Consider the following 57,108-nt stretch of genomic DNA (forward strand, 5'->3'; position numbering starts at 1 on the left):
TTCTAACTTCAAGGTTGTCAGCATCGGATGCGCCATCTGGAACAGTTACATCAGCAATGTTTGGTACTTGAAGCATTAATCGCTGCCACTCCTTTAATACGTTTTTATACGCTTCTTCTTTTTCTCCAAGCTCTGACTTAACTCGTTGCATGTCAGAAATCATCTGCACTCGTTCTTCTGACGTTGCGGCACTTGCAATCTTTTCACTGTGCGCATTTTGTTCAGCACGTTTTGATTCCATGAACTGTTGGAGTTCACGTCGTTCCTCATCAACTTTTATAAGTTCAGAGACGTCAAACTGAATGTGCTTTTTTGTAGCAGCATGTGCAATTAAATCTTTGTTTTCCCGGATGAACTTGATGTCCAGCATAGTATTAATTTCTCAGCGGATATTTATACACTTTACCACACACACCATGCCCTATATATACTTATACATAATTTGACTATTTATGTGCATTAATTCATGCTTATCTTGTCGGTGACTTACCCTCATCGACCGATACCGGAAGGGCCAGGAAACAAAGCGTTTCCTGGCCCCTTTTTTATTTACATTCTCTAACTTCACCGTACCCAAAAACTTGCCAATTCTTCCGTACCATAGTACTAGTATAGGAACATGAAGCTCGTAATTGTTGAGTCTCCTTCCAAAGCGAAGACCATCGAGAAGTATCTCGGTGAGCCATATATCGTGCGCGCATCAGTCGGTCACGTACGTGATTTGCCGAAGAATAACAAGAAGGCAATTGATATTGAAAACGGCTTTGAACCACACTATGAAATCTCTAAAGGAAAAGAGGTTGTATTGAGTGAAATCAAAAAACTTGCTGACAAGGCTGACGAAGTGATTCTTGCAACCGACCCCGATCGAGAAGGAGAAGCAATTGCCTGGCACATCCAGCAAGCTGCAAAACTAGTCAAACCAAAACGAATCAGCTTCACTGAAATCACTAAAGCTGCCGTTCTCTATGCACTCGAGCATCCTCGAACAATTGATCAAAATCTCCGTAAAGCTCAGGAAGCACGACGTGTACTTGATCGTCTCGTGGGATATGACCTCTCAGGATTAATCTGGAAAAAAATTCGTTATGGACTTTCAGCTGGACGCGTACAGTCTCCTGCTCTTCGTATTCTCGTTGAGCGAGAGCGTGAAATCAAAGCCTTTAATCCTGAACAATACTTCACCCTTTCTGCCCTCCTTAAAAAAACTTCTGGAGAAGAAATTGCATTTGAATATCCCGACCAAGTCTTTGACGCAAAAGAAGCAACACGACAAGCGGGAATTGCTGAAGAAAAAGATTGGAATATTATTGATGTACAAGCAACTGAAACAGCTCGTTCTCCTCGCCCACCATTCATCACCTCAACACTCCAGCAAACCGCAAGTAACAGACTTGGCTTTAGCCCATCACGAACCATGATGATCGCACAGCGATTATACGAAGCTGGTCACATTACATACATGCGAACTGATAGTCCGTCACTTGGAGAAAGTGCAATGACTGCAATTAACGCACACATCAAAGAAACTGTTGGTGAGAAATATGCAGAGTCACGAAAATTTGCTGCAAAAGGAAAAAATGCACAGGAGGCTCACGAAGCCATCAGGCCAAGTACTATTTCAAAAGAGTCAGCAGGAGCCAACGACGAACAAAAGAAGCTCTATAGGCTCATTTGGGAGCGTACAGTGGCATCTCAAATGACAGACGCGAAGGTTGAACGTACAAAAGCAACAGCGGCACCAACAAAAGACCCGTCAGTTATTTTTAACGCAAACGGTTCTCGTATCATTTTCGATGGTTGGATGAAAATTCATCCTGACAGTGGCAGTGAAGATCAAATCCTTCCAAAACTAAATCCTGGAGAAGGAATGAAACTCGTCTCGTCTGAAAAAACTGAGAAATTTACCCAGCCACCACCACGATACACAGAAGCTGGACTTGTTCGAGAACTTGAAAAGCGCGGCATTGGTCGACCAAGTACATACGCAACGATCATCAAGACACTTGAAGAGCGTGGGTATGTGAATAAGGAAAACCGAACACTCATTCCGACTGACACTGGAGACGTAGTATCAAAATTCCTTGAAGATAACTTCACTGATTACATCAGTGACTCATTCACAGCAACAATGGAAGACTCGCTTGATGGCATTGCTGACGGAACTCATGAGTATGAAAAAATTCTCAAAGACTTCTACGGTCCGTTTCATAAGGAAGTGAAAAAGCGAGATAAAGAAAGTGAAAAGCTCACCAACCTCGGTCCTGCACCTACAGAATTTAAGTGTCCAGTCTGTGGAAGCAACATGGTCTTCAAGCTTTCTCGAAACGGAAAGTTTATGAGTTGCAGCCGATTCCCCGATTGTACCGGAGCACTTACCGAGGAAGGAAAAGAAATGGCCAAAGATACTATCATTGGCAAACATCCTGATTCTGATCTCGATATCCTTGTAAAAGACGGACGCTTCGGACCATATCTACAAGTTGGAGAAAAGGATAAGAAACTTAATCCAAAACCTCGCCGTGCAAGTATTCCAGTTGAAATGAATCCGCAAGGACTTTCAATGGACGATGCATTAAAGCTACTTTCTCTTCCACGAGTTCTTGGAAAACACCCTCAAACAGGAGTAGATATCATCGCAAACAAAGGACGCTTCGGACCATACGTCGGACACGATAGGGATTTCAGATCTATCAAGCCTCCGCTAGATGTCTATACAATTACACTTGATGAAGCACTTACACTTCTTGCACAAGAAAAGAAAAAGCGAGGATTCCAAAAGAAAGTGAAGACAGAGCAGAAAAATAAACCTTAGATAGTGAAATTCTTCAGAGAGTAGATGTCATCGCTTTCCTCTGCAGCTTTTACCTCCACAGGAGTTCTGTCATCTTCTCCGGCCTGTAGTGGAGCTGCTTCCGGTGCAACAACTGGATCAGCAATAACCTCTGGAGCTTCTACGGTTGGCTTAGGTTGTTGCTTTGCTTCAATGGCACCACCCATCGCTGCTTCAAACCTATGAAGCATTGTCCGAGGATCTTGTTCTTTGGAATGCTGTACAAGATTTAAAATACTTCGAAGATCATCAGCTGAGAAGAAATCAATCATCACCTTTCCTCCGTTATCTTTCCGTTCAATATGAACACGTGTACCAAATGATTCAGCAAGTTTCTGTTCAAGTTCAACAATTTCAGGATCGATCATTCGCTCCTTCTTACGAACCTTGTCATACGCAATGCGTCGAGCGATTGCCTCTGCTTCGCGGACTGTGAGGCGCTTAAACATGATTTCTTTAAGGAGTGTCGCTTGTTCTTCAGGTCGGTCGTTAAGCATTCCAAGTGGACGAGCGTGACCTTCTGAAATATTTCCTGCTGAAAGCGCATCAAGAATATCTTGAGGAAGAGCGAGTAATCGGAGACTGTTTGTCACATACTCACGACTTCGTCCAACTTTGCTTGCAATCTCTCCATGTTTAAATCCGAACTCTTCTACGAGTCTTTGAAACGCTCGTGCGCGATCAACGGGATTTAGATCTTCACGTTGTACGTTTTCAATGATCGCGAGTTCAAGCTTGAGAAGATTACTTTCATCACCAATTTTAATGAGCACCGGGACTTCACGAAGACCTGCCATCTTTGACGCTCTAAGACGTCGCTCTCCAGCGATAAGTTCATATTCAACTGCAAGACCGCCATCTTCCTTAATAACCTCATTACGTGTCACCACAAGCGCCTGGAGAACTCCATATTGCTTAATAGAATCAGAGAGAGCTTTCAGTTGGATAGGGTCAAAATCCTTACGAGGCTGGAATGGATTGGGTTTAATTTTATCTACCTCGACCCAGAAAATTGCATTGTTATAGAAGTTTGATGTCGGAGTTGTTGGTGACTGCATGAGGACATTATAACGCACTGCCTATCTTAAAAAATTGTGTATAAAGATGTTTTTAATAGACACACCACAATCATTGACTTATATACATATATATAGTATAATTATACATGGAAAGGCTAGAGAGTTCCTCTAGAATTGCGCATGGCAAAAATCGTTAACGGAGTACTTAGTTGCATTATCTTCATACTCCTTATCATCTGCGTGTACTGGAGCAGGAGTGATCAGCTTTCTGGTGACACCGTGTCACCAACTGATCAACTCGCGTCCGCACTCAGCGACCTTAAGAAGGGCAAGCAAGTGAAGTTTGAGTCTGTACGCCAAGGCCTCAACGTCATGTCGTACAACGCCTTCGTACGCGAAGCGGCTGACAAAGCAGGCATCAGTATGGATGAAGCAACTGCCCTCTTGAACAACAGCGTCTTGGTCACCACCAAACCAACACTCACCGTCGAGGCTGACTGACAAAAACATCTTACCGAACCGCTCTTTGGAAAGAGCGGTTTCTTTTTTGTAAAATTGCTCTTTAAATAGAATTTCAGTACACTTCCCCATACCGCCAGAGTGATGAAATTGGCAAACATACTCGACTCAAAATCGAGCGCCGAAAGGCTTGCGGGTTCAAGTCCCGCCTCTGGCACAAGTTGAATTTTTAATTAATAAGCGTAGTATCCCACTGTTATTGGTTTTGGGTCAGTATCCAAACCAACTGTCCTTTCTCACCCTTAAAGGAGTAGCCGATGCAAACTGCAACGCGGAAGAAACCTTCCAAGGAAGTCCAGGAGTATCTTGACCTTCGCAAACATGTCCGACGTTTACTTGATGTTGTCTTTCCGAAGGAACAACATCAAGTTGTCGAGCCGACATTCGTCACAACCCTGGGTCACAAAATCCTACTTGATCGGTTGATCATCGGAGTCCGATCATGTCAAAAATTGGCACACGAAGCACATCGTGTCAAAGAGATCAATAAGTGGCGACAAATCGAATATGATTTGATCGACAAGCGCCGTGAACTTGATGACACAATACGTGTACTCAAACCCTTTAAATTGTTCGACAAACTTCCACACACCCTCATCAAATGACCAACACCAACCCAGACCGGAGCATTGCTCCGGTCTCTTTTTTTATCTATAGTACCCACACATGGAAAAACTTCCCCGTATTATTGCTCTCATTGGTCCCACGGCTGTTGGCAAAAGTGATCTTGCTGTTGAAATTGCGTTGCAGCTAAAAAAATCTGGTGTTGATGCTGAAATTGTTTCAGCAGATTCACGACAAGTATATACAGGATTAGATCTTGGCACAGGAAAAATCACAACTTCTGAAATGCGAGGAATTCCACACCACTTGCTTGATGTAGCAAATCCAAAAGAAACATATACAGCTTCGGATTTTACAAGAGATGGACGAATGGCTATCGAAGAAATAGTACAAAGAAGTGCTGTGCCAATTGTCTGTGGAGGATCAGGATTTTACATAGACTCACTCATTGGTCTTGCGTCTATCCCTGACGTTCCTCGTAACCCTAAATTACGAAAGTCTCTTGAGGAAATAACCATTGAAGAATTATATTCAATGATTCAACAAAAAGACCCTGACCGAGCCAGCACAATTGATAAACACAATCGGCCACGATTAATACGGGCAATAGAAATTATCGAACATAGTGGAAAGGTTCCTGCCGCGACTCCGTCTCCTATATACAACGTTACATACATTGGCCTTACACTTCCCCACGAAATACTTAAGGAAAGGATTATCTTAAGACTTAAAAAGCGCATGGAAGCAGGAATACTCGATGAAATTCGCGACCTCCATGAAAATGGATTGTCGTACGAGCGAATGGAAGAACTCGGTTTGGAGTACCGATATGGAGCACTTCTCTTACAAGAAAAAATTATACTGGAAGAATTTAATGAACGTCTAGTTAATGAAATATCAAACTACGCAAAACGACAAATGACGTGGTTTAAAAGAAATAAATTAATCACCTGGCTTACTGCAAACGAAATTGATCAGAAAACAGTGGATAACCTTCTACAAAGGTTAACAGAGAATGAATAAGCGGGCCCGCCCCGACTCGAACGGGGAACCTTCCTTTTGGAGAGGAATGTTTTACCATTGAAACTACAGGCCCAGTAAAAGCAGTCTATCGCACAAGGATACCTAACGCAAAAGCGACCCGTAGGTCGCTTTTGTTATTTCTTTACTTCCTTAAAGACTACGCGCTTTCGAAGTGACTTACTGTACTTCTTAAGTTCGATCTTACGAGGCACCTTACGGCGATTCTTTCGAGAAAGGTAAACCTCTCCTGTTTCCTTGTTTTTGAGGATGATTAGATTGTCCTGTGACATGCGGGACACTATAGCCTAGAAAAGACTCCTAGGCAAGACCTGCAGCCTTTTTATATCGTTCTATGACCATTTTGGTAACTGGTCCAGGCCCATCAAACAGTTTTCGTCCATCAACAGTCACAATTGGCACAATATCCTTAAAACTTGAGGTTATAAAGATTTCATCAGCTAAAAGGAGGTCTTCTACAGAGACAGGTCCCTCTACAACCTTCTGATCAGCCGTAATTTCAAGCACAATTTTTCGAGTAATTCCCTTTAACACCCCTACTTCAGGAGTCTTAAGTACGCCATCTTTAACAATACAAATATTACTTGTCGCACACTCTAACACTTGCCCCCTACTGACGAACAATACTTCAATTGCATTGGCTTGACGCTTCTTTTCAGCTGTCACAACAGCACTAATGTAATTAATTGTTTTAAATTGTGCGTACTGTCGTTCAAATTCATGCGTTACAATTGATGAGCCATTCGTATAAATGTCATCTGGAAGCGGAAGAAATGGTTCAGCAAGAATATAGAATGTTGGTTTTTCGGGGTTAAACGATAGGCCTTCGATCATCTCTCCACCAGTTAAAATTACTCGAGTATTAAATCGCGTAGCGTCCATTTTTTCCGCAAGGAGATCATATGCTTTTTCGATTTGCTCATCAGAATCTGGAACTTGCAAACCAAGTCCTGCAGCAGAGTTTCGCAGGCGTTTAACATGGTCGTCTAAACGAAGTGGCTTGTTATTGATTACCGCTATTCCGTCATACACCCCAAACCCTCGCAGCATCCCAATATCCTGAACCGAGACTGTTGCTTCCTCTGTGGGAATCACGACACCGTTCTTATAGCACCAAAAATTACCGGATTTCATGTAGCAGTTATACCATAACGAAAAAACGGGTTATACACCCGTTTTTTCGTTTCTGTGCGTAGGGAGGGATTCGAACCCCCGTAGCCCAATGGGCGTCAGATTTACAGTCTGATGCAATTGACCAGCTCTGCCACCTACGCGTAGAGCGTATTCTACATATTTTTTCACTTGAAGCAAAGTAAAAGGCGCCTTCTCAAATAAAATTGAGAATGCGCCTTTATGAAATTACCGAGGCTTCAACATGAATTCTTGAAAAATCTTCTGGAGCTCGATCTCAACCGCAGTGGGGTTAACGCATTTCAGATGCATTCGGGTCTTGCCAGCAGCACACACTAGGGTAACCATCACACCAGACGTGTCCTGCTTGTAGGAAATCTTCCAGTTGTGCCGGGGCTCTTTTCGAACCCACTTCCTCACCACAGTGAATTTCTTAACCAGCTCTGACGCCAAACAAAACGTAGCGATATTGGTCAAGATTGGTGAGTAACTCAAGTCTTCCCGACCGACCTGTTTCAGATTAGCTCTTTCTGACACAATTAGACTCCTTCCATAGAGAATAGAAAAAACGACCTAGATCAAATTACCACACAATTTACATGTGTCAAAAAACACCTCGCTTTCGAGGTGTTTTTCTTTATGCTGCTACGAGCTCTTCTTGAATGATGCTGCCCTTTCTTCCCTTTTTAATATCGAAGGTAAATTGACTATCCTTTACACCCACTGAGATTGATCCACCCTTCAAGATGCTCTTTGAAATAATCAGCTGTGCTGCTTGGTTTAGAATCTTTGATTGAATCAAACGCTTGAGTGGTCGTGCACCGAACTGCGGATTATATCCTTCCTTTGCAAGCAACTTCATTGCTTCTTCTGACACGTCGAGTGTAATTTCCTTTTGTGCTAATCGTTCTTTAATTTGCTCAACTTGGATCCGTACAATACTTTCGATAACTTCAGGTGAAAGTACATCAAAGACAATGATGTCATCGATTCGGTTAAGGAATTCAGGTCTGAAGTGATCCTTAAGTGCTTCCATGATCTTCTCTTTGCTTTCTGCGTATTCTCCAGCGTTTCCATCGGTATGGAATCCGATCTTCTGTAGTCGATCGATGTATTGAGCACCGAGGTTTGATGTCATGATAATGACGGTGTTTTTGAAGTTTACCGTCCTACCCTTGGAATCAGTCAAGCGACCGTTATCAAGCACCTGTAGGAGCAAATTGAAGACTTCAGGGTGTGCTTTCTCGATCTCATCGAAGAGAATTACCGAGTACGGACGGTGCCGTACGGCTTCAGTCAATCCTCCTCCTTCGTCATATCCAACATATCCTGGAGGTGCACCAATCAACTTTGAAACCGCATGCCGTTCCATGAACTCAGACATGTCCACTCGGATGAGTGCTTTGTCGTCATCGAACATAAACTCAGCCAGTGCCTTTGTGAGTTCTGTCTTTCCAACTCCTGTTGGTCCAAGGAAAATAAATGAGCCAATTGGTCGGTTAGGGTCAGCGATACCAGCTCGGCTTCGTCGAACCGTGTCGGCGATTTTCTTAACCGCTTCATCTTGCCCAACGATTCGCTTACGAAGTTCATCTTCCATACGGGTGAGCTTATCCGCTTCAGTTTCCATCATGCGAGCCATAGGAATACCAGTCCACTTTGCAACAATTTCAGCAATATCTTGCTCACGAATTTCTTCCTTGAGGATTCGACGGCCAACTTGCAGTCTCTTGAGTTTTTTTAGCTTTCCTTCTAGTTCTTTTTCAAGTGCAGGAATTTTTCCATATCGAATTTCAGCTGCTTTTGCGAGATCTGCTCGGGCTTCTGCACCTTCTGCTTCAAGGCGAAGTGTTTCTAAGCTCTTCTTGGCAGTTTTGATGTCATTAAGGATCTCCTTCTCATTCTTCCATTTCGATTCAATCTCTGATGTTCGTTCTTTAAAGTCAGCAATTTCAGCATCGATCTTCTTTACTCGATCCTTTGACTTTGCATTTGTTTCCTTTTTCAAAGCTTCTCGTTCAATTTCCAAACGCATTACCTTTGCATGAGTTTCCTGTAGTACCGGTGGCATGTCTTCAAGAGAGATTTTCAAATATGACGCTGACTCATCAATGAGGTCAACCGCTTTGTCAGGCAAAAACCTGTCAGAAATATATCGACTTGAGAGATTTACCGCAGCAACAATAGCATCGTCGGTAATTCGTACACCGTGATAGAGCTCATACTTTTCTTTAAGACCTCGGAGAATAGCAATCGCATCATCGATTGATGGCTCGTTAACATACACCGGCTGGAAACGTCGAGTCAGAGCTGGATCCTTTTCAATATGCTTTTGATATTCGCGGAGTGTTGTTGCACCAATTGCACGAAGCTCACCACGAGCAAGCGCGGGCTTTAACATGTTTGAGGCATCGAGTGATCCTTCAGCACTTCCAGCTCCAACGATTGTATGGATCTCGTCGATAAAGAGGACAATACGTCCTTCTGACTTTTCAATTTCCTTAATAATATTTTTGAGGCGTTCCTCAAATTCTCCACGGTATTTTGTGCCGGCAACAAGAGAACCAAGATCGAGTGACACAAGTTCTTTATCCTTAAGTGACTCAGGAACATCTCCTTGAGCCATACGAATCGCCAACCCCTCAACGATCGCTGTTTTTCCAACACCTGCCTCACCAATCAAGATTGGGTTATTTTTTGTTCGTCGAGAAAGAATCTGGATGATACGTGTAATTTCATCATCACGACCAATGACTGGATCAAGTTTATTTTCAGAAGCGAGCTTAGTCAGTGAACGCGTAAATTTTGTCAGTGACTTGTTTCGCTTTGGCTGATGTGAGTCAGCAGTCTTTGTATTTTTAAATTCTTCAATCACCTTAACTACTGCTTCACGCTTAATGCGGAATTTTGAAAGTAGCTCTTTTGCACGACTTGGAACATCGAGCATTGCGAGGAAGAGGTGTTCAGATCCCACAAACTCTTCGTTCATGGTACGAGCAACACGCACAGACGCTTCAACGATCTGTGCAAATTCTGGAGTGAGGTATATCTGGTATGCAGGTGAAAGTGTCTGTGCGGTTTCACCTGTTTCAACCACCTCGAGCATTGAGTCAGTCAGAAGCATTGTATCAACCTCCATTCTCTCAAGGATTGCCAATACCAAACTCTCTTCCTGCAAGAGAAAGGCGCCTAAAAGATGTACAGGATTAACATGATTCTGCCCACGTTCTATGGCTAATTCATGGGCTTTTTTAATCGTTTCCTTCGCTTTTGTTGTGAAATTACTAAAAGGTGGCATATGCCCACATTTTACACTATTTTAAACAGTGTTTCAAGGGCAATATCTATATCTTTTTTAGTCGTTTCTCGTCCAAATGAGAACCGGATTGATGACTCGGCACAGCGCCGCTTCGCCTCCCCTAAGGACTCAATGACGTATGAACCAGCAGCGTCTGATAGTGTCGAGCAGCTACTTGCAGAGGAAACACAGATTCCCTTTGCATCAAGCTGAAGCACCACGAATTCAGAATCAATGTTTCGAATGCACACATTTACATTGTTTGGTATTAGTTCTCCCTCTTTCACACTTCCATTAATAGACGCCTTCTCACCATAGTGACGTGCAATTTTTTCTATGAAATATGTTTGTAACTTGCGGATTCGTTCTGACTCCGACACTCGAAGTTCAGTTGCTTCTATGAGTGCCTCTTTAATACCAACAACTTGAGATACAGACTCTGTTCCCGGTCGCTTTCCTCGCTGGTGTGCACCACCAAGCATAAGCGGTGCAAAACGTACCGCATCTTTTGCAATGAGTATGCCGCTTGCCCGTGGTCCATACATTTTAATTCCGTCCAAGGTCACCATATCTACACCCAATTCATTAATCGCAAGCGGCAAGTACAAAGGTGCTTGACACGCATCAGTATAGAAATACGGATAGTCGGAGTGTTGATCTCTTCCAGAAACACTTTTCCGCATCTCTTTAATTTTCTTCGAAATCTCACGGAGTGGCTGGATTGTTCCAATTTCATTGTTTACATACATCACACAGACCAAGACAGTGTCAGGAGTTAGAAGTTTTGAAATTTCTTTTGGGTCAATAATGCCATCATCGTTTGGAAGTACGTATGTGATGAGTACACCATCGGCTTCAAGTGCACGGGTAGTTTCAAGTACCGCAGCGTGTTCGAATGCTGAAACGATAATATGTGGTCGCGGAAATACTGTTCTATCGAGTGCCTTGATTACGCCCTGGATTGCAAGGTTGGCCGATTCTGTTCCTCCTGACGTGAAATATATTTCATTAGGTTGTGCAGAAACAATCTTTGCAATCTGTACGCGAGCGTCTTTGATGATCTCTTTCGCCTTCACCCCTTCTGTATATATCGCTGCTGGGTTATGAAAGTACCCTTGGTACGTTTCAAGCACGCGAGATACACGTTTTGAGACAGGTGTAGCGGACGCATAGTCAAGAAATACACGTTTTGAGGTCCCGTGCGTGGGGTTTTTTTGAAACCAAGAGAAATTGATGCCCATGTGCGCGATTGTAACCCCTGAATGTACAAATACAAAGCGATATGTATAATCAAAAAGCTATGTCATCTCCTAAGAAAAATGAGAAAAGCAAAGGGACAAGTACAGGGGAACTCATTGAAAGACCCCCTATTGTTGTTGTCATGGGACACATTGACCATGGTAAGTCCACCCTCCTTGATTACATTCGAAAGACTTCAATAGTAGACAAAGAGGCTGGGGGTATCACACAAAAGGTAGGAGCATATGAAGTGGAAGTTGAACGTGCAAGCGGTATGAAGCGCGTTACATTCATCGACACACCAGGCCATGAAGCCTTCCAAGGAATACGTGCTCGCGGAGCAAAAACTGCCGATATTGCCATCCTTGTTGTCTCTGCTGAAGATGGAGTTAAGCCACAGACCCTCCAGGCACTACAAACTATTCTTGCCGAAGAACTTCCATACCTCGTTGCAATTAACAAAATCGATCGACCTAACGCTGACATCGAACGAACCAAACAAAGCCTCGCTGAAAACGAAATCTATGTTGAAGGATACGGAGGAAATATTTCTGTTGTACCTATTTCAGCAAAAACTGGAGAAAATGTAGACGAACTCATCGAGACAATTCTTCTTATGGCAGAGCTAGAAGAGTTTAAGGCGGGAACTGATGCGCAATGCACAGGATTCGTACTTGAATCAGACCGAGACAAGAAAAAAGGAAACGCCGCAACACTAATTATCACCTCTGGAACCATGCGTTCAGGAGAAACAGTCGTTGCTGGACTCACCTACTCTCCTATCCGTGTATTTGAAAACTTCTTAGGCAAACCAATCAAAGAAGCAACATTCTCAGCTCCTGTTCGAATCAGCGGTTGGGACTCAGTTCCACCAGTAGGCTCAACATTTACTGTGTTTTCAACAAAGAAAGAAGCCGAAGCCTACATTGATGAACAAAAAGATATCCTCTCCCAGGTTAAACAAACAAACAACAGAAATACCACCGGTGAAAGCAAGCCGTACATTCCTGTCATTATTCGTGCGCAAGATGCCGGAAGACTGGACGCGGTTATCCACGAGATTTCAAAAATTTCCCATCCTGATATTGATATAAAAGTTATCTCAAGTGGTGTTGGTGAAATTACCGAAGCTGATATCAAAATGGCAATTGGCTCTTCAACAAAAGCAGTCGTTGTTGGATTTGCAACAAGCATCGACACACCAGCTCGAATGATGGCAGAAAACAGCGCGACTGACATTCGATCGTTTGAAATCATTTACAAACTGTCAGAGTGGCTCCAGGAACTTCTCAAAGAACGTATTCCAAAGAAGATGACTGACCAAATTACAGGAAAACTTAAAGTACTTAAATTCTTCAGCCGATCAAAAGACAAACAAATCATTGGAGGAAAAGTTATCGAAGGAGTAATTAAAAACGGTGGTGAAATTAAAATCATCCGCCGAGAAAATGACATTGGCCGAGGTTCTATCCGCGAACTCCAAGCAAAAAAGGAACGTGCGAGCGAGATTGAAGAAGGACGCGAGTGTGGATTGATGGTTGAGTCAAAGTTTGAAATCGCTCCAGGAGATATCCTTGAAGCATTTGAAACTATTGAGATATAGCGCCATACTATTTACATGAGACACACACCAGAGAGAAAAGAATCCTTACTTCGTGACGCAACAGCGGAATTTATTGCACGTAATGCAAACCGCACTTCCTTAATTACCGTCACTCGAGTGATCATTGACGAGAAGAGTCACCTTGCTGACATCATGATTTCAGTACTTCCTGAAAGCCAAGAAGCTGCAGTTCTCGATTTCTTGAGGCGCAACGTTATAGATTTCAAAGATTTTCTTTCAGAGCGCGTTCGAATCGGACGCATTCCACACTTTGTATTTACAATCGACGAAGGTGAAAAGAACCGCCAGAAGATCGACCGGTTGGTATAACGGACTTGTTCGATTCACCCAAAACACGTAGGATAGTGAGCGAGTGGTAGTTTGGCGCAGTGGCGAAGTTGGTCAACGCGACGGTCTGCAAAACCGTTATGCGCCGGTTCGAGACCGGCCTGCGCCTCAGTTGACTTCTGTTTAGTTGAGAGTAGGGGTTTTAGGCGAGTTCTATCTTTTCCTTTAATAAGAGATGTACGGTGTATATCGCTTGGATCCTTGTTGCAGTCCTTTTTGTCTTGCTCGTGTTAGTGGTTATTTACATTCGAAAGATAAACGGAAAAAATACTGAGCTTGAAACTAAGTACCATCAAGCTAGGTATGCGGTCATTAACGTGTTTCTTGAAACGCTTCAAACGGCAAGTAATGGATCAAGTGATCCACTTAATCACCCAACCCACTTTCATGTTGTAGACAAACTTGTCAAACAATTAACAAATTTCGACAAGCGCCACCTTTCCGCCACGCTGATTAATTACAACCTTACAATTCCAACACTCGAAAAGCGCCTCGTCTTCGTACTTCTGCCTGAAAACAAGAAAGCTGCCTAGACGTTAGCCACACCGATACGACCCACGAGATACTGTAACCAGTATCTCGTGGGCTTTTTTATTACATTCTTGCATCCAGGCTTTATTATGCGAGAATCAGTCGGACGCCCGAGTGCTGAAACTGGTAGACAGCCTCGACTTAAAATCGAGTGGAGGTAACTCCGTGTGGGTTCGATTCCCACCTCGGGCACAGCGATTAGTACTGCTCCAGACTTTTTCTTTCTGTATATTTTGTGTTATAACTTCCTCACCCTCCTATAGCTCAGTTGGTAGAGCATCCGCCTCTTAAGCGGTAGGTCGCAGGTTCGAATCCTGCTGGGAGGACCATAAAAACTGGTATACTTGTTCGAATGAATTATTCGCTTCCGACTCAAGTACTCGCGTTACGACACGTTTCAAAAATTTTTAAGTACCTCATTGCGGGTACTTGTATGACAGCGCTTGTCATTGGTCTTTTTTGGCTATTTTCAGGTCCTCTCCACATTAATTACATATTTGCAAACATAATTGCAACAACAACAGGAATCGTTATTGGTTTTTTTGTACACACACATTACACACATAGTGATAAAAAGAATTCTTCAGCTGACCACGGCAATCGAACACAATTTGTAAAATTTATTGCTCTTTCCTGTGTAAATATTGGTCTCTCAGCGCTACTCATGTTTGTACTTGTCAGCGGTTTTACACTTCCTGAAGTACCCTCGCAAGCACTTACATCCCTCTTGATCGCTGTCTGGACATATACCGCTCAATTATTCTTTGTCTATGTCTAAACCAATCGAGCGACACACTGAGTACAAAAAGGTCTCTATCGTCATTCCTTGTTACAACGAAGTAGCGACACTCTACGATCTTCTGGACGAAGTTGTTCGTGCAAAGGTGTGCGGACTTGAAAAAGAAATTATCGTCGTCAATGACGGATCGACGGACAGCACGGATGTCGCCATTTCTGCATACAAGTTAAGAAACAATGTTCATTATATTGCCCACGAAAAAAATCGTGGAAAAGGTGCAGCACTTCGAACAGGTTTTGCACACGCAACAGGCGACATCGTTATCGTCCAAGATGCTGACCTAGAATATAACCCACATGAGTATGAAAGATTACTTAAACCAATACTTGATAAAAAAACCGTAGCAGTGTATGGCTCACGACTACTACAAAAAAATCCACACGGTGGACTCTCCTTTTTACTCGGTGGAAAATTTTTAACAATACTTACAAATATACTCTTCGGCTCTTCAATTACTGACGAACCCACATGTTATAAAATATTTGATTCAAAGTTTCTCAAGAGCCTTGATCTAAAGTCAGAGAAATTTGAATTCTGTCCTGAAGTGACCGCAAAAACACTCAAGCATGGAGTGAACATTATCGAAGTACCAATTTCGTATCATCCACGAGATATTAAGCATGGAAAAAAGATCAGGTGGCACGATGGAGTTGAGGCTGCAAAAGTTCTGATTAAGGAGCGATTTTCCAAATCATAACTTCGCCAGTATCTGGGTCAGTATAGATTGGTTCACCTAAACGAAGCGTTGCAGCTACTGTACCCCGTGGGGTATCATTGACTTCCACTTTTTCTTCAATTACATACCGAACACCTTTGGAATATAACAGCTTTCTTGCTGCTTCAGGATCAACTTCTTTATAGTATCCAATATCTTGAAGTAGCCAATATATTTCCTCGTCATAGATGTATGTAAATGTTGGATCAAATCCTAATCCATATTTTCCACGTGGGTTAAAAAATACTAACTGGGGATATAAATGAAACGCTGGATTAAGTACAATCCCACCATCTCCTTGTGATGCAATAAAGTTTGCAGCGTTTTTATACGCAAACACACCCTGCGTTTGTTCATTCTCTTTAAGCGCCGATCCTTTTCCGATAATAAGGATAGGAAGTATGCAGATGGCAACCGCAATACCTACACCTCGTATAACACGCGGATGCTTTTCAAAAAAAGTAATTGCTGGGTTCCCGGAAAGATATGAGAGTAACGACCTGTGTCGTGGAATACACCACGAAATAGCGATTGAAAGTGGGAATAGGAGTAACGGTAGAGCATATTCAATTCCACGACCTACAAAAATTGATAGGAATACAAATGGTAGTGACAAACAAATTACAAACCATGTCACAAATTCAAACGATCGGCGAATGGATTTATAACTAATGATCCGGAGCACAGTTACAGCAAGTACAAGTGCACCAATAAGTGCCCACCATTCTCCCCATTGAAACGGAGCCCCACCAAGCTCCGCTGGATACTCAACCAATCTTCCTTGTGGAACAACGGTACGAAATAGTGATGTTGCGTGGACAAACAATCCATTAAATATATATGCACCACTTCCTGGGTGGAGAATAATACCGAGAATACATCCAATAATTGACACCCCACTTAAAATACATGCGCGCATTAATCCGAGCACAGCCTCTCTGTTTCTAATTCCAACATAGAAAAGATACGCAACTGGGTAGACGAGCGCTGGAATGATAATGAGTAACGAAAACGAATAAAAGAGTGGGGCGAGCAGTGAAACGAACGCAAGGCTGATATGTCTTTTCTTAATTAAAAAGTATGTGGCAAGGACAAAAAGCGTAATACTAATTAAATGTGGTCGCGACAATATTAACGCTCGATCGGCAAAGGTTGCTGATGCGGTCATTATAATTCCAAGTGACAAGAGAACACTCCATAGAGTTGTTTTTTGTACTTTGCTTCTAGCCGGTGTTTGGATATTAACCAAACAAAGCACTAGAATTGTAAACAATAGTGCTGAGAGAACTGCGTGATAAATTTTTGAACCAAGAATTATTCCAGAATACCCATCATCACTTGGAATTGCAGTAAATGGAGCCATAGATACGTGGTACAGGTACCACAAATCAGTTCCACTATCGTTAATTGTAGAAAATTGAGGATATTCGAATGGTTCTTTATCCCAGTAGCTTACCGCATGTCTTGCATGGTAGTATGGGTCTTCTGGCGTGCTGAAGCCCTGAATAAATAGCTGTGGAATGAGGCTAGCCAGGAAGAAATAGCCAAATATAATCAATACAAGCAGTGGTCGGGGCATCAAGCCATTGTAGCAGTGAGAATTATTTGAACAATATGGGCGAGTGGTGAAATTGGCAGACACGCCAGCCTTAGGAGCTGGTGCTAGCAATAGCGTGGGAGTTCAAGTCTCCCCTCGCCCACCAGTAAACAACCAGGGATGCCTGGTTGTTTTGTTTTAGGGTTTGATAGTATGTGTCCATGTCCACATTTCTCCTTAAAATCATCGCCATTGTCTCAATGGCAATAGACCACAGCGGGAAAATTCTATTCCACAATAATATCTACATGCAGATTATTGGCAGGATTTCATTTCCAATCTTTGCATGGTTAATTGCACATGGATACAGACACACACGAAATTCGAACAAGTATTTCTGGAGATTAGTTGCCTTTGCTTTTATCTCACAAATTCCCTACGAACTAGCATTCAGAGAATTAATAGTTACACAAGGATGGCCACTTGGATTAAATGTATTTTTTACTCTCGCTGCTGGACTACTTGCAATTATTGCATTCGAACGGTTTCAAAATCCCCTATTGAAATTAAGTTCTGTTGCATTGATTGGAATTACCGCTGAAATATTCAGGTTTGATTATGGACTCTTTGGTGTATTACTGATTTTTGCATTCCACATTTCATATACGTGGCATAGAGCATTACAATCGGCCCTAATTATTAGTCTTACTGTATTTCTCTATACTCCATTGTTTAATTTGGTCGTCTTACATTCTTCAACAAGTAACCTGTACTGGTATTCATTCTTCGGTACTCAAATTGCATCTATTGCAGCACTGCCAATACTCTGGCTTCACAGTGGAGAACAAGGATATCGAGCTAAATGGCTTTTCTACCTCTTTTATCCAATCCATTTCCTCGTATTGTATGCGTGTGTGTATTTTTTAAGTTTTTAAACTCACAATAAACTAAAGCCCCACTAAAGGGGATTGGAATAGTATCACTTGATTTATTTCTGGAACGTGGTATAATACACGAACTATGATACAGCGAGCAAAACAATACACATTTATAGCAATAACCGCTCTCACAATCGGTGCTATTTCCTTTCCATTTAATGCATTCGCTCAAACACCAACTGGAACACCCGTTTCAACAGGAACAGGCGCAAATACTGGTACAGGAGTTTCAACTGGATCTCGCGTAGGTACAGGATCTTCTGTAACAACCGGAACAAACGCACAAACTGGTTCTCGGGTAGGAACTGGATCAAACGTCTCAACAGGATCACGGGTTGGTACTGGATCTCAAGTAGGCACAGGGTCACGTGTGAACACAGGCTCATCTGTCGGAACAGGTTCTAGTGTCTCAACAGGTTCAAGAGTTGGTACAGGTACATCAGTTGGAACGGGTTCTAACGTATCAACAGGATCACGCGTAGGAACAGGCTCTTCTGTTTCTACTGGTTCAAGCGTTGGGACCGGATCTTCTGTAACAACTGGAACAGGAGTAAATACTGGATCTAATACTAGAACTGGAACAGGTGTTTCAACCGGTTCATCAGTTGGAACTGGAAGCTCTGTAACAACAGGCTCAAATACAACAACAGGTAGCGGTGTCACAACAGGATCAGTTGCAACAACCGGAACAGGTGTGCGAACCGGATCAAGCGCCCAAACAGGATCATCTGCTCAAACTGGTTCTCAAACGCAAACAGGATCAGCTACCAACACTGGATCTGCTGCAAACACAGGAACAGGTGTAACAACAGGTTCTCTTGCTTCAGCTGGTAGCGGAACTCAAACTGGATCACGTGCTGATACAGGTTCTTCAGTATCCACAGGTTCTCGTGTTTCTACCGGATCATCTGCTAACACTGGCTCACGCGTTGGAACTGGAAGCTCAGTATCAACTGGCTCACGAGCAATCACAGGTTCATCAGTAAACACTGGTTCTCGAGTTGGAACAGGCTCTAGCGCATCAACAGGATCACGAGTAACCACAGGATCTTCTGCACAAACAGGTTCAGGCGTTCGAACAGGATCTCTTGCTCAAGCTGGTAACTCAACAAACACAGGTTCACGAGCAACTACTGGTAGCTCTGCAACTACTGGATCTTCTGTAACAACAGGTTCACGATCACAGACTGGTTCTGGTGTACAAACCGGATCTACTGCAATCACTGGCTCACAAAGCCAAACTGGAACAGGCGCAATTACAGGATCAGGCACACAAGCCGGATCTTCATCACAAGCGGGTTCAAACTCACAAAGCGGCTCAAAAGCTACCACAAGCACACAGAACGCCTCACAGAGCACTTCTACGAGCGGATCTGGTGTAATTCTCTTCATCGATCAACGGTAATTTAACTCTCGTTTAAATTCCATAGTTTTACTAGACAGCCCAGAAACGGCCTTATGTATGGCCGTTTTTTACTTGACAAAGCACCTATTTGGTGATATAATAGTATACAGATAGTCAGCCGTGCTTGTTGCATGGCGTTGACATAGGAATAAACAAAAAACAGGGCGTACGCCCAGGAGTTTGACATGTCTGATGATATTCACAGTTTTAGGGTAAAACCCGCAAAGCCAAGGTTCGTTCCTTCTAGGGTTGTAGGACAACCTTCGCAAGAACGATCGAATCCGCTTGAAACACCTACCCCGTCAGAATCTGGAGCACCAAATGTTCCCCCGCCAGTTGACGCAGATCAGTTGATTGCGCGCAACCGTCGGGCGAAAAGAATGTGGACTATCTGCTTCTTATTAGTGACCTTCATCTTTCTGTATGTAGTAATCCAGCTTTCCGTTGGACGGTTTCTTGGTTGGCTAACAGACATGCGCACATTCGCATGTGTTGTATGTGCATTCTTTGGCGCTCTTGCTGTGTATGTGTGGTTGTACGAGCATTTTGTTGTTATGAATGATAGTGACACTATGATTCAGACAACAAACACACTTGCAACCTTACTACCAGTTGACGCTGATAGATCAAGGATCATCCAAACTGCTCATGCTGGTGGACACACCTTCAAGAGTCCATTCGACATCATTGAACCAAAAAATATTGCTGACATAGACACCATTACTCTCGACTACAAGTACGGAAGTACTCAAGGAAAGAAAAACAGTGTCAAAGTCAGAGGTTCAACTGTATATCTTGCATGGGAAATGTCTTTCAGAGCGTTTGTGAAAAATGCAACAGCATTTTTCCAAAACAAATTGGAAGGCATCAAAGCAACTTTGAGCCGAAATGCTCAGAGTTGTAACGCGGGAATCCTCGCCCATCTTTCTGACATTGATGCAAGTCAAAACCTTGCACTTATATCAGAGATGGTAATGTGGTGTTTCAGACCTACACAGCGAATGATTGAAACCGGGAAAAGACCCTCAGAATCACCAGAAAGGACAACTCAAACAGAGACCGATCAACTCACCCGAATGATTGATCGACTTCAGGTCGATCCTGCTGATCGACAATACGAAAGAGGCATGACGAAGGAGTCCATAAAGGCAGGTTTAAAAACCACCCTACTACAACTTCGTAATAGCTACTACAGTACAATGGTTGATTTGGGTGTCATTATCGAATCATATTCGATTTATGACCTGGACCTTCCTGTCACACGACAAAAGATCCAAACCAATCGAGCAAGTATTGCAGATGTTAAATACCAAACAGCCGAACTCCTGGGTTTGACAAGCACCAAACATGAAGGTGGTTGGGAATATGAGTGGTACATAATGTCCACTGATCCAGAAAAGGCAGGCATACTGCAAGAACGCTTGATTTTGGTTGCGCAGATGCTTGGTGTGGAAAACCTCTTTACCATCAATTCAAAGGGTGGAAAAGGTGGAAGTCCATTCGTGATGCCAGGAATGCACCAACCGAGCAACTCAGATAAAAACCCGAGTGAAGACCCGGACGATGTCAACTAACAAGAAGGAGTTTCGTTGTGACAAACATAACCGAGACCCACACGTACAAAAAGATGATGGCAAATAAGAAATCGATTATTACAGCACTCTTAACGATTGCTGCTCTAATCCTTGTCATCCCGACCTTGATCAAATTCAACAAGTACCTTGAAGGTATTGGGGGAGATAGTGTAGCTACGGTACTAAAACCAAGTGTTGAACCGCCAAATCCGAAAACTGGCACACAAATACCTTCCAGTACCGTCATAAGCACAGGAAAAGCTGTCGGAAAATTCTTCGATGCGGTTAAAACCCCACGAATTATGGTTCCGGCGAACTTTCTAGAAGCAGAGTCAGACGACTTGTTTCTTCCAGCTGATGGTGGTTGGTCAAGGAGTTATGAGATCAAACGTAAGTACTCGTATGTTGAATACTTGGCTGCGTGTGACCTCGAGGCAGAAATGACCGATCATCAAGGTAACGTAAATCTGGTTCGTCTAAATCCATCGTTGAACAATGATGAAATCAACGCTCAACTGTGGATCAGAGGCAGACCTACGGCATATAAGTATGTACGTGTGCGCTATCCTGACGGAAAGCCGCCCACACTAACCACCATGCCAACTGATCCCGTTAACCTTAAGCTGCAATTTCGGTATCTACAGCCAGTAAAATGACTGTAGGGACATAAGAAAGCAGCACGTTTATTCCTATCCAACATGTTCTTACAAGGCCGCACGTACCAACGCGCGGCTTTTTTTATACAAAGAAAAACACCGGTTGCCCGGTGTTTTTCTTAAACCAATTTCTTGTTAGATAGTCAGTGTTTGTGGTCTTTGATCTTCAGGAATCTTAAGCGTATTTGAGATGAATCCCATAATGGCGAATACGCCGATCATGATAACTATCCCGATAATACTCCACAAAATATGTCTTGCTCCCTGTCTGCGATTTTCATCACCTTCAGAACCAATCCAGTATTTGTAGACTCCCCAGATAAAGTACAAAACTGCTAATCCAAACAAGATTATGATAAACGGATTAATGTACAGATCAATGACCCGATACAATAATTCCGTTGGTGTCATAATAGCTTATTTTGATTTTCTACTACCCTATTAGTTTCCTACAACGTTTGTCTGTCCAATTGTTGGAAGATTCACTGTCTGTGCTCCGTTCAAACCAAAGAAGTTAAGCAAGAAGTTTACGAGTGCCCAGATACCTACGAGTACTGCGATACCAACAACTCCGTAGATCATGAAACCACGTGCATCTGCTCGCTTTTCTGCATCACCCTCAGCAAGAACGTACTTGATGATGCCCCAGATGAAAACGATGATTGCAACTACTGCTAGCAAACCAATAACGGTGTTAGCGATAGCTGTAAGGTTTCTTACAAGATTCTGAACATTTCCTAACTGCTGTTGATTGGCTTCTACAATCCCTGCAGCTCCAAAACCCACGAGCATAAGTGTCGCGAATACTGGAAGATTTACTAATTTTTTCATTTTTACTTAATTACTATTAAAGCCCTCCTATCATTGTAGCCATAAAATGGCTATTTCATCAATAGCCATGTGGATATCCTTGTGTGCTAGTTACCCGTTGTGTTTGTTGTTCCACCTCCTGTTTGACCATTAGAATTTGTTGGACCGCCACTATTTACAGTTGAGCCACTACCTTGTGTTCCAGTATTTGTTTGGGTACTTCCAGAGGTTTGAGTGGTTCCAGCACCAGATGAGCCAGACACTGTTGTACCAGATGTAGTTTGAGTTGTTCCATAGCCGGTTGATCCTGATACCTGTCTTCCAGATTGAACTGACTGTGTTGAGAACTGTGCATTTCCAAAGCTTCCACTTTGAGTTGCAGTCTGAGTTGAACCAGTTCCGGACCGAGATGTTTTAAATTGGGGTCCCGCAAATTCTAGACCAAGCAAACTAGTTACAGTTTTTACTATTCCCCACAGTCCAACAATAACCACAAAGGCAATAATTCCAAACAACAAATACCACGATCCCTCTTTTAATCTTTTTGGATCACCAGAGGCGTTGATATATTTGATAACTCCCCACATAAAAACCACAACACAAATACCCGCAAGGAGGATAATAATTGGATTAAAGAGTCCGATTATTGCATAAAGAAGGTCAGTAAGCGTTCCGTCTTGGAAGGAGAAGTTGCCGGGATTTGTGGGTTGAGGGTTTGTCGGGTTTGGATTAGTTGGTTGTGGATTTGCAAATACAACACTTGATAGTCCAACAAACATTACTATTGCAAGTAACAGTGCGGACACATATTTAATTTTGGACATTATTTTTTTCATTATCTGGATATAGTTACTTTAATTTTCACACGTGTTGTTGATAGTAATAACATCACGATCCATAAACTGATTAATAGTGTTGATTGCAAACTGAACAATCACCCATGATCCAAGAATAATAGCAGTACCAATAATTGTGTTTAAGAAGGTCTTGCGTGCCGCTTTGAGTTTTTCTGGATTTCCTTGTGCTGATACAAATTTAAAACCAGAATAGATAATAAAGAGACCTGCCACAACTGCAAGGAGATTAATTGCAATTCGAAATATGTCATATACCAAACACTGTAGAGAATCTGCTTTGAGGGGATTTGTAAACACAATATCAAAACCACCCGGGCTAGTTGGTTGTGGGTTAGGTGGATTTGGATTAGTCGGTTGTGGGTTAGCACTTACAGGAACCGCAAGTGATGCTCCGATTAAAACAGTGAGTACTATTGTTGAGACAAAAGACGTAAGAAACTTTTTCATATGATGTAAATTAATTTCCGTAGAGGTTATCAATCCTATCTCCTGCTCGGCTGATTGACGCTGACACCGTGTACCTTCCAGATGTAATATCAGAAATCATATCTGTAAGAATAATCGATGATTGTCGTGGGTTTGGATCCAACCAGTCACGTGAATAATATGCCGAAGAATAAAATACTGGACCAAGTGCGTCTGTTGGACTAACTGAGAGAATGTCTCGTCGAACTGGTTGATATGAAAACATTTTGTCAGCCGCACGACCTGCTGAAGCGGTGGCTCCTGACCAGGTCAACCCAGCTGCTAAGGCTTCTGCAGGGTGCCCTGAACTTCGTGGAATGACTAATACGTACATCTTTCCATATGTAGCATTGAATTGTGCATTATCTGTCTGTGGGACAAATGCTACATCAAAATCTAAGTTTGGATTCTTGCTCTGAATATCTTTATACTCAGACGCTAAACCGAAATAAAATACCAAGTCTCCAGAAACAAACATGTCTTTGCTTTCAGGAAGCGAACGGTTCCATGTATACACATCCTTTGAAGGATTTGAAAATTCAAGATAAAAATTAAGCGCTGAAGCCGCCGGGCTTTCGTTACTTTTTATACCAATCTTATCTTCAGTAGCCGCATACTTACCTACTGGAAATCCAAGTTGTGTAAACAACGAAGAGAGGATGTATTTAAAATTAAACACATTATTTGCCTCTCCAAATGGTACGGTGCTTTGTGTGACAGTTAGTGAGTTCACCTTTTCTGTTAACGATCGTGAGAGTGCATAAAATTCAGACCAACGCTGTGGCGGAGCAGGAATAAGTGCTTGATCAAGAATCGATCGGTTGTAATACATTACTAACGGATCTATAAAAAGAGGAATTCCCTCGATACCGTTTACTGTTACAAGTTGCTCAGCACCAGGAAAGAATGTGTCTCTAAACTGACGTTCTGGGAAGTTAGCAAAAGGAATAGGAATAGTTTTTCCACGAAGTGAATACAGCATTTCATACGGCACAATCAAAGCATCAGGTGACTTTCCTGTAGCAACAGCTTCAAGAAGGGTGTTGTATAAAGTATCTTCTGATACTTGGGTGTAGCCAACATTTGCAAAATAGTTTGGCTTACCTCCCTCATTATTATTCATCCGAGAAATGGTGTTCTCATCAACGGTTCCCCACACAGAAACCCTAACATCATTTGTTTCGTTACCACCACCTTGCCCACCGAGCGCAAGAAAGATGACTGCAAGCACAAGTACTGCACCACAACCAATATAAAAGAATAATTTAAACCTACTAATTCCTAATAAATTTCCCATTGATTATGTTCTATTTCGTAAAAATAATACCATAGTGGTGACTACCAGCTTCAAACGACCGGCTATAACTAAAGCCAGCTCCAGCAATTAATGTTTTTGCCACTTCTTCGGAAACCATATGCTGTGGAGCTGGACCAAGTCCGCCAAATGAATCCTTCCACTCCATGAGTATTAACTGTCCATGAGGCTTGAGTATCCTTGAAATTTCTTTAAACAGTGCCTGTTTGTCATCGATAAGAAACAGTGTGTTTGAAAGAAAGGCAATATCACATGATGCGTCTTTTAATTTCGTACCTCCGTGTCGTTCGAGATCACCCCAAATGACTTCAATGTTTCTTCTCCCTGACTTGTTTGCGTTTTGCTGAAGTGTCCCGACAAGCTCTTTTTGAATTTCAACCGCATACACCTTTCCTCGATCACCTACTATTCGAGCAAGTGGAACAGTAAACACGCCCGTGCCAGCACCAAGGTCAGCGACAATAGTACCGACTTGGATTGGTAAATTTGAAACTATTGTTTCAGGGTGAGCAAATGCACGAGTAGATTGAGACTGTTCTATTGACATGCCCTAATTAAAGCACGACCGCAGCAGCAAGCGCATCCCCATCGCGCAGTTTCATAATGCGAACACCTTGAGTCTGTCTTCCAAGAGACGGAATTTCAGTGCTGTCCACTCGAATCACCTGACTCTTCTTAGACATTGCAACAAGTTCTGCATCAGGATCAGAGATAACTTTTGCGTTAATGATCTTTCCAGTCTTTGATGTAACGTCAGCAGTCTTGATACCTGATCCTCCACGGCCTTGTACCTTGTATTCCTTGGCAGCTGTCTTTTTTCCGTATCCATTTTGTGTAACCACAAGGATCTCAACATTCTTTGCATCCTTCTTAATGACGTCAGCTGCAATAACTGCATCATCCTTATCCACACTCATCGCACGCACCCCAGCAGCTGCGCGTCCCATTTCTCGGATATCATCTTCGTCAAAACGAATTGATTGGCCACCTTCGGTAACAACAGAGACAGTATCTCCCTTCTCAACAAAAACAGCTGAGATGAGTTCATCTCCTGAAACAAGCTTGATTGCGATGATGCCGTTTCTTCGCACATCGTGAAATGCTTCAGCTTCAGTTTTCTTTCCAGTACCGTTTTTGGTAATGAGCATGAGAGAAAGGTCGCTCTTTTTGAGTTCCTTTGGCATAGCTAGGACCGATGTAACTTTTTCACCTTGTTCAAGTGAAATGTAGTTCATGATCGACTTACCCTTTGTTGCACGGCGCCCTTCTGGGAATTCGTACATCTTGATTTGGTATGCCTTTCCACGGTTTGTGAAGAAGAGTACGTCGTTATGTGTTGAGGCTGTTAGGAAGTGTGTGACAAAGTCTTCTTCCTTTGTATCAAGATCAACCACCCCAACACCTCCACGCTTCTGCTTTCGATATTCTTCTGGAGCAGTTCGCTTTACGTATCCACCTGATGTAAGCACAAGGATAGTTTCTTGATCAGGTACCAAATCTTCGAGTGACAATTGTTTTGCTTCACCCTTGATGATTTTTGTACGACGCTCATCACCGAATTTTTCTTTAATCTCCGCGAGTTCCTTTGAGATAACCTGACGAATCTTCTTGTTGCTTGAAAGAAGTTCCTTAAGTGCTCTGATGAGTGCCTGTACCTCAGCGAGTTCTTCTTCGATTTTCTTTCGCTCAAGACCAGCAAGTTTCTGGAGACGCATTTCAAGAATTGCTGTTGCTTGTCTCTCTGAAAACTTAAACTCCTTCATGAGCGCAGCGTGCGCAGCCGGCACGTCTTTTGATGCACGAATTAACTTGATGATTGCATCTATATGATCCAGAGCTTTCTTGAGACCCAATAGAATATGTTCTCGTTCTTCAGCTTTTCGAAGATCAAATTCTGTGCGACGTCGAACTACAATTTCACGGTGCGTGATGAACTCTTGAAGTACTGTCTTGATTGAAAGTGTCTGTGGAACACCGTGAACAAGCGCTACGAGGTTGTAGTGGAATGTTTCTTCGAGCTGTGTGTGTTTGTATAAATAGTTGAGAACCGCTTGTGGATTTGCAGAGCCCTTAAGTTCGATCACAACGCGAATGTCAGACGTTGATTCATCTCGCATTTCTTTAATTCCTTCGAGCTTTTTATCTCGAACATGGTTTGCGATGTTTTCAATGAGGTCTGACTTGTTCACACGGTATGGGATCGAAGTGATGACAATCTGGAATGATCCAGACTTTGTTTCAATAATTTCAGCTTCACCACGAACAACGACACCACCTTTTCCAGTACTTGATGCATGCTTGATATCGTTTGCACTAAAGGCAATACCTCCTGTTGGAAAATCAGGGCCTTTAATAAATTGCAACAAATCTTCAGTTGATGCGTCGTCGTTATCAATCAAATGTTGTGTCGCATCAATAACCTCGGTGAGGTTGTGTGGAGGAATGTTTGTTGCCATTCCCACAGCAATACCAAGAGTTCCATTGAGTAGCAGGTTTGGAACTGCAGTTGGCATAAGGGACGGCTCACGCTTCGTTGCATCGAAGTTTGGCTTCCAGTCAACAGTTTCTTTTTCAATATCTCGAAGTATTTCAGCAGAAAGACGGCTCATTTTTGCCTCGGTATACCTATATGCAGCTGGCGGATCACCGTCGATAGAACCGAAGTTACCTTGTCCAAGTACAAGAGGATATCTAAATGAGAATGGCTGTGCCATCTTAACCATTGAGTCATAGACAGCAGCATCTCCGTGCGGGTGGTAGTTACCAAGCACATCTCCAACTACTGTTGCTGACTTACGGAACTTTGCTGTCGCAGTCAGTCCCTTTTCGTGCATAGAAAAAAGAATACGGCGGTGTACTGGCTTTAATCCATCGCGAACATCAGGAAGTGCACGCGCGGTGATAACCGACATCGCATAGTCGAGGTATGAGTCACGCATTTCTTGCGTAATACTTCGAGAAACTACCCCTCGTTCTCCTTCTGGTCTTTTATATTCTTCTTTTGGTGTATCGTTCTGATTTTTTTTCATACGGGAGCTATATAACTACTATCGTGATCGTGTGCCGGTTGCAAACGCACCAATTCCGGCAGCGACATCACTTTGAACGACTGACAAATTCGCATTGTCTACTCTATTTCCATCCTGGTCAATGACAATTACCGCGTTATCTGTATCACTTGTGAATGGACGGACCGTAAGCCACACACCTAAAATAAGCGCGGTCACGAAAAACGACACCACAAGACCGATGGCATGCTTATGATGATCTGGACGCTGTCTCAAACGATGGATGATACTCATATGTACGTATTATACAGTTATGATTGCGAGATAACGATAACCTGACTCTCTTTTCCCTCTAGATCCTTTTTCTTGATTGTGAGTTTGTCTGTCTTTTGTGGATCTTTTGCTCCAGCCTCTTTAAGGAACGCTTCAAGTGACCCCTTTTCTCCAAGTGCACACGGTACGATTGCTTTGGCTTCGAGTGCAACCGCAAGAGAATATGCATCCTTTGGAGATAGTGCGTCAGCTCCTGCGCTGTCCACTGGAACAATCAACAGATCAACTTCTTCAATTGCTTCGTTTGTCTCAGCTGGAAGCTCTTTGTCTGATAACGCACCGAGGATACAAATATTAATACCATCGAGTGTAAATGAATAAATGGTGTTAATACGTTTTTTTGCTTCCTTTCCAGAGTCATATGATGAGTACGATGGAAGTCCTCGAATGAATATCTCCTTATACTCATATTCACCGGGTCCTGAGATCTCAAACGGAACCGTTGAGCCGTGGGTAGCCTGTTCAACACCATTCCAATCAGGGTGTTTAAGTGATGAAAGGACCACATCTGCTCCGAACTTTGATATTTTAAATCGCTTCGAGTCTTTGCTTGGTGGATTAACAGCAATAACTACCTGTCCATGCTGTGCTTTATAGCAACCTCCTCCTTGGTACGTAAGAATCATGCGCGGATTATAGCAGTCCACTGGCCTGTTTACAAAATCCACTTTTCAAGATATTATGTTCTAATCTCTGGAAACAGGGTTTTTTATTTAATAAGTCTATAACTTCTGGAAGTATCCTCACTACGACCTACATTCTGACGATGTGTAGTGAGCCTCCCAGCCAAACAACATGAGCGAATCAACAACAGTCGACCCAAAAGTCGAAGTAAAAAAGGATACCCGAATGATGGCAGCCTATCTTGAAAAGGTTACCGCTTCTCCACAAATTGGAGATATGGTTGAAGGTCCTGTTATCAACATTGAAAAGAGCGCCGTATACGTCGATCTCTTCCCTTTTGGTACTGGAATTATTTACGGACGCGAATATATCGCTGCCCGCGACATCATCAAGAAACTCCCTATCGGAGACAAGGTAAGCGCAAAGATCGTCGATATCCATGAAAAAGATGGTTATTACGAGCTTTCACTTAAGGAAGCTAAACAAGCTATTGTCTGGGGTGAAGCACTTGAAGCTGTTAAAGAAAAGCGCCCTCTTGAAATTGTTCCGACAGAAGCAAACAAAGGTGGACTTATCATCGTATGGCAAGGTATCCAAGGATTCCTTCCTGCCTCACAACTTAAGGCTGAACACTACCCACGTGTAGCTGACGGTGACAAGGACAAGATCCTCGAAGAACTTAAGAAGCTTGTTGGTCAGCGCCTTATCGCAACAATCATCAGTGCCGTTCCTAACGAAAACAAACTTATCTTCTCCGAAAAGGTTGGTGGTGAAAAGGAGAAGGAAAAGATTGTTGAGAAATACAAGGTTGGTGACACACTTGATGGTGAAATCACAGGCATCGTTGATTTCGGAGCATTCGTAAAGGTTGAAGAAGGACTTGAAGGACTTGTTCACATCTCAGAACTCGACTGGTCACTCGTTGAAGACCCTCGCCAGCTATACCGAGTTGGGGATCGAGTTAAAGTGAAAGTTATTGAAGTTAAGGATGGAAAGGTTTCTCTTTCTATCAAAGCCCTCAAGCCGAACCCATGGCAAGACGCTGCAAAGAAGTATAAGAAGGACTCAGTTGTTGAAGGAACAATCATTAAATTCAACAAGTATGGTGCCCTTGCTTCTATTGAAGAAGGAGTAGCTGGACTTGTACACGTTTCTGAATTCGGAAACGACGCAGGACTTCGAGCAGCACTTGAACTAGGTAAAAGTTACCAGTTCAAGATCACATCTTTTGACGCTAAGTCACAGAAGATGACACTCTCATACGGACAGGCTAAATAACATATTAAAACCCAAACAAAAAACACGCAGCAATGCGTGTTTTTTGTTTGGGTTAATTCATATATAGGTTTGTTGGTATATACTTGACATATACTTAATTTATGATATAATACACTGCAGAGTTTCAGTGAGGATCCGTTTACCCCCCCTATCTCCCGAAAGGAGACTCACATGCAGTTCACCTGCAAAGCTGTTGGTCAGAGCTATTTCAAGAAGGTTATCGCGGGCATGGTCAAGGCAGGATACGCGCTGGTCTCCAATGTGGAGATTAACAGCTATCAGATGCCATACCACGTTCCGGCGACCTTCGCCCGATCAACCAACCTGTTCTTTCACATCATCGGTAAGAGTGTCCTGGTTCATCTCCATTACACCGAGAACGACACGAACGATACCTGGGAGCGCCAATACGGAAACGTCAAGGGTCTTAACAAGGTCATTGGCCATTGGGAAGTTACCTTCTGGGTGCAGTATAAGCCTTACGAGGCAATCTTGAAGATGGCGCCCCAAGGATTAAGCTTCGATGAACGAGACACTTGGCTCGACATGATCCCTTTAATTGGGAGAAGTTGTGAACCGTTGCCACATGGCGATTTCGAGATTCGCGGTGGTCCAGGCTGGTGTAGCGATAGTTCGGAGGTTCACGGAGGTGAAATCTGTGAAACGCTCTACCCAAACACGCTTCCTGGTCCTTGCGATCCAGAAAAACTTGTACGCACTGTCACTGAGATGATCAAGCCCACACTGCCATTCGTAGACAAGCGGCCAATTCAGAGATTGTACGTCGGCTCATTTGCCCCAACGTACATCTTTAATGGTCAGAATAACCACAGCAACGAGCACCGGCAACAACAGCTGGAAGAATTGTTCTGGTCGCGAATGGATGTTTCGTACTTTCGACGTTTAGTGTACAAACCCTGGGGCACAAGTCTCTTTGTCCACGAATGTCGACTTCCACAAATCCGATGACGTGTAAACTGTTTTATTCCAACCCACATTAAATGGGGACCCCCAACTGAAAAGTTGGGGTTTATTTTTTATATTTAATTAAACTTATTCATCGCAACCTCCCTTCCTTCAGCAAGGAGTGTTCCGAGCGCTTCGTGGATCTTTTTTCCAACCTTTTTTAATGCCGTAAGTTCATCAGCAGAAAAATCTTTAAGGATATGTTTCTCAACCCTTTCCGCTCCAACTGGTTTTTTAACTCCTTTCGCTCCTACCGGAGAAATTCCAATGCGAATACGAGTAAACGCTTCCGTTTTAATTGCAGAGACAATTGAAGCAACGCCATTGTGACCTCCCGCACCACGATCAAAGGAGAGTTTTATCGTTCCAATACCCAAATCAAGATCGTCATGAAGCACAACAAGCTTTTCAGCTTCAGCTTTTGTTTTTACATATTTCTTAATTGCACTTCCTGACTTGTTCATAAACGTCTCAGGCTTCACAGCAAGGATGGGAGTAGATTTTTTCTTTGATCCAGCGGACTCGGGAGTGGTAATTGAAACCTTTGAGATAAGGCTATCTGACATAGAATCACTCTTCCATTCACCCCCTTCCTCTTTAACGATCGCATCAAGTACGATTCGTCCTGCGTTATGGCGAGTTAGCTTATATGGATCGTCTGGGTTTCCAAGCGCGGCAACAATATATGGCATGGCGGTATTGTACAGCTAAATCGGTAAAAAGAGTGGATAAGTACCCTATTTTAGGTAGCTTGTATTTGGGTAAAATCTGTGGTACAATTGCGCCATGGAAAAGACCACGAATTGGCTTTTTGAGCTTATAAAGAGCGCTATTTTCGCAATTATCCTCGTTGCTATTGTTCGAATGTTCATTGCACAACCGTTTGTGGTTAGTGGTCAATCAATGGAACCTACATTTGTAGAGCACGAGTACATGATTGTTGACCAACTGTCATACAAACTATCAGATCCCAAGCGTGGTGATGTGATCGTATTTAAGTACCCAAAGGAGCCTTCTACGTACTACATTAAGCGCATCATTGGCCTTCCAGGTGAGACAGTATCTATGACAAATGGTGTAGTAGTCATCACCCCTGTTGAAGGCAAAGCATTTACACTTCCCGAAGAATATATCGTAAATAAAGACCTACGTGAGGTAGAGCAAAAGGCAACCCTTGGCGAAGGTGAATACTTTGTCCTGGGAGATAACCGACCAGTGAGTTCTGACTCACGTATCTGGGGAGTGCTCCCAAAAGATAACATCATTGGAAAGCCATTCGTAAGTGTATATCCATTTTCGAAACTTGATATCTACCCCGGGAGCGAACGATACTCGAATTAATTTCTAGAAACCAAAATTACATATATGCAGTCAAAATCTTCCGTACGCGGCAAGAACACTCGTTCAAGCGGCAAAAAAACAACCAAACCTCAGAGCAAAAATCCTGTCGCACGAGCGCTAGAATTTTTCGGTTTCACTGAACTGAACTTTGCTGGATCAAAAGACATCCAACAGATTGCACAACGCATCATCCCAATTGGCACAATTTCAAAAACAGAGGCACAGACTCGTAATCTCCATAGAATAGCTGCTATTCGACACGCCGAAACTCACGGAGTACAAGGTGCACAACCACTGCTTTCATATACTGTTTCTGAAAATACTGTAAAGAAAACAACAACATTCCATATTGATATTATCGGTATCCAACGTGGAGTAGCTGAAGCACTTATGATTGGTGCAATCAGTTCAACTCTCAAGCGTCTTAATGTTGAGACATGCACATGGAAACTCAATTGCACAGGTGAGAAAGACGCGTACACAAAATTTGTACGCGACGTTGGTAACTACTTTAAAAAGAACATGTCTGAGCTCACTGCTCCAGCACGTGAGGCATTAAAACAATCTCCGCTTCTTCTCCTTGCAAACCCTCCAGTATCAATGGAAAAACTTGTTGCGGAAGCCCCTCAAAGCATCAACTTCCTCTCTGAATCAAGCAGAGAGTACTTTAAAGAAGTTCTGGAATTCATGGAGTCTACTGATTGCATGTATGAAATTGATAACTCACTGCTTCCTGCATTTGAATATGAAAACGGACTTCTCGCGAAACTAGAGGCAGAGGATAATAAGAAAAATGTCATCACCGCTTCACTCACTCGATATTCAGCTCTAGGAAAATTGATGCAGAGCAAACGCGACCTCCCTGCTGTAGGAGCAAGCCTAACTGTTCCAACAAAGCTTCTTGCAAAAAAACCTTCAACAAACCGAAACCACCCACCGCTTTACATCATCCACGTTGGACCTGATGCACGAAAACGCACTCTTTCTCTCCTTATGGAACTTGAAGATGCTGGTATCCAGGCTCTCCACGGTCTTCTTAAGGACAAACTTGGCTCTCAAATGATGAACGCTGAACAACTAAAAGTTGAGTACATCCTCCTCATTGGGCAAAAGGAATTCGTTGAAAAGAACATTATCGTTCGAAATACCGTTAACCGCTCAGAAAAGGCCATACCACAGAACGATATCGTTAAATACATCAAGGAGCTGTAAATTATTGCGCAAGATAGGCCTCTATGATAGGCTTGTATTTCATTACAATATGATTCACGTAGAAATTAAAAAGGGAGCAAATGAAAGCGGACTTAGCACGCTTAAGCGCTTTACCCGAAAAATGCAGAGTGCTGGTGTCGTAAACCGCGTAAAGTCTATTCGTTACGCTGAACGCGACCCATCAACATACGTTCGAAAGAAGCACGCTTTGAAGCGAATTTCTCGCCGAGCTGATACACTTCGATTGATCAAACTTGGAAAGGTCCAAGAGCGAACGTACGGAAGACAATAATCCCCTACTCCATGAATCTTTCATGGGTAAATACTACACGGCGCGAAACTCCATCGTTGCCGTATGAGGAAATAAAAATTGCAGCTGTCGGTGCGAAGCCCGAGGTATCTTTAGCGTTTGTTGGTGATGTTCGTGCAAAAGCATTAAATGTTGAACATCGTGGAAAATCATATGTTCCAAACACATTAAGTTTTCCTTTTGATAATGATGGTAGCGGAGAAATTTTCATAAATTTAAATCAAGCAGAGCGACAAGCGCACAAGTACGGAATGTCGTACGAAGATTTTGTTGCCTTTTTATTCATCCACAGTTTGCTTCACTTGGATGGTTTGGACCACGGCAGTATAATGGAACGCAAAGAGCGTCAACTATTACGACGTTTTATTAAAAGTAATGTCCAAAATCGTCGCTTGCGGAATTGATATAGGAACTCACCAAATTAAGGTGATGGCGTGTGAGCGCAGTGTGGAAGATGGCCGACATGTGCCTCGAATCATTGGCACAGGATTTAGTGAATCACGTGGACTCCGTCATGGATACATCGTTAATGTCCAGGAAATTACTCATGGTATTAGAGAGGCGATCGCTCAAATACAAAAACATGCTGACGTTGAAATAAAGAAAGCATTTTTGGGTATTGGTGGTGTTGGCCTTACATCACTAGTGCACCAAGGAAGCATTATGATTTCTCGTGCTGACGGTGAAATCACAGACCTTGATGTTGAAAAGGTTCTTAAGGTATGCGAAGAGACCCTTCCCTCTCACCACACGATTAACAAGCGCATCCTCCATACTATTCCCATCTCATACAAAGTAGACGGAAAAGTAATCCTCAGTCGTCCACAAGGATTAAAAGGAGCAAAACTCGAAGCACGTGTACTCTTTGTATCTTGCGTCGATCAACATTTGAACGATCTCGTTGAAGCATTGAATAACGCCGGACTTGAAGTTGAAGATGTCATGGCGTCCCCACTTGCAGCAAGCTTAGTCACACTTACAAAAGCTCAGAAAATTGCTGGCTGCGTCCTTGCAAATATCGGCGCTGAGACAGCTTCTATTGTTGTCTTTGAAAATAGCGTACCAATTTCACTTGAAGTGTTTCCAATTGGTGGCATTGATATAACTCACGATATTGCACTTGGCATGCGTATTCCGATTGACGAAGCTGAGAGTATTAAACGTGGAAAGAAAGAACATAATTTTCCAAAGAAAAAACTCGATGACATCATTGCTGCACGTCTCACAGATATTTTTGAGCTTATCGAAGCGCATTTAAAAAAGATTGGGAAAAGCGGACTTCTTCCCGCTGGAGTAGTTCTCACTGGTGGAAGTTCTGGAGTTACCTCAATTGAAGACATCGCAAGAGCCACCCTTAAACTTCCTGCACGTACTGCAAAGAGTATAAATATCAAAAACGAAAAAACAGTTCAAGATTCATTTTGGTCAGTTGCATATGGCCTTTGTCTCTTTGGAATTAACCATGAATCAGCTGAATCGCTTGGTATGCGAGTATTTGAACCAATTCGAAAAGGATTCATTGAGTGGATTAGACAATTTTTGCCATAAAACTTCGAAATAAACTAAAAAAAAGTCAATATTGTTGGCTGTCATTTAGCTATCCTCTATGGTATAGTCAACGCATTAATCTAGTCACGATATGCCACAAGTAAAACCAGAAGTTGAAGCATTTGCACGAATCAAAGTGCTTGGCGTTGGAGGATCCGGAAAGAACGCCCTTAACCACATGATTAACTCCAAAGTTAAAGGAGTTGATTTCATTGCAGTTAATACAGACGCTCAAGATCTTCATAATTCTCTTGCTACTAAAAAAATCCATATTGGAAAGAATGTGACAAAGGGTCTTGGTGCTGGAATGAATCCTGAGGTTGGAAAGCGAGCAGCAGAAGAAACTCAGGAAGAAATTCGTGAAACTATCAAAGGCGCAGACATGGTCTTCGTTGCTGGTGGAGTTGGAGGTGGAACATTTACTGGTGCTGGTCCAGTAGTTGCACGTCTCGCAAAAGAAATGGGCGCACTCACTATTAGCGTCGTTACAAAACCATTCACATTTGAAGGACAACAGCGTATGCGTAACGCTGACCTCGGTCTTGAAGAACTACGGCACGCAGTTGATGCGCTTGTTGTTATTCCTAACGACAAGATTCTCGCCGTCATTGGAAAAGATACAACTGCCAAGAATGGATTCGCACTTTGTGATGAAGTCCTAAAACAAGCTGTTGAAGGTATTTCAGACTTGATTACAACTCCAGGATTCATTAACGTTGACTTCGCTGATATCCGAGCCATACTTGAAAACGCAGGATCAGCACTTATGGGTGTTGGAACAGCAACTGGTGAAAAGCGTGCTGAAGAAGCTGCACGAGCGGCAATCAACTCTCCTCTTATCGACCTTTCTATCCACGGAGCAAAGGGCGTACTCTTCTCTATCGCTGGCGGTGATGACCTTACTATGTTTGAGATCCAAGATGCTGCCAAGGTAATCACTGAATCAGTTGATCCAAATGCCAAGGTGATCTTCGGAACTGTATTTGATACAAAACTCAAGAAAAACGAAATCAAGGTTACTGTTATTGCATCAGGATTTCCTGATTCAACACCACGAAAGACACTCTTCTCTAGCGCAACAAACGCAGCAATAAATACAAACGCTGGAATGCCTGCTCCCGATGATTCTGATGACCGAAACAAAGGCCGTATCTTTAATTCAATTTTCAACAATCAATCACCTTCACAAGCTAGCAACGCTGCATCACAACCATTTCCTTCAGCTTCTTCTCGCATTGAAAAGCCTGTAGAAAAAATCGAAGAGAAAAAGCCTCGTATTGAAGATGACGAGGATGATGACTGGGGCGCAATTCCTGCTTTCCTTCGCCGTTCGAAAGTTAAATAATATTAAATTCTTTTCATGACGCTTGATCTAGTGATCATTGGTGGTGGACCTGCTGGCGTAGGTGCGGCAGTTTATGCTGCTCGAAAACGATTACGCACTGCACTTGTAACTCCACATTTTGAGGGTCAGAGCACAGTCTCAGAGAAAATTGAAAACTGGATTGGTACTCCAGAAATATCAGGAGCAGAACTTTCAAAACAACTCCAAGCGCATGCAAAAGCGTACGAGGGTGAGTGGCTTGAGATTATTGAGAAAGACAAAGCAACATATGTCACCCGTAAACGCGGGGCTTTTGTCGTAACTACACAAGAAGGAAAAACTCTTGAGACTCACGCGGTACTCATTGTTACTGGTAGCTCACGAAGAAAAATTACCGTTCCAGGCTCAGACCGTTTTGAAAACAAAGGAATCGTATATTGCGCATCATGTGACGGACCACTATTTGCTGGAATGGATCTGATGGTAATTGGTGGAGGTAACGCAGCATTCGAAACAGCAATGCAGCTTCTTTCATATGCAACAACAGTAACTATCGTGCACCGTAGTGAAACATTTAGGGCTGATGCAATTACAGTTGAAAAGGTACTGTCGCACCCAAATATTCGAATCATTAAGAACGCAGAAATTGTTGAAGTAAAAGGAACATCATTTGTAGAAAGCGCTATCGTCAAAGACGTAAAGACTGATATTAAAAAAGAAATACCTGTTAAAGGAGTGTTTGTAGAGATTGGATCAGTACCGAACACAGATCTTGCAGCTGACATTGTAAAGCGCGATGAGTATAACCGCATAACTATTAACGCGCGCAACCAACGCACATCAAGAGCTGGTATCTGGGCTGCCGGTGACTGTACTGACGCACTATTTCAACAAAACAACATTGCAGTAGGTGATGCAATCAAAGCAGTGGAAGACATTTTCATGTGGGTCAAACACCACGAACACCACAAGAATTCACCTGAGAGTACTCACTCGGAATCAACAGAAGAAACACAGTAAACAAAAACACCTCCAATTGGAGGTGTTTTTGTTTACGAGAAACGTATTAGTTTTCTTCTCGAAGACCATGGAGGAATCGTGCTGCTTCTTCCTTACCACCTAGACCAAATGCAAGGGCCAGTGCAAGCACTATACCTGCTGTAAGGATCTGGATAAGCTCAGGAGCAATACCAAGTTGCAAGAGTGCTGCCATCACTGAGAAGGCAATGATTGCATACTTTGCAATTGAAGCTAAACGCTTACGATTCTTTGTGTTGACCTGTGACGCCTGGAGAGAACTTTCAACAATCCTCGAAGCGAAACTAGATGCAACAAGTCCGATTGTCAGTATAACTACCGCTACGAATACTTGAGGGATGTAGAACAATATCCTGCTCAAGAAGGCTGTAATCTGTGGCAGATTCAAGATATCTGATGCTGCCATGAGCGTTGCAATAATAATGAGCCACTTTGCGATTTCACCTAATGCCCCTGAAAGGAGTACATACTTTGATCCCGCGTGTAACTTTTCATTAATACCAGAGCGACCAATGAGGTCGTCTACTTTTGTCGCCTTAACAATTTTCCGCACAATACTTCCGATGAGAGACGCGATCAGGACGCCAAGTATGACGACAATGATTGCTCCCACCACCTGTGGGACATATACGATGAACTGGTACGCAACCTCTTGGACAGAGGTAAGCATAACATCACCGATATTTCTGAAATAACCGATTGTTGGATTCATATGCCGTTATTTATTTTATAAAGGCTCAATGTTTGATGCGATACTATACTGTACTCCCGTAGTAATTATACTCCTGGAAAAAGATAGGCAAGCAAGGTAAAATGCATAATAATGAAAAACAATACACCTAAGATAGTTGGAATTGTTGTTGCTATTGCAGTTGTTATTGCATCAGCCGCAGCGTGGGCAGTTGGAAGAAATGATGAAATGGGCCCGGTCAATGAGTCTCAGCCAGTAGCAGATAAGCGAAAATACGAAGATGGTACATACGGAGCTACAGGACAGTACGTCTCTCCTGCTGGAGCCGAAGAAGTTGGGGTAACAGTTACCCTCACAAACGATGTCATTACAGACGTGAAGTTTGAAGGAAAAGCTGAAAACCCAGGAAGTGTGACAATGCAAGGAAAGTTTGCAGAAGGATTCTCGTCACTCGTTGTTGGTAAGTCAATCGACGAAGTATCTCTTAGTGTTGTAAATGGTTCATCTCTCACACCAAAGGGCTTCATGGATGCGCTTGATAAGATCAAGGCAGAAGCAATTCGAGCCTAATACACTCTCTCTACGCAGTGAAAATTTCTCCGGTAAATCCCGGAGATTTTTTTACTTGTCCTTTTGAATTGACTATGCAACATTCAAAGGGATCATTTGGTAATGCTAGTGCTAACTCTTCAGGAGAAACGAAAAACAAGCATGTTGCCAAACCATCAGCTAATCGTGCTGTTTGAGCAACCGTCCAGACAGCAGCGATTTCACTTGGTGACGTTAGGGTATGTGGATCAACGACATGATGAACTCCTTTCCAGGCTCTTCTGTTAATTGCTGAAGCACACACCGATCCTTGGGTAATTTCAATGACTCCAATAACTTGTGTTGGGTCAGTTGGGTGTTCCATGCCACAGCGAAGTAGATGACCGTCACCTTCATAATATATATCCCCACTTCCATTCACCAAGAAGCGTTTAATACCCCTTTCTTTAAGAAACAGTGAGATCTGATCGACGAAATATCCCTTGCCTAAAGCCCCAAAATCGAACAAGGAAGGCTGTACTATCTCTATGTGGGTAGAATCAACCATACGCACTGACTCAGTTAAATCAGGCACTATTCGGATCTCATCTTTCCTTTCAAGGGAGTAGTCAGCATCGTACCCAAAATCGCTGATTGCATACCCAACTAGTGGGTTAATTTTTCTACCACTTGGTTCGTACAATTTTTTATACACCTCGAGCATTTCCATAAATTCTCTTTCAACTTCAAAAATACCGATCTTTCCGGCGATCTCCCACACAAATGAATCCTTCTTAAAACGAGAATATGTCTGATCAAACGTATTTGATCGAAGAACAATTTCATCTTTGAGTTCTGTCACCGCTGACTCAGAAATTTCATCCCAAATGGAAATCTCCCAGCTTGTTCCCATCGACTGGTATGAAAATATGTGTGGAGTATTTGGATTTTTTACAGGTTCGATCATGCAAATCCCGGGAAGTAATCAGTCTTAATATTCTTGCGCGGTACACCCATTCCACGAAGTAGCTTTTTATACGATGTGACCATTGCATCAGGTCCCGAGAGATAAAATACCCGCTCTGCATAATCCGGTACTTTATTCTTAATCATGTCAGGAGTAATAAACTCAACCTCAACTGGAAATCCTCCAGGCACTCCCTCCTTCTCATTTACTAAATAAACCGATCGGAGATTTATTCTTTGTGCAGCTTCGGTAAGTAGATCTTTGTATGCAATTTCTGCATATGTTTTGTTGCTGTAAAAGAGAACGACATCTCGTTTCTCATCTGTATCGAGTATGTATTTGATCATACTTCGAAAAGGAGTGATGCCAATTCCTCCTGCAATAAATACTAATTTTTTATTTGCATCTTTTGGGAGAATAAAGTCTCCTGCCAACTGCCCTGCAAGTATTGTCTTTCCTTCTTCTAAAGCTCTGAGATTTTGCTTAAACGAACTTGATTGCGGTGCAAACTTTACACCGAGTTTAATATCGCCCTCTGTTGGTGATGATGCGATTGTAAAGTATCTGCGCATTCCTCGCATATCAGTTCCTTCGTGAGGAAGTGTCCACTCTAAATATTGACCTGCTTTGTAGCTAATTGGTCCACTGATACTCGCGAAAGAAAACTGTCGGGTATCTTTTGCAATCTCTTTTGCATTGTTGAGTGTGAGTATTAGTCGACGCTTGAGGTTAAAGAAGTATGAAAATACATTTCCTACAAGTAATGCAAACTCTGGCGTTCCGTAAATTGTAAATAGCCCTAGGTTAAGTGCCAGTGGCCAGCTACTTAACGCACCCACAAGAGCACCGTATGCAATTCGCTGATTTCTCTGTGGAGGAGTTGTAAATGGCTCAGTAAGCATAATTGTAGCCATGAAGATTAATGGCCACGAAGCATACAATTGTGACAAGTAATCAGGTACAGAAAAATTAATTGTTATCGCGTATATAGAAGCCACCCCAACTGATGCGAGAATACATGAGAGTACCAATGAAAATCGTCGTATCTTTCGGACCACAAGAAATCCAACTACGATTGCAACTGGAAGTAGGTATATGCTTCCAACCCACCATGTTGCTGCAGCAAACGGTGTAAACCCGAGTACAAAAGCTGCAAACGCTGCGGGGTTAAAAATATGTCTCTTTTTCCAGGCAAACACATACTTCGAAGCCATTGCGATAACCCCAGCAAGAACAAGTGCAATTGCGTCTCTACCAGACGACATTGGAGAGATAATCAGAAACAAAATTCCACCAGTAATGAACGCAGACTCACTATTCATAACAGCACCCACGATTTTCGAGAACAAGAAATTCGCCACACAACACGTAACAATCACAATTGTTGCTGAAAGTACCAATGTTGGTCCGCTATACGAAAGCACCCCGAAAAAACCAAGGAGAATTGCAATTGCTGCGATTGCAAAAACTGCGTACATCGTTAAGCGATACATCGCAATACCGTTTAAAAATCGATCAATATAGAATAGTGGTGATTTCATAAAAATTACTTAGGGAAATATTTCAATGGATCTTTTTCAATAATAACAATTATTTGCTCAAATAAATCCATCACTTCACTACCTTCTTGTATCTTATTCCGCTTGTTTTCAAGCAAGTCTTTGAATGCCACACCCACTGCTTTCCATGTTCTCCCTTCCATAATGAAATTGGTTAGTACTGGAGCTAATTTATCTAAGGAGTGCACAAATATACTTTCAGGATCCTGTTGTAACTCGTACTTTGTAATTGTTGGGTGCAAACTTACAAACTCTGGGAATTCTCTTTCAATCTGTAATTGTGCCTCTTTTTCTCTTACTGCTTTTGTTTCTTTTGCTTTTTCATCAAGAAAATATGTGTCTCCGGCATAAATTTCCACCAAATCATGCGTGAGACAGTATTCAAATACCTTTTGCTTATCCAGTTTCAAATCCAAACTATCAATCAGGTACCACGCGAGCATTGCAAGAGAATAGCTATGCTCAGCATCATTCTCATTTCTTTCTACATTTGGTACGTGCATGATGCGCTCAACCAACTGAAACGCATGCAAAAACTTCATGAATTTAACTGTTTGATCCAGTTGTGGCTTTTTCATTGCGGAAGAGGTGGGATTTGAACCCACGAGGAGCTTTCACCCCTGCCGATGTTCGAGATCGGTGCTTTCAACCACTCAGCCACTCTTCCTATAACTATTGCATCCTAGCATTTCAGCAAGGTATGACAAAAGATAAAGCCCGTCACATGACGGGCTTTATGGTGTACGTAAACTAATGGACACCTACAGGCTTGGGAACATAGCGCTTTCGACGACGCTTTGCCCCAGGCAGTGCAGTATCGTTCCTTTCACGTGTCCAACTTGTGGGATTTTGGAACAAGGGCAAGGTTTTATCCTTACCTTTTTTAGATCTCTTCGCCATAATCCTTCCTTTACCTCAGTTGAGGTTGTTATGAAGTAGATGTAACCTTCCGAATAATAGTGTCCCACTATATTACGAATATGTCAAATCTATATTCAACCCTTTGATTCTAGCCTTGGATTATTGTATAGTGTTCCCTGCTGGCCTCATCGTCTAACGGTTAGGACATGGGCTTTTCAAGCCCAGAATCGGGGTTCGATTCCCCGTGAGGTCACAAAAAGAATTGACAGTTATACGTGGGGCGTTATGCTTTTACATAGAAGCCCGCAGGTGTCGATCCATATACTATTTACCGTCCGAAGTAGTGGAAGAAGGCAGATCGACAGTGCGGAATAGGTCCTGTCCTTCATTTTTATGGGGAGACAGGACCTTTTTTATTAACCTCTAATATCAATACATGGAATCAAAAAAATATGCATATCTTGGAGGTGGTTGTTTCTGGTGCACAGAGGCAGCATTTAAACTCGCAAAAGGGGTAATTTCTGTTATGCCTGGATACGCTGGTGGAACCGTTCCAAACCCTTCGTACGATGACGTGTGCGATGGAAATACTGGTCACGCTGAGATTATTAAAATCGAATACGATCCTTCGATAATTTCATTCAAGAATCTATTAAAGATATTTTTTGTTTCTCACGATCCCACAACACTCAATAGACAAGGAAATGATGTTGGTACTCAGTATCGATCTGTAATTTTCTACACAAACGAAGAAGAAAAGAAAATTGCAGAGGAAACAATTTCTGATATTAACCAATCTGCAAAGCCAGGAGACCCAGTAGTTACTGAAGTCTCTCCTCTTACCGAATTCTACCCAGCAGAAAATTATCATCATAATTATTACGCTAACCACAAAGAAGCTGCGTACTGCCAATTTGTCATTAACCCTAAACTTAAGAAGGTGCAGCAAGAAGCAGCAGAACTACTGAAATAGGCATATACTATATATATGAGTGATCAAACCCCTCCTTCAGAAGAAGAATTAAAGAAAATGCTCACACCAGAGCAATATAAAGTACTTAGAGAAAAAGGGACTGAAATGCCTTTCTCTGGTAAATTCTTACAAGAAAAAAGGAGTGGATCATATAAGTGTGTAGTGTGTGGCAACCCTCTCTTTGCATCAGACGCAAAATTTGACTCTGGTACTGGCTGGCCAAGTTTTGACCAAGCACTACTTGGATCCGTAAAACTTGAACGAGATGCAACGCACGGCATGGAGCGCACAGAAGTTACATGCGCACAATGCGGATCCCACCTTGGACACGTTTTTGATGATGGACCAGAAGCCACGACCGGAAAACGCTACTGCATGAACTCTGTATGTCTGGATTTCGAAGAAAAGAATTGATAGTCTATTCCTCGCGGGAGATTAGCTGTTTTGGTAGTTGTTTGGGCGATTAGCTCAGTTGGTAGAGCATCTCATTGACGTTGAGAGGGTCAGAGGTTCGAGTCCTCTATCGCCCACCCTGTATAAAACCGGCTACACTAAGCCGGTTTTACTATTCTCAGCATTACTGGTTTTTTGACCAAAAACATGTAGTATTCGAGGCGGACGTTTCTTACACAACAATTTCTTCTTTAAAGGAGCCACCATGGCTGCTAGGAACAAAATTGAGACAGTCGACGAGTACGGAATCTGGCGCCCTGGCTGCTTTACAGCCAAAGGTATCTACTTCGGCGGAGCAACCAAACGCTTCTTCTCACAACTCGACCCTCATGGTAATTCATGTACTCCGCAACGAATACGTGCCCTCATGCGGGAAAACTGCGGTGTCATTCCTTATTCATCAAGTGATCTGAAAGGATTTCTTCGGGAATTTACATACAAGTTGAGGGGTGATGCAAGCGCAGCTCACAGCTATGTAAAAACGGAACTAAAACATACGTCACACTCACTGATACTTGATGAACGGTATTTCAAGCTAAGAACAAGTGATCAGTGTCAAAAATCAAAAGCAAAAGACGCGCTTCTAACCCGACTTTCAGGTGTTGCAATGATCATTAGCGCATCAGATTGCACACCAGTTGCCATATACGATCCAGTACATCACGTTGCAGCTTTGGTGCACTCCGGGCGGACAGGCACCGCAAAGCGCATTGCAGCAAGAGTCATTCGTCTCATGGAGGACAACTTCAACACAAGTCCCGCTGATGTAGTTGTCTCCATCGGACCGTCAGTATCACATAGTGCGTACGATTTTTTAACCAAAACATACCGGGAGTTTGTAATCGAGAACCATTATACCGACAACGATCTTGGACGCTTCAGAATTAATCGGGGTAACGGATCGTATGGACTCGACATTCCAGCAGCAATCCGGTTCCAACTAGAACAAATCGGTGTTCAACCTGAAAAAATTTACCGGTCAGACCTTACAACGACCGAAAACACCGATTTGTTTTGCTCAGCATCTGCAGCACCGGGTAATAACCCTGAAGAGCGTGTCGCAAACAGCGGAAGTAACGTGTACATGCTCATTCTTGAAGACCCACTCACTGACTTATAAAGAAACAGCTTAATTGCCTGTCCATCCTACGGACAGGCTTTTTTTATACCTATATATGCGGTAGCCTGTTGTATATGCGCATACTTGCCATTGAAACGAGCTGTGACGAGACAGCTACAGCAATAGTTCATGGAACAGGGTCAATTGAAAACCCTGTTTTTTCACTTATCTCCCAAGAGGTTTTTTCTCAAGCTGATCTTCATACGCTCTATGGTGGCGTACTTCCAAATCTTGCACGTCGTGAACATGGACAAAAAATAATTCCGCTTGTGACTACTACAATTGAAAAAGTAAAAAGCACTCCAATTGAATCGACAGAAATAACCCTAGAACACATCAAACATATTCTTCTTCGAGAACCAGAGGTGTATGACGCAATAATTTCAAACGGATTATATTTACTCAAACCCGAGATTGACGCAATTGCTGTAACTCAAGGACCAGGACTTGAGCCGGCACTGTGGGTTGGAATTAATACTGCACGAGCTCTAGCGCTTCTTTGGAATATTCCTCTTATCCCAACTAACCATATGGAGGGTCACATCATTTCACCTCTCCTTAAGGCTCCTGGAAGCCCAGAAGTGCAATCTGTGGCATTTCCTGCAATTGCACTACTTATTAGTGGTGGTCACACCGAGTTAGTACTCACTCCATCGTGGGGACTGTACACCACCATTGGTCGCACGCGTGACGACGCGCTTGGAGAGGCGTTTGATAAAGTTGCACGTTTACTGTCACTTCCATATCCAGGCGGAGCACTTGTGAGCAAACTTGCAAAAGAAGCACGCAGCGAAGGAGCAGTTCCGCAAGAACACGGAGTACACCTTCCCCGCCCAATGATTCACAGCAAAGATTTTGATTTTTCATTTTCTGGAATTAAAACAGCTGTTTTATATTTAATCCGCGACTTAACAAAAACCGGAGAATTAACTGACACCCAAAAGAAAGCAATCGCATGTGAATTTGAAAACGCTGTTTCCGAAGTTATTACTTCAAAAACAAAAGCTGCGTGCATTGCACACAGCGCAAAATCACTCATCGTTGGTGGTGGTGTCATTGCAAACGATGTAATTCGAGAACGCCTTGAAACACTCGGTACCGAGCTTGGCATTACAGTACTCCTTCCAACGAGAGATCTATCAACAGATAACGCACCAATGATTGCTATGGCAGGATATATTCGCGCACTCGAAGATCGAATAATTACTCCTAATGCAATCCTTGAAACCGTAGTTAAGGCAGAGGGAAATCTCTCCTATTAGATGCTAATATCTACACATCCTATGAACGAAAAATTCACCAAACCATACGACCCGCAAGGAACAGAGTCACGTATTTACGAGATCTGGGAAAAATCAGAATATTTTAATCCTGACAATCTTCCAGAGCGTCACAAGACACCATTTACCATCGTCATGCCTCCACCAAACGCAAACGGTGACTTGCACGTTGGGCACTCTCTCTTCATCACACTTGAAGATGTAATAACTCGTTACAAGCGAATGAAAGGGTTTAAAGCACTATGGATCCCTGGAGCTGACCACGCTGGGTTTGAGACACAGATTGTGTACGAAAAGAAACTAGAGAAGGAGGGGCGTTCACGCTTTAAGATGGATTCACAAGATCTCTATAAAGAAATCTATGATTTCACTATTGAGAATAAAGCGAAGATGGAAAACCAGGTTCGTCAGATGGGAGCATCGTGTGACTGGTCTCGAGAAAAATTTACACTTGATCCCGACGTAGTTGAAACCGTGCAGCAAACATTTAAGAAAATGTATGACGACGGATTGGTGTACCGCGGAAACCGCATTGTGAATTGGTGTTCAAAACACCAAACTTCCCTTTCTGACGTTGAAACAGAAAGCAAACCATTCACCGATCCCTTTTATTACTTCAAATATGGACCTTTCACTATCGGTACCGCTCGCCCAGAAACAAAGTTTGGAGATAAATATGTAGTGATGCATCCAGATGATAAGCGATATATAGAGTACAAACACGGAGATACGTTTGAAACTGAATGGATCAACGGGCCAATCACTGCAACCATCATTAAGGATGAGGCAATAGATATGGAATTTGGTACTGGTGTCATGACTATTACCCCATGGCACAGTCAGATCGACTTTGAAATCGCCCAGCGACACAACCTTGATGTAGAACAAATTATCGACCTTCGCGGAAAACTACTTCCAATTGCTGGGGAATTTGCTGGTATGAAAATTGCAGAAGCTCGACCAAAGATTGTTGATAAACTTGATAAAAAAGGGCTATTGGTAAAAATAGATGAGAAATACGATCACAACGTCCCTTGTTGTTATAAGTGCAACACGATCATTGAGCCACAAATCAAGGCACAATGGTATGTAAAGATGAAGCCACTCGCTGAAACGGCACTTAAGGCTGTTGAAGATGGAAAGATCTCCTTCTATCCTGATAACTATCGAAAAATATTTAACTACTGGATGTCGAACACGCTTGACTGGAACATCTCCCGACAAATTGTCTGGGGCATTAAGATTCCTGCCAAAATCTGTACTAAGTGTGGACACGGTGTGCCTGACACAGAAAACAAAATCTCTGTATGTGAAAAGTGTGAAAGCGAGATGGTACAAGACACAGATACCTTTGATACATGGTTTTCTTCTGGCCAGTGGCCATTGATTGTCACTGGATACCCAGATGGAAAGGACTTCAAGGAATTCTATCCAACCGATGTCATGGAGACAGGATACGACCTCATATTTAAATGGATTCCTCGTATGGTCATCTTTGGCCTCTACGTAGCAAAAGAAGTTCCGTTTAAACACGTATACCTACATGGTCTTGTAAATGATGCTCAAGGAAAAAAGATGAGTAAGAGTAAAGGAAATGTGATCAACCCCCTTGATATGACTTCTAAATACGGAACAGACGCGCTCCGTATGGCACTTGTGGTTGGTAACCCACCAGGAAGTGACACCGCTCTATCCGAAAGCAAAATCAAAGGATACAAGAACTTTGCCAATAAATTGTGGAACATTTCCCGATTCGTATTTTCAAATACCGAAGGACTATCATTAAAAACAAACACACAATACGCTGAAGCAGATGCTGTATTACTCAAAGAACTCACTGATGTAGTTACCGACATAACTTCTGACTTCGAAGAATATAGATATCACCTTGCTGCAGAAAAAATATACCACTATGTCTGGCACCGATTTGCTGATGAAATCCTTGAACAAAGTAAACCAATCATTGCAGGTGAAGATATATCACTAAAAACTTCAAGACAACAAACCTTGCTGTATATTCTCCACCAGTCAATTACTGTTCTCCATCCATTCATGCCATTTATCACTGAAGAAATCTGGGCACATTTCCCAAAAGAAAAAGAAGGAGACTTACTCATGGTGAGTGAGTGGGCAAAAAAGTAACAGTGTTTATAAAAAACATATAAAGGTATGCGATAATACTACGCATATCGTATGGATGTACTGTTTACGTTAACACTAATATTCGCTGCTGGATTTATTCCCGCGCTCTTGTGGTTGTGGCTTGTATTATCTGAAGATCGAGCTAACCCGGAACCTAGAAAGCGACTAGTTATTTCTTTTCTTGCTGGAGCTATAGCAGTACTCGTAGTACTACCATTCCAGGAATATATTTTTAACTCTCCTGTTTCTTTTGCAGTCATGATTCTACTCTGGGCACTTGCAGAAGAAGTGCTTAAGTTCGGTTTTTCTGCAGTGTTTGCACTTCACACTAAAGACGCTGATGAGCCTATTGATGAGATTATCTATCTTGCAGCAACAGCACTTGGATTTGCGGCATTTGAAAACATGTTATTTCTCTGGGAACCACTCATGACTGGAAACTTATCTCAAGGAGTAGTCATCGCCCACATGCGATTTGTTGGCTCAACACTCGTTCACCTCGTTTCATCAATTATCATTGGTACATTCCTTGCTGAAACATTCTTCAGTAGTCGTTTAAAAAAGATTTCAATGGTTATCATTGGTCTCTTTATCGCAACCCTCTTCCATGCGTCGTACAACCTCTTGATTATGGACGCATCAAATTCATCAGTGCTTCCAACATTCATGGCGCTGTGGATTACTGCCCTTTCTGTACTTTCATATGCACACCATCTTAAGAAACGGTATATAATCAAGATATCAGCATAAATCGTCATATATGAGCAAAGAAAAAAAATCATTCTTCGAACGTCTAACAGGTGCCATGCGCATGGACGATGAAATGCCAGAACATGGCCAATCTCACGCACCCATCCTAAATTCACACCCACAAATACGGTCAAACACTCCGTCATCTGTCATAACTCCATCACCATCGTGGGGAGAAGAAGCTGAAGGCCAGTTAACTGTAGATGTATACCAGACGCCGGACGATATTATTATTAAGACAATGGTCGCAGGTGTTAAGCCTGAAGACCTTGATGTAAACATTGCTCGTGACATGGTCACTATTAAAGGCTCGAGGGAGCACCTTCCAGAAGAATCAGCTGATTTCTTCCACCAGGAACTCTATTGGGGATCATTCTCACGAACTATCATGCTTCCTGAAGAAGTTGATATTGAAGGAGTGGAGGCAAATGAGAAATACGGACTTCTTACAATCCGATTGCCGAAGATAGACAAACATAGGCAAACCAAGGTTCGAGTCAAAAGCCAGATGTAACAAAAAATCCCCTCATGGGGATTTTTTCATGGTGCCGAGGACCGGGCTTGAACCGGTGACCCCACGCTCTTCAGGCGTATGCTCTACCAACTGAGCTACCTCGGCATAAACTGTTGCAACCTCACCATTCTAAGCGATTTTGGGGCTTTTACAAGCTCTCACCTCCTGTTCCAGTCTTTGGAGCTTCCCCTGAACCATTTATCTGGTATGACTCCTGTAGGCGTTCTAACTGGGTACTAAAGCCCTCTAGAATGGTTGAATCACGTCCCGAAACGGTTTCATAGACACTAGTCACCGCCTGCAAGTACGGCTGAATGAAGTAGAAGGCACCGAGCGCAAGACCGATAATCACAATCCAGTAAATTACCCTGTAAATCCTTCCCCATTTCTGGGCTCGATACATCGATCGAACCATGCGGGTGTTTTCACCCAACTCTTGTTCAAGATGAGCAATACGCTCTTCGAGCTTTCCTACATTATTCTCTTCCATTAGGGACTAGTATATCATCCGCTATACTATAGATATTCACATGAAATATATTCCAAGAAAAAGAACTGTATTTATTGCACTCACACTGATTATTTGTATCGCGTTACTTTCATGGATATCTATCCGACCATCGAATGAGCGAGTATGGGCAACTGACCAAGCAGTACTTCCACATGCAGAAATCAATGGAGAACAAATCACGATACGTAATATCCGTAACTTTACATACACATCAACCACAAATTACACCCCATCGTATTACGACAAAACATTTGATCTTTCAAAGATACGTTCCGTTGATTACATTGTTGAACCGTTCTCAGACTGGGAAGGGTCAGCTCATACATTCCTTACATTCGGCTTTGGAGAAAGTGAGAGTACAGCTGAGTACGTCTCAATATCAGTTGAGATTCGAAAGGAGCAAGGTGAGTCATTCTCAGCCCTTAAGGGACTCTTAAAACAGTATGAACTGATGTATGTAATCGCTGATGAGCGCGATGTCATTAAACTTCGCACCAATTACCGAAAAGACGAGGTATTTCTTTATCCAGTCAAAGCTGATAAGCCTGGAATGCAACAGTTATTTCTCAGTATGATTGAACGGGCAAATAAGTTGTACAGAGAGCCTGAGTTTTATAACACCTTAACAAATACTTGCACGACAAATATCGTGAAGCATGTAAACGAGATAGTTACGGAGCGAAAGGTTCCACTTAGCTACAAAGTGTTGTTTCCAGGATACTCTGACCAACTTGCATACGACTTAGGGCTTATCGACACAGCCCTTCCTTTTGAAGAAATGAGGGCAACATACAAGATCAACGAAAAAGCTGAAACGTTTGCAGACGATCCTGAATTTTCTGTAAAAATACGACGATAACTTAATTGTGCCACCGGCAGGAATTGAACCTGCATCTAGGGCTTAGGAGTCCCTTGTTCTATCCGTTGAACTACGGCAGCATTGAAATACACACGGATCTCTTCTATCAAACACATGATCAGCTTAAAATACTGACCACTTTTCGCTATCCTAACACGACACATGCCATAAGGTAACTTACCTAACTTTTTACCCTCAATAATCTCTGTTTCGTAAACTTGTGATTTTTTGAGACTTAAATACGATGTCCAGAATTCAATAGCATTATTTTTGTCTATATCAGAATACAACCTAAGTGATATTTTCACAGATTCAGACTTTACTCCAATTTCATATAAACATTCTAGAAAAACTTTGATTAAACCTGGATCAGAATTTATCAGATTCAATTCTTTTTTATTGCCCTCTCCCCAATATATAGAAGCAAGTAGTAATAACTTATGATTTATCGATAAAGTATCCTTAAAAAGTAGTTTTGCCTTTTGATGAGCAATTTTCCAATTTTTTTCTGCTGTTCTTTTACTTCCACCTTGTTTTTTGCGAAGGATATCCACGAATTCAGCATTAACACTGATATTCTTTATATGATGGAATATAGTGGTTTTACTTCTCCTAAGTTCTTGTGAAATTTCAGAGATACTGTGACCTGTTTCACGTAAAAAATGAATCCTTTGTATTTCAAGTGGATTAAGTGGCACACCTGCCATACCACCTATTTGATCTCCAGGAGTTCTTTGATATGTGCCTCGTCAAAACCAATGACAATGTCATCATCAATTGCAATCACAGGAACACCCATCTGTCCTGACTTTTCTACCATCTCCATCCTCTTTTCAAGGTCAGAGAGAACATTATGTTCAGTATATGGAATTTCGTTATCCTTAAAGAAGTGTTTTGCGTGTTCGCAGTGAATACAAGTTGGTGTTGAGTATATTGTTACGTTTTTCATAGGGCGTAAGTATACCATTTTTTATTTTCCTGGTCATTAAATCATTATCAAAAAAGCATAACGAATAAGTAAATATAAAGTGGTGCGGGATAGGAGAATCGAACTCCTGCCTCATGCTTGGGAAGCACGTGTCCTACCACTAAACAAATCCCGCAATTATTCTTCGTCTTCTTGTTCAACAAAAATATATACCCCTTCTCCTTCTTTGCCAACTCCATATTTTTTACGCATTTCTATTTCTTTTCCAAGCGGAGTCTTAATTGCGGCAATGTTATCTTCCAATTGGATCTTTCGTGCCTGCATATCATTGAATGACTTCTCTGCTTGCTTTGCATATTTTGAGACCTCAGCATATGTAGTGTACATTCCCCACGCACCTTTAATAGCAAAAAAGGCAAGGATCGTAAAAGCCCCTGCTAGTCCATACCACATCGCTGCTTTGATAGCAGCCCTTGAAGCTCGGGGCTGTTTCATATAGTATATGATTATACATCACACATATATGTCACTTTATTCAAACCGATCAAACAAATTTATCAAGCGCCTTTGGATGGTAATCAGCATCTTGGTTATTATTTCGTTCCTTCTCTTGTACTTGCCTTCGTTTAGGTTCTAAATTGGTTTCAAAACATACATCTTGACATACTGACACAAAATGCCAGTGTTCTCATAGGTCGCTACTGAAAAGTGCTTGGCAAGTGTCAGCCACCTGGGTGTTCCAGGTCAATGGTAGCGAAGGAGCTCTTTATGTTAAAGCGTTGGAACAGACTTACTCTGAAGTGGATTAAGGATAACGAATACCGTAGCACTGGCATTAGTCAACTAGGAGCTGATTGTGGTAACTATGTACTTCACAAACTTACCGCCACGTCATATCCAGGTTCCTACGGACAAATTGAGATACACGTAGGTTGCTTGTTCGGGAAGAAGCTGCACGAAAAAGACATAACCTTTCTCAGCAGTTTAATCCATAAAGTACTTCAAGAAACAAGCGGTCAAGTCACCCATTCAATGGACAACCCGGGATTGTTTACGTTCCATTTCGTCGTATCCGATAACCACGGCTTCTCAAAACGAGCAATTAAAATCGTCAGATCCATCCTGAGAGAGTTCCGAATTGACGATTTCAATAACTCCACACTTACCAACTTTCACTTCGAACAACTAACATTTGTTAAAGTTAAAGGTGACTGGATACAGTTAGATGTTCTAATTCGTATGAACAACGGTCTTCCTTGCATACCAAGAAAGGTTGTAATTCCACAGCGTCCGAGAAAATTTTTACCAATCTAAATAGACAACCAATACCACCAACGCACTAAGTGCACGTTGGTGGTTTTTATATTTAAAAAGTAAACCTAATCCCCTCCCTTCACCATCTTAATGAAGACATCTTGAGGAATATTCACCGTTCCTCTCTCCTTCATTTTCTTCTTTCCTTTCTTCTGTTTTTCGAGAAGTTTCATCTTTCGTGTAATGTCACCTCCATAAAGGTATCCGGTAACATCCTTTCGCATGGCTGAGACGCTCTCTGAGGCGATAATTCGGCCCTGGGCCTTTGCTTGAATCTTCATAGCAAACATTTGTCGTGGAAGCACAGATTGGAGCTTCTCGACGGCTTTTCGGGCTTCAAGCTCCAGGCGTTTTCGTGAGACTACACGTGCAAAAGCAACCACTGGTTCGTCAGCAACAAGTATGTCCATTCGAACAACATCGGCACTTCTCATCTCACCCATTTCATACGAGATAGAAGCATATCCTGATGTGAGACTTTTAATCTCATCAAAAAAATTTCGCATCATTTCTCGAAGTGGCAACTTTGCTTCAATCGCAGTTCGCTCTGTTCCAAAAAGATCAGTGTTTCCAACTTCTGCTTCATGTTCGTATAACACTTGTACCAAGCTTCCAACATATTCAGGAGGAGTGATGAGTTTAATGTTCACCCATGGTTCTCGAACCGATGTTATTAATGAATCTTCTGGAAAGAATATTGGTGAATATACTTTTTCAGTTTTTCCGTTTTTCATGGTCACTTCGTATGTGATAGATGGAGTTGTAACAATAAGTGAAAGTGAAAATTCCCGCTTTAAGCGTTCAGTGATAATTTCCAAATGAAGCATTCCGAGGAATCCGCAACGGAATCCGCGACCAAGGGCACCCGATGATTCTTCTTCAAATGAAAGTGCCGAGTCAGATAGCTGCAAACGTTCAAGCGCCTGTCGAAGCAACGGAAAATCGTCTTGGCTTTCAGGATAAAGTGATGCCCACACAACTGGAAGTGCTGATTGATATCCAGGTAGTGCTTGTACTGGCTTCTTATCCAAGAAAATCGTGTCTCCAACAGAAGCAATTCCTGGCTCCTTGATTCCAGTTACAATGTATCCAATCATTCCGTTAGACAAACTATCAACTGGAGTTTCTTGTGGGGCAAACGTTCCTGTTTCAGTAGATTTGAATCGTGCATTTGAAACTGAGAATCGGCACTCGTCTCCTTTTTTAAACTCACCTCCGAATACTCGAACATACACAATAACTCCGCGGTGGTCTGAATATTGAAAATCAAAAATAAGTGCCCGAGGTCGGTCTTCTTGTGGAAATCCTTGATGATCAGTTACAACTTCTTTTGCTTCTTTTCTTTCAAATGGAGAAGGAATTCTTGCAACGATTGCCTGAATGAGTTCTTCTACTCCCTGTCCTGTCTTTCCAGAGACCTCCATAATTGTGTCTTCCTCCACACCTAAAAGTTCGGCCACTTCTTTTTTAACTCGTGGAATGTCAGCGTATGGAGAATCAATCTTACTTACTGCGGGAATAATCACATGACCTAGCGTTCGTGCCATCGCAAGTGTTGTTAGTGTCTGCGCTTGCACACCTTGTGTCGCATCAACCAAAAGCACTGACCCTTCTACTGCGGTTAGCGCACGTGATACTTCGTATGAAAAATCAATGTGTCCAGGAGTATCAATCAGGTGAAGCATAAAATCAACGCCATTGCGAGAATATTTCATGCGCACTGGCTGCATCTTAATGGTGATACCGCGTTCACGTTCCAGATCCATTGAGTCCAATACCTGGTCCTTCATTTTTCTTGCCTCAATTGTATGGGTCATCTCCAACATGCGGTCAGCAAGCGTGGACTTACCATGGTCAATATGGGCAATAATTGTAAAGTTTCTGATCTGCTTAGACTGGTTCATTTTCGGAGATGACTACGGCTGGCTTCTTACGTGTGATGCCGTCGAGGACGTGTCGAGCCTCAAGATTACCAATAGCTAGCAAAATTGCAAAGGCCCCAACAATTCCAGTCACTCCAGCGACTGCTCCATGGAGAAATACCCCCAAGACTCGAGTTGTATCAACTGAGTCTGCAAATAGCTGAAGTACTGTGTACGCAACTGCTCCTGCAACAAATGCACCCAGTAAATGTTCACATACAGGACGTACGAGTGAGCGGAGGTATCCCTTCATCACTTTCCTAAGAGACAACAGGAGACTACATGCAGTAACTGCTGCACCGATACTGAAAGCAATTGGAAGCATGAGGACATCACTTCCATATTCCCCCTCTACACGCAACAAGTGTTCTAGAAAGTTTTCGATAGCCGGCACCTTATTCCACAAGATCATTAATATTCCAAGTACCGCAAAGCTTGTAAAACCACCAAGTAAGTTGGAAAGGAGTGGAATTTTTGTACTTCCTCGTGCATACCATGTTCGGGTCATCACAAGAGAGAGTGACTGGAGTACAAGTGACGTTGTAAAGAGCGCAAAGGCTGCGGCAGTCAATCGCGTAGCATTCCAGTCAAAGGCACCAGCACCGAGCGCTGTTCGAACAATTTGTGCACGAAGGACAATACAGAGCGCTGAGGCGAGTAAGCCAAAAAAGATTACCTGACGGAGCGTAAAGATAAATTTCTCACGAAACACATCATTGTTCTGCTCTGAAAACAGTCTCGTCAGTGTTGGAAAAAGCGCAACAGAAAAACTCATACCAATAAGCGACAGTGATACTGACTGAAGGTTCCATGCCAAGTTGAATACGGTAATTGATCCCACAACCAAATATCCTGCGACAATAACGAATGTAAATTCCACCAACTCTGAGATTGATAAAGATAATGTTCGAGGAAGAGACGCGCGAATCACAGATGCGCTTTTCCTCAAAATTACGAATGGATTTTCTCGCGAAAGTCCTGGCACTTTTTTCTGCTTGATCAAATACGGAAGTTGAATTGCAGCGTGCAAGAACGCTCCAATTGCGACACCCCATACCGCCCCAATAATTCCATGTCTTCCAGCTAAAAATACTGCACCGCAGATAATTCCCAGGTTATACAGGATTGGTGATAGCGCAGTAATGATAAAACGTTGTGATGTCTGAATGATCGACGAGAAGATATTCGAAATACCCAAGAGAATTGGAGAGAGCAATAATAGCCGTGTCATAGCAACGAGCTCAGGCATCATGTCACCATATGCCGGGAAAAGAAGTGGGAGAATGAGCGGCGCTACAAAAAATGCAGCGAGTGCAAGTATAAGCACCATCCAGAAAAAAGCAGTAAATATTGTCTTGATTAATTCTTCTTGATCCTTTTCTCCACGCTTTTGCGCTTCAACAAGCATTGGCACAAGCACTGAAACTGAAATCAGTGCTGAGACAGCAATAAAGAGCATGTCTGGGATACGAAACGCAGCATAATAGAGATCTAGCTCTTTACCCACTCCAAACGTACTTGCAAACACTCGATCTCGAAAGAGTGCCAGTAATTGCG

General features: G+C 42.5%; 59 protein-coding genes and 13 tRNA genes (1 of these 72 only partly in view). 39 read left to right on the forward strand and 33 right to left on the reverse strand.

Features of this window, described 5'->3' with window-relative positions; translation table 11 throughout:
- The coding region (locus tag PLF31_00775) for a serine--tRNA ligase (GenBank protein HRH25998.1) at nt 1-370 on the reverse strand (370 nt) is incomplete at its 3' end.
- Nucleotides 371-619: 249 nt separating this feature from the next.
- On the opposite strand from PLF31_00775, the gene topA reads away from it, so the two are divergent.
- Nucleotides 620-2,815: a type I DNA topoisomerase gene (gene topA / locus PLF31_00780; GenBank protein HRH25999.1), complete on the forward strand. Its 2,196-nt coding sequence runs from the start codon at nt 620-622 to the stop codon at nt 2,813-2,815.
- Here topA and PLF31_00785 read toward each other — a convergent pair.
- Nucleotides 2,812-3,891, reverse strand: a complete 1,080-nt coding sequence (locus PLF31_00785) for a ParB/RepB/Spo0J family partition protein (protein ID HRH26000.1) — start codon at nt 3,889-3,891, stop codon at nt 2,812-2,814. The two genes, topA and PLF31_00785, sit on opposite strands and share 4 nt — an antisense overlap.
- Nucleotides 3,892-4,032: 141 nt before the next feature.
- Here PLF31_00785 and PLF31_00790 point away from each other — a divergent pair, with 141 nt between their 5' ends.
- From PLF31_00790 to miaA, 4 genes are all read left to right on the forward strand, one after another.
- Nucleotides 4,033-4,353: a hypothetical protein gene (locus PLF31_00790; protein ID HRH26001.1), complete on the forward strand. Its 321-nt coding sequence runs from the start codon at nt 4,033-4,035 to the stop codon at nt 4,351-4,353.
- A 93-nt stretch (nt 4,354-4,446) separates the two neighbouring features.
- Nucleotides 4,447-4,528 (forward strand) — tRNA-Leu (locus PLF31_00795).
- A gap of 100 nt (nt 4,529-4,628) precedes the next feature.
- On the forward strand, nt 4,629-4,976 hold the full coding sequence (locus PLF31_00800; GenBank protein HRH26002.1) for a hypothetical protein: 348 nt from the start codon (nt 4,629-4,631) through the stop codon (nt 4,974-4,976).
- Nucleotides 4,977-5,037: 61 nt separating this feature from the next.
- Nucleotides 5,038-5,958: a tRNA (adenosine(37)-N6)-dimethylallyltransferase MiaA gene (gene miaA / locus PLF31_00805; protein HRH26003.1), complete on the forward strand. Its 921-nt coding sequence runs from the start codon at nt 5,038-5,040 to the stop codon at nt 5,956-5,958.
- A 1-nt stretch (nt 5,959) separates the two neighbouring features.
- On the opposite strand, the gene PLF31_00810 is transcribed toward miaA, so the two are convergent.
- From PLF31_00810 to PLF31_00835, 6 genes are all read right to left on the reverse strand, one after another.
- Nucleotides 5,960-6,031: transfer RNA gene (locus tag PLF31_00810), tRNA-Trp, on the reverse strand.
- 61 nt (nt 6,032-6,092) lie between these two features.
- Nucleotides 6,093-6,248, reverse strand: coding sequence for a 50S ribosomal protein L33 (gene rpmG / locus PLF31_00815; protein HRH26004.1), 156 nt, complete (start codon nt 6,246-6,248; stop codon nt 6,093-6,095).
- A 28-nt stretch (nt 6,249-6,276) separates the two neighbouring features.
- The gene (locus PLF31_00820) at nt 6,277-7,110 is read right to left on the reverse strand and encodes an aminotransferase class IV (protein ID HRH26005.1); all 834 of its coding nucleotides are present in this window, start codon (nt 7,108-7,110) and stop codon (nt 6,277-6,279) included.
- A gap of 55 nt (nt 7,111-7,165) precedes the next feature.
- Nucleotides 7,166-7,250, reverse strand: a tRNA-Tyr gene (locus PLF31_00825).
- Nucleotides 7,251-7,744: 494 nt separating this feature from the next.
- Nucleotides 7,745-10,405: an AAA family ATPase gene (locus PLF31_00830; protein HRH26006.1), complete on the reverse strand. Its 2,661-nt coding sequence runs from the start codon at nt 10,403-10,405 to the stop codon at nt 7,745-7,747.
- Nucleotides 10,406-10,416: 11 nt separating this feature from the next.
- Nucleotides 10,417-11,646, reverse strand: a complete 1,230-nt coding sequence (locus PLF31_00835; GenBank protein ID HRH26007.1) for a cysteine desulfurase family protein — start codon at nt 11,644-11,646, stop codon at nt 10,417-10,419.
- A gap of 59 nt (nt 11,647-11,705) precedes the next feature.
- Here PLF31_00835 and infB point away from each other — a divergent pair, with 59 nt between their 5' ends.
- The 8 genes from infB to PLF31_00875 all read left to right on the forward strand — a co-directional run bounded on the left by infB (nt 11,706) and on the right by PLF31_00875 (nt 15,622).
- Nucleotides 11,706-13,247: a translation initiation factor IF-2 gene (gene infB, locus PLF31_00840; protein HRH26008.1), complete on the forward strand. Its 1,542-nt coding sequence runs from the start codon at nt 11,706-11,708 to the stop codon at nt 13,245-13,247.
- Nucleotides 13,248-13,262: 15 nt separating this feature from the next.
- The gene (locus tag PLF31_00845; GenBank protein ID HRH26009.1) at nt 13,263-13,577 is read left to right on the forward strand and encodes a ribosome-binding factor A; all 315 of its coding nucleotides are present in this window, start codon (nt 13,263-13,265) and stop codon (nt 13,575-13,577) included.
- Between the two features lie 53 nt (nt 13,578-13,630).
- Nucleotides 13,631-13,704: transfer RNA gene (locus PLF31_00850), tRNA-Cys, on the forward strand.
- A 73-nt stretch (nt 13,705-13,777) separates the two neighbouring features.
- A complete protein-coding gene (locus PLF31_00855) occupies nt 13,778-14,128 on the forward strand; it encodes a hypothetical protein (GenBank protein HRH26010.1) in 351 nt (116 codons plus the stop codon).
- A 106-nt stretch (nt 14,129-14,234) separates the two neighbouring features.
- Nucleotides 14,235-14,318 (forward strand) — tRNA-Leu (locus tag PLF31_00860).
- A 61-nt stretch (nt 14,319-14,379) separates the two neighbouring features.
- A tRNA-Lys gene (locus PLF31_00865) sits at nt 14,380-14,455 on the forward strand.
- 23 nt (nt 14,456-14,478) lie between these two features.
- Nucleotides 14,479-14,904, forward strand: a complete 426-nt coding sequence (locus PLF31_00870; GenBank protein ID HRH26011.1) for a GtrA family protein — start codon at nt 14,479-14,481, stop codon at nt 14,902-14,904.
- Nucleotides 14,897-15,622, forward strand: coding sequence for a glycosyltransferase family 2 protein (locus tag PLF31_00875; protein ID HRH26012.1), 726 nt, complete (start codon nt 14,897-14,899; stop codon nt 15,620-15,622). Before PLF31_00870 ends, PLF31_00875 begins: the two co-directional genes overlap by 8 nt.
- Here the strand turns inward: PLF31_00875 and PLF31_00880 are convergent.
- On the reverse strand, nt 15,597-17,219 hold the full coding sequence (locus tag PLF31_00880; protein HRH26013.1) for a hypothetical protein: 1,623 nt from the start codon (nt 17,217-17,219) through the stop codon (nt 15,597-15,599). The two genes, PLF31_00875 and PLF31_00880, sit on opposite strands and share 26 nt — an antisense overlap.
- Before the next feature lie 37 nt (nt 17,220-17,256).
- Here PLF31_00880 and PLF31_00885 point away from each other — a divergent pair.
- The 5 genes from PLF31_00885 to PLF31_00905 all read left to right on the forward strand — a co-directional run bounded on the left by PLF31_00885 (nt 17,257) and on the right by PLF31_00905 (nt 21,750).
- A tRNA-Leu gene (locus PLF31_00885) sits at nt 17,257-17,343 on the forward strand.
- A 55-nt stretch (nt 17,344-17,398) separates the two neighbouring features.
- Nucleotides 17,399-18,112, forward strand: coding sequence for a TraX family protein (locus PLF31_00890; protein HRH26014.1), 714 nt, complete (start codon nt 17,399-17,401; stop codon nt 18,110-18,112).
- Nucleotides 18,113-18,197: 85 nt separating this feature from the next.
- Nucleotides 18,198-19,520, forward strand: coding sequence for a hypothetical protein (locus PLF31_00895; GenBank protein ID HRH26015.1), 1,323 nt, complete (start codon nt 18,198-18,200; stop codon nt 19,518-19,520).
- Between the two features lie 473 nt (nt 19,521-19,993).
- Complete coding sequence (locus tag PLF31_00900; GenBank protein HRH26016.1) at nt 19,994-21,094, forward strand: hypothetical protein; 1,101 nt, start codon at nt 19,994-19,996, stop codon at nt 21,092-21,094.
- A 56-nt stretch (nt 21,095-21,150) separates the two neighbouring features.
- Nucleotides 21,151-21,750: a hypothetical protein gene (locus PLF31_00905; protein ID HRH26017.1), complete on the forward strand. Its 600-nt coding sequence runs from the start codon at nt 21,151-21,153 to the stop codon at nt 21,748-21,750.
- Between the two features lie 135 nt (nt 21,751-21,885).
- Here the strand turns inward: PLF31_00905 and PLF31_00910 are convergent, their stop codons facing one another.
- The 9 genes from PLF31_00910 to PLF31_00950 all read right to left on the reverse strand — a co-directional run bounded on the left by PLF31_00910 (nt 21,886) and on the right by PLF31_00950 (nt 29,164).
- Nucleotides 21,886-22,161, reverse strand: coding sequence for a hypothetical protein (locus tag PLF31_00910; GenBank protein ID HRH26018.1), 276 nt, complete (start codon nt 22,159-22,161; stop codon nt 21,886-21,888).
- 30 nt (nt 22,162-22,191) lie between these two features.
- Entirely contained in the window at nt 22,192-22,581 is a 390-nt protein-coding gene (locus tag PLF31_00915; protein HRH26019.1) for a hypothetical protein, read from the reverse strand.
- Between the two features lie 86 nt (nt 22,582-22,667).
- Nucleotides 22,668-23,396: a pilin gene (locus PLF31_00920; GenBank protein ID HRH26020.1), complete on the reverse strand. Its 729-nt coding sequence runs from the start codon at nt 23,394-23,396 to the stop codon at nt 22,668-22,670.
- A gap of 18 nt (nt 23,397-23,414) precedes the next feature.
- Nucleotides 23,415-23,864: a pilin gene (locus PLF31_00925; protein ID HRH26021.1), complete on the reverse strand. Its 450-nt coding sequence runs from the start codon at nt 23,862-23,864 to the stop codon at nt 23,415-23,417.
- A 10-nt stretch (nt 23,865-23,874) separates the two neighbouring features.
- Entirely contained in the window at nt 23,875-25,179 is a 1,305-nt protein-coding gene (locus PLF31_00930) for an extracellular solute-binding protein (protein HRH26022.1), read from the reverse strand.
- 10 nt (nt 25,180-25,189) lie between these two features.
- A complete protein-coding gene (locus tag PLF31_00935; GenBank protein ID HRH26023.1) occupies nt 25,190-25,744 on the reverse strand; it encodes a class I SAM-dependent methyltransferase in 555 nt (184 codons plus the stop codon).
- A gap of 7 nt (nt 25,745-25,751) precedes the next feature.
- Nucleotides 25,752-28,226, reverse strand: coding sequence for a DNA gyrase subunit A (gene gyrA, locus PLF31_00940; GenBank protein ID HRH26024.1), 2,475 nt, complete (start codon nt 28,224-28,226; stop codon nt 25,752-25,754).
- Between the two features lie 18 nt (nt 28,227-28,244).
- Nucleotides 28,245-28,499: a hypothetical protein gene (locus PLF31_00945; protein HRH26025.1), complete on the reverse strand. Its 255-nt coding sequence runs from the start codon at nt 28,497-28,499 to the stop codon at nt 28,245-28,247.
- 17 nt (nt 28,500-28,516) lie between these two features.
- On the reverse strand, nt 28,517-29,164 hold the full coding sequence (locus tag PLF31_00950) for an MBL fold metallo-hydrolase (GenBank protein HRH26026.1): 648 nt from the start codon (nt 29,162-29,164) through the stop codon (nt 28,517-28,519).
- 169 nt (nt 29,165-29,333) lie between these two features.
- On the opposite strand from PLF31_00950, the gene PLF31_00955 reads away from it, so the two are divergent.
- On the forward strand, nt 29,334-30,440 hold the full coding sequence (locus PLF31_00955) for a S1 RNA-binding domain-containing protein (protein ID HRH26027.1): 1,107 nt from the start codon (nt 29,334-29,336) through the stop codon (nt 30,438-30,440).
- 315 nt (nt 30,441-30,755) lie between these two features.
- On the opposite strand, the gene PLF31_00960 is transcribed toward PLF31_00955, so the two are convergent.
- Nucleotides 30,756-30,887: a hypothetical protein gene (locus tag PLF31_00960; GenBank protein HRH26028.1), complete on the reverse strand. Its 132-nt coding sequence runs from the start codon at nt 30,885-30,887 to the stop codon at nt 30,756-30,758.
- Between the two features lie 18 nt (nt 30,888-30,905).
- Between PLF31_00960 and PLF31_00965 the strand changes: the two genes are divergently transcribed.
- The gene (locus PLF31_00965; GenBank protein ID HRH26029.1) at nt 30,906-31,409 is read left to right on the forward strand and encodes a hypothetical protein; all 504 of its coding nucleotides are present in this window, start codon (nt 30,906-30,908) and stop codon (nt 31,407-31,409) included.
- 74 nt (nt 31,410-31,483) lie between these two features.
- Here PLF31_00965 and pth read toward each other — a convergent pair whose 3' ends face one another.
- Nucleotides 31,484-32,098 (reverse strand): aminoacyl-tRNA hydrolase, encoded by a 615-nt coding sequence (gene pth, locus PLF31_00970; protein HRH26030.1) that lies wholly within the window; start codon nt 32,096-32,098, stop codon nt 31,484-31,486.
- A 94-nt stretch (nt 32,099-32,192) separates the two neighbouring features.
- Between pth and lepB the strand changes: the two genes are divergently transcribed.
- From lepB to PLF31_01005, 7 genes are all read left to right on the forward strand, one after another.
- Nucleotides 32,193-32,747, forward strand: a complete 555-nt coding sequence (gene lepB, locus PLF31_00975) for a signal peptidase I (GenBank protein HRH26031.1) — start codon at nt 32,193-32,195, stop codon at nt 32,745-32,747.
- 24 nt (nt 32,748-32,771) lie between these two features.
- Nucleotides 32,772-33,959 (forward strand): His/Gly/Thr/Pro-type tRNA ligase C-terminal domain-containing protein, encoded by a 1,188-nt coding sequence (locus PLF31_00980; GenBank protein ID HRH26032.1) that lies wholly within the window; start codon nt 32,772-32,774, stop codon nt 33,957-33,959.
- A 49-nt stretch (nt 33,960-34,008) separates the two neighbouring features.
- On the forward strand, nt 34,009-34,251 hold the full coding sequence (locus PLF31_00985) for a 30S ribosomal protein S21 (protein ID HRH26033.1): 243 nt from the start codon (nt 34,009-34,011) through the stop codon (nt 34,249-34,251).
- A gap of 11 nt (nt 34,252-34,262) precedes the next feature.
- A complete protein-coding gene (ybeY, locus tag PLF31_00990) occupies nt 34,263-34,673 on the forward strand; it encodes an rRNA maturation RNase YbeY (GenBank protein ID HRH26034.1) in 411 nt (136 codons plus the stop codon).
- A complete protein-coding gene (gene ftsA / locus PLF31_00995; GenBank protein HRH26035.1) occupies nt 34,645-35,817 on the forward strand; it encodes a cell division protein FtsA in 1,173 nt (390 codons plus the stop codon). Before ybeY ends, ftsA begins: the two co-directional genes overlap by 29 nt.
- Before the next feature lie 91 nt (nt 35,818-35,908).
- A complete protein-coding gene (ftsZ, locus tag PLF31_01000) occupies nt 35,909-37,162 on the forward strand; it encodes a cell division protein FtsZ (protein ID HRH26036.1) in 1,254 nt (417 codons plus the stop codon).
- 15 nt (nt 37,163-37,177) lie between these two features.
- A complete protein-coding gene (locus tag PLF31_01005; GenBank protein ID HRH26037.1) occupies nt 37,178-38,161 on the forward strand; it encodes an FAD-dependent oxidoreductase in 984 nt (327 codons plus the stop codon).
- A 46-nt stretch (nt 38,162-38,207) separates the two neighbouring features.
- Here PLF31_01005 and PLF31_01010 read toward each other — a convergent pair whose 3' ends face one another.
- Nucleotides 38,208-38,891 carry a hypothetical protein gene (locus PLF31_01010; GenBank protein HRH26038.1) on the reverse strand — a complete coding sequence of 228 codons (684 nt, stop codon included), beginning with the start codon at nt 38,889-38,891 and terminating at the stop codon, nt 38,208-38,210.
- Nucleotides 38,892-39,002: 111 nt separating this feature from the next.
- On the opposite strand from PLF31_01010, the gene PLF31_01015 reads away from it, so the two are divergent.
- The gene (locus PLF31_01015; protein ID HRH26039.1) at nt 39,003-39,440 is read left to right on the forward strand and encodes a hypothetical protein; all 438 of its coding nucleotides are present in this window, start codon (nt 39,003-39,005) and stop codon (nt 39,438-39,440) included.
- A gap of 10 nt (nt 39,441-39,450) precedes the next feature.
- Here the strand turns inward: PLF31_01015 and PLF31_01020 are convergent, their stop codons facing one another.
- From PLF31_01020 to PLF31_01035, 4 genes are all read right to left on the reverse strand, one after another.
- Nucleotides 39,451-40,365: an FAD:protein FMN transferase gene (locus PLF31_01020; GenBank protein ID HRH26040.1), complete on the reverse strand. Its 915-nt coding sequence runs from the start codon at nt 40,363-40,365 to the stop codon at nt 39,451-39,453.
- On the reverse strand, nt 40,362-41,906 hold the full coding sequence (locus PLF31_01025; protein ID HRH26041.1) for an FAD-binding oxidoreductase: 1,545 nt from the start codon (nt 41,904-41,906) through the stop codon (nt 40,362-40,364). The genes PLF31_01020 and PLF31_01025 overlap by 4 nt, the downstream gene beginning before the upstream one ends.
- 5 nt (nt 41,907-41,911) lie before the next feature.
- A complete protein-coding gene (locus PLF31_01030; GenBank protein HRH26042.1) occupies nt 41,912-42,502 on the reverse strand; it encodes an HD domain-containing protein in 591 nt (196 codons plus the stop codon).
- A 2-nt stretch (nt 42,503-42,504) separates the two neighbouring features.
- Nucleotides 42,505-42,591, reverse strand: a tRNA-Ser gene (locus tag PLF31_01035).
- A 375-nt stretch (nt 42,592-42,966) separates the two neighbouring features.
- On the opposite strand from PLF31_01035, the gene PLF31_01040 reads away from it, so the two are divergent.
- The 9 genes from PLF31_01040 to PLF31_01080 all read left to right on the forward strand — a co-directional run bounded on the left by PLF31_01040 (nt 42,967) and on the right by PLF31_01080 (nt 50,017).
- Nucleotides 42,967-43,038: transfer RNA gene (locus PLF31_01040), tRNA-Glu, on the forward strand.
- Nucleotides 43,039-43,221: 183 nt separating this feature from the next.
- Nucleotides 43,222-43,758, forward strand: coding sequence for a peptide-methionine (S)-S-oxide reductase MsrA (gene msrA / locus PLF31_01045; GenBank protein HRH26043.1), 537 nt, complete (start codon nt 43,222-43,224; stop codon nt 43,756-43,758).
- Between the two features lie 15 nt (nt 43,759-43,773).
- Nucleotides 43,774-44,172: a peptide-methionine (R)-S-oxide reductase MsrB gene (gene msrB / locus PLF31_01050; GenBank protein ID HRH26044.1), complete on the forward strand. Its 399-nt coding sequence runs from the start codon at nt 43,774-43,776 to the stop codon at nt 44,170-44,172.
- A 43-nt stretch (nt 44,173-44,215) separates the two neighbouring features.
- A tRNA-Val gene (locus tag PLF31_01055) sits at nt 44,216-44,288 on the forward strand.
- Between the two features lie 128 nt (nt 44,289-44,416).
- Nucleotides 44,417-45,331 (forward strand): laccase domain-containing protein, encoded by a 915-nt coding sequence (locus tag PLF31_01060; protein HRH26045.1) that lies wholly within the window; start codon nt 44,417-44,419, stop codon nt 45,329-45,331.
- Nucleotides 45,332-45,405: 74 nt separating this feature from the next.
- Nucleotides 45,406-46,593 carry a tRNA (adenosine(37)-N6)-threonylcarbamoyltransferase complex transferase subunit TsaD gene (locus PLF31_01065; protein ID HRH26046.1) on the forward strand — a complete coding sequence of 396 codons (1,188 nt, stop codon included), beginning with the start codon at nt 45,406-45,408 and terminating at the stop codon, nt 46,591-46,593.
- Nucleotides 46,594-46,614: 21 nt separating this feature from the next.
- On the forward strand, nt 46,615-48,753 hold the full coding sequence (locus tag PLF31_01070) for a valine--tRNA ligase (protein HRH26047.1): 2,139 nt from the start codon (nt 46,615-46,617) through the stop codon (nt 48,751-48,753).
- 51 nt (nt 48,754-48,804) lie between these two features.
- Nucleotides 48,805-49,503 carry a PrsW family glutamic-type intramembrane protease gene (locus PLF31_01075; GenBank protein HRH26048.1) on the forward strand — a complete coding sequence of 233 codons (699 nt, stop codon included), beginning with the start codon at nt 48,805-48,807 and terminating at the stop codon, nt 49,501-49,503.
- Nucleotides 49,504-49,513: 10 nt separating this feature from the next.
- Nucleotides 49,514-50,017 (forward strand): Hsp20/alpha crystallin family protein, encoded by a 504-nt coding sequence (locus PLF31_01080; GenBank protein ID HRH26049.1) that lies wholly within the window; start codon nt 49,514-49,516, stop codon nt 50,015-50,017.
- Between the two features lie 29 nt (nt 50,018-50,046).
- On the opposite strand, the gene PLF31_01085 is transcribed toward PLF31_01080, so the two are convergent.
- Together PLF31_01085 and PLF31_01090 are read right to left on the reverse strand one after the other, a co-directional pair.
- Nucleotides 50,047-50,122, reverse strand: a tRNA-Phe gene (locus PLF31_01085).
- A 43-nt stretch (nt 50,123-50,165) separates the two neighbouring features.
- The gene (locus tag PLF31_01090; GenBank protein ID HRH26050.1) at nt 50,166-50,507 is read right to left on the reverse strand and encodes a hypothetical protein; all 342 of its coding nucleotides are present in this window, start codon (nt 50,505-50,507) and stop codon (nt 50,166-50,168) included.
- A 40-nt stretch (nt 50,508-50,547) separates the two neighbouring features.
- Here PLF31_01090 and PLF31_01095 point away from each other — a divergent pair, with 40 nt between their 5' ends.
- Nucleotides 50,548-51,387, forward strand: coding sequence for a DUF4105 domain-containing protein (locus tag PLF31_01095; GenBank protein HRH26051.1), 840 nt, complete (start codon nt 50,548-50,550; stop codon nt 51,385-51,387).
- Nucleotides 51,388-51,395: 8 nt separating this feature from the next.
- Here the strand turns inward: PLF31_01095 and PLF31_01100 are convergent.
- The 4 genes from PLF31_01100 to PLF31_01115 all read right to left on the reverse strand — a co-directional run bounded on the left by PLF31_01100 (nt 51,396) and on the right by PLF31_01115 (nt 52,810).
- Nucleotides 51,396-51,467 (reverse strand) — tRNA-Arg (locus PLF31_01100).
- Nucleotides 51,468-52,099: 632 nt separating this feature from the next.
- Nucleotides 52,100-52,336 (reverse strand): glutaredoxin family protein, encoded by a 237-nt coding sequence (locus PLF31_01105; protein HRH26052.1) that lies wholly within the window; start codon nt 52,334-52,336, stop codon nt 52,100-52,102.
- Nucleotides 52,337-52,416: 80 nt separating this feature from the next.
- A tRNA-Gly gene (locus PLF31_01110) sits at nt 52,417-52,490 on the reverse strand.
- A gap of 2 nt (nt 52,491-52,492) precedes the next feature.
- Nucleotides 52,493-52,810, reverse strand: coding sequence for a hypothetical protein (locus PLF31_01115; GenBank protein HRH26053.1), 318 nt, complete (start codon nt 52,808-52,810; stop codon nt 52,493-52,495).
- A 273-nt stretch (nt 52,811-53,083) separates the two neighbouring features.
- Between PLF31_01115 and PLF31_01120 the strand changes: the two genes are divergently transcribed.
- Entirely contained in the window at nt 53,084-53,629 is a 546-nt protein-coding gene (locus tag PLF31_01120) for a hypothetical protein (GenBank protein HRH26054.1), read from the forward strand.
- Nucleotides 53,630-53,694: 65 nt separating this feature from the next.
- Here the strand turns inward: PLF31_01120 and lepA are convergent, their stop codons facing one another.
- Nucleotides 53,695-55,533 (reverse strand): translation elongation factor 4, encoded by a 1,839-nt coding sequence (lepA, locus tag PLF31_01125; protein HRH26055.1) that lies wholly within the window; start codon nt 55,531-55,533, stop codon nt 53,695-53,697.
- Nucleotides 55,520-57,108, reverse strand: partial view of a lipid II flippase MurJ gene (locus PLF31_01130; protein HRH26056.1) — the 3' portion only. 88 nt of this gene lie beyond the right edge of the window; only the last 1,589 of its 1,677 coding nucleotides appear in the window; its start codon lies off the right edge, out of view — the gene reads right to left on this strand; its stop codon occupies nt 55,520-55,522. Before PLF31_01130 ends, lepA begins: the two co-directional genes overlap by 14 nt.

The sequence above is a fragment of the Candidatus Paceibacterota bacterium genome, from assembly GCA_035438625.1.
Classification (GTDB): domain Bacteria; phylum Patescibacteriota; class Minisyncoccia; order Phycocordibacterales; family DAORIS01; genus DAORIS01.

Bases quoted from the DNA above. Each gene is read 5' to 3' on its own strand.
- topA (HRH25999.1), top strand. From the start codon at position 620: ATGAAGCTCGTAATTGTTGAGTCTCCTTCCAAAGCGAAGACCATCGAG.
- PLF31_00785 (HRH26000.1), bottom strand. From the start codon at position 3,891: ATGCAGTCACCAACAACTCCGACATCAAACTTCTATAACAATGCAATT.
- PLF31_00790 (HRH26001.1), top strand. From the start codon at position 4,033: ATGGCAAAAATCGTTAACGGAGTACTTAGTTGCATTATCTTCATACTC.
- PLF31_00800 (HRH26002.1), top strand. From the start codon at position 4,629: ATGCAAACTGCAACGCGGAAGAAACCTTCCAAGGAAGTCCAGGAGTAT.
- miaA (HRH26003.1), top strand. From the start codon at position 5,038: ATGGAAAAACTTCCCCGTATTATTGCTCTCATTGGTCCCACGGCTGTT.
- rpmG (HRH26004.1), bottom strand. From the start codon at position 6,248: ATGTCACAGGACAATCTAATCATCCTCAAAAACAAGGAAACAGGAGAG.
- PLF31_00820 (HRH26005.1), bottom strand. From the start codon at position 7,110: ATGAAATCCGGTAATTTTTGGTGCTATAAGAACGGTGTCGTGATTCCC.
- PLF31_00830 (HRH26006.1), bottom strand. From the start codon at position 10,405: ATGCCACCTTTTAGTAATTTCACAACAAAAGCGAAGGAAACGATTAAA.
- PLF31_00835 (HRH26007.1), bottom strand. From the start codon at position 11,646: ATGGGCATCAATTTCTCTTGGTTTCAAAAAAACCCCACGCACGGGACC.
- infB (HRH26008.1), top strand. From the start codon at position 11,706: ATGTCATCTCCTAAGAAAAATGAGAAAAGCAAAGGGACAAGTACAGGG.
- PLF31_00845 (HRH26009.1), top strand. From the start codon at position 13,263: ATGAGACACACACCAGAGAGAAAAGAATCCTTACTTCGTGACGCAACA.
- PLF31_00870 (HRH26011.1), top strand. From the start codon at position 14,479: ATGAATTATTCGCTTCCGACTCAAGTACTCGCGTTACGACACGTTTCA.
- PLF31_00875 (HRH26012.1), top strand. From the start codon at position 14,897: ATGTCTAAACCAATCGAGCGACACACTGAGTACAAAAAGGTCTCTATC.
- PLF31_00880 (HRH26013.1), bottom strand. From the start codon at position 17,219: ATGCCCCGACCACTGCTTGTATTGATTATATTTGGCTATTTCTTCCTG.
- PLF31_00890 (HRH26014.1), top strand. From the start codon at position 17,399: ATGTCCACATTTCTCCTTAAAATCATCGCCATTGTCTCAATGGCAATA.
- PLF31_00895 (HRH26015.1), top strand. From the start codon at position 18,198: ATGATACAGCGAGCAAAACAATACACATTTATAGCAATAACCGCTCTC.
- PLF31_00900 (HRH26016.1), top strand. From the start codon at position 19,994: ATGCGCACATTCGCATGTGTTGTATGTGCATTCTTTGGCGCTCTTGCT.
- PLF31_00905 (HRH26017.1), top strand. From the start codon at position 21,151: ATGGCAAATAAGAAATCGATTATTACAGCACTCTTAACGATTGCTGCT.
- PLF31_00910 (HRH26018.1), bottom strand. From the start codon at position 22,161: ATGACACCAACGGAATTATTGTATCGGGTCATTGATCTGTACATTAAT.
- PLF31_00915 (HRH26019.1), bottom strand. From the start codon at position 22,581: ATGAAAAAATTAGTAAATCTTCCAGTATTCGCGACACTTATGCTCGTG.
- PLF31_00920 (HRH26020.1), bottom strand. From the start codon at position 23,396: ATGAAAAAAATAATGTCCAAAATTAAATATGTGTCCGCACTGTTACTT.
- PLF31_00925 (HRH26021.1), bottom strand. From the start codon at position 23,864: ATGAAAAAGTTTCTTACGTCTTTTGTCTCAACAATAGTACTCACTGTT.
- PLF31_00930 (HRH26022.1), bottom strand. From the start codon at position 25,179: ATGGGAAATTTATTAGGAATTAGTAGGTTTAAATTATTCTTTTATATT.
- PLF31_00935 (HRH26023.1), bottom strand. From the start codon at position 25,744: ATGTCAATAGAACAGTCTCAATCTACTCGTGCATTTGCTCACCCTGAA.
- gyrA (HRH26024.1), bottom strand. From the start codon at position 28,226: ATGAAAAAAAATCAGAACGATACACCAAAAGAAGAATATAAAAGACCA.
- PLF31_00945 (HRH26025.1), bottom strand. From the start codon at position 28,499: ATGAGTATCATCCATCGTTTGAGACAGCGTCCAGATCATCATAAGCAT.
- PLF31_00950 (HRH26026.1), bottom strand. From the start codon at position 29,164: ATGATTCTTACGTACCAAGGAGGAGGTTGCTATAAAGCACAGCATGGA.
- PLF31_00955 (HRH26027.1), top strand. From the start codon at position 29,334: ATGAGCGAATCAACAACAGTCGACCCAAAAGTCGAAGTAAAAAAGGAT.
- PLF31_00960 (HRH26028.1), bottom strand. From the start codon at position 30,887: ATGGCCAATGACCTTGTTAAGACCCTTGACGTTTCCGTATTGGCGCTC.
- pth (HRH26030.1), bottom strand. From the start codon at position 32,098: ATGCCATATATTGTTGCCGCGCTTGGAAACCCAGACGATCCATATAAG.
- lepB (HRH26031.1), top strand. From the start codon at position 32,193: ATGGAAAAGACCACGAATTGGCTTTTTGAGCTTATAAAGAGCGCTATT.
- PLF31_00980 (HRH26032.1), top strand. From the start codon at position 32,772: ATGCAGTCAAAATCTTCCGTACGCGGCAAGAACACTCGTTCAAGCGGC.
- PLF31_00985 (HRH26033.1), top strand. From the start codon at position 34,009: ATGATTCACGTAGAAATTAAAAAGGGAGCAAATGAAAGCGGACTTAGC.
- ybeY (HRH26034.1), top strand. From the start codon at position 34,263: ATGAATCTTTCATGGGTAAATACTACACGGCGCGAAACTCCATCGTTG.
- ftsA (HRH26035.1), top strand. From the start codon at position 34,645: ATGTCCAAAATCGTCGCTTGCGGAATTGATATAGGAACTCACCAAATT.
- ftsZ (HRH26036.1), top strand. From the start codon at position 35,909: ATGCCACAAGTAAAACCAGAAGTTGAAGCATTTGCACGAATCAAAGTG.
- PLF31_01005 (HRH26037.1), top strand. From the start codon at position 37,178: ATGACGCTTGATCTAGTGATCATTGGTGGTGGACCTGCTGGCGTAGGT.
- PLF31_01010 (HRH26038.1), bottom strand. From the start codon at position 38,891: ATGAATCCAACAATCGGTTATTTCAGAAATATCGGTGATGTTATGCTT.
- PLF31_01015 (HRH26039.1), top strand. From the start codon at position 39,003: ATGAAAAACAATACACCTAAGATAGTTGGAATTGTTGTTGCTATTGCA.
- PLF31_01020 (HRH26040.1), bottom strand. From the start codon at position 40,365: ATGATCGAACCTGTAAAAAATCCAAATACTCCACACATATTTTCATAC.
- PLF31_01025 (HRH26041.1), bottom strand. From the start codon at position 41,906: ATGAAATCACCACTATTCTATATTGATCGATTTTTAAACGGTATTGCG.
- PLF31_01030 (HRH26042.1), bottom strand. From the start codon at position 42,502: ATGAAAAAGCCACAACTGGATCAAACAGTTAAATTCATGAAGTTTTTG.
- msrA (HRH26043.1), top strand. From the start codon at position 43,222: ATGGAATCAAAAAAATATGCATATCTTGGAGGTGGTTGTTTCTGGTGC.
- msrB (HRH26044.1), top strand. From the start codon at position 43,774: ATGAGTGATCAAACCCCTCCTTCAGAAGAAGAATTAAAGAAAATGCTC.
- PLF31_01060 (HRH26045.1), top strand. From the start codon at position 44,417: ATGGCTGCTAGGAACAAAATTGAGACAGTCGACGAGTACGGAATCTGG.
- PLF31_01065 (HRH26046.1), top strand. From the start codon at position 45,406: ATGCGCATACTTGCCATTGAAACGAGCTGTGACGAGACAGCTACAGCA.
- PLF31_01070 (HRH26047.1), top strand. From the start codon at position 46,615: ATGAACGAAAAATTCACCAAACCATACGACCCGCAAGGAACAGAGTCA.
- PLF31_01075 (HRH26048.1), top strand. From the start codon at position 48,805: ATGGATGTACTGTTTACGTTAACACTAATATTCGCTGCTGGATTTATT.
- PLF31_01080 (HRH26049.1), top strand. From the start codon at position 49,514: ATGAGCAAAGAAAAAAAATCATTCTTCGAACGTCTAACAGGTGCCATG.
- PLF31_01090 (HRH26050.1), bottom strand. From the start codon at position 50,507: ATGGAAGAGAATAATGTAGGAAAGCTCGAAGAGCGTATTGCTCATCTT.
- PLF31_01095 (HRH26051.1), top strand. From the start codon at position 50,548: ATGAAATATATTCCAAGAAAAAGAACTGTATTTATTGCACTCACACTG.
- PLF31_01105 (HRH26052.1), bottom strand. From the start codon at position 52,336: ATGAAAAACGTAACAATATACTCAACACCAACTTGTATTCACTGCGAA.
- PLF31_01115 (HRH26053.1), bottom strand. From the start codon at position 52,810: ATGAAACAGCCCCGAGCTTCAAGGGCTGCTATCAAAGCAGCGATGTGG.
- PLF31_01120 (HRH26054.1), top strand. From the start codon at position 53,084: ATGTTAAAGCGTTGGAACAGACTTACTCTGAAGTGGATTAAGGATAAC.
- lepA (HRH26055.1), bottom strand. From the start codon at position 55,533: ATGAACCAGTCTAAGCAGATCAGAAACTTTACAATTATTGCCCATATT.